General features: G+C 67.3%; 47 protein-coding genes, 2 tRNA genes, 3 rRNA genes and 2 pseudogenes (2 of these 54 cut by a window edge). 28 read left to right on the top strand and 26 right to left on the bottom strand.

Annotation, left to right across the window (positions count from 1 at the left end; genetic code table 11):
• The 8 genes from CYFUS_RS31050 to CYFUS_RS31015 form a co-directional block, all read left to right on the top strand.
• Nucleotides 1-259, top strand: a 16S ribosomal RNA gene (locus tag CYFUS_RS31050) (it extends 1,277 nt beyond the left edge of the window).
• 177 nt (nt 260-436) lie between these two features.
• Nucleotides 437-513, top strand: a tRNA-Ile gene (locus tag CYFUS_RS31045).
• Nucleotides 514-578: 65 nt separating this feature from the next.
• Nucleotides 579-651: transfer RNA gene (locus tag CYFUS_RS31040), tRNA-Ala, on the top strand.
• 249 nt (nt 652-900) lie between these two features.
• Nucleotides 901-3,867 (top strand): 23S ribosomal RNA (locus CYFUS_RS31035).
• Nucleotides 3,868-4,035: 168 nt separating this feature from the next.
• A 5S ribosomal RNA gene (rrf, locus tag CYFUS_RS31030) occupies nt 4,036-4,152 on the top strand.
• The 16S, 23S and 5S rRNA genes sit together here with 2 tRNA genes alongside, the layout of an rRNA operon.
• Nucleotides 4,153-4,472: 320 nt before the next feature.
• The gene (locus tag CYFUS_RS31025) at nt 4,473-7,235 is read left to right on the top strand and encodes a serine/threonine protein kinase (protein WP_095988508.1); all 2,763 of its coding nucleotides are present in this window, start codon (nt 4,473-4,475) and stop codon (nt 7,233-7,235) included.
• 97 nt (nt 7,236-7,332) lie between these two features.
• Nucleotides 7,333-8,706, top strand: coding sequence for a KamA family radical SAM protein (locus CYFUS_RS31020; protein ID WP_095988507.1), 1,374 nt, complete (start codon nt 7,333-7,335; stop codon nt 8,704-8,706).
• Entirely contained in the window at nt 8,706-9,917 is a 1,212-nt protein-coding gene (locus tag CYFUS_RS31015; RefSeq protein ID WP_198316194.1) for a KamA family radical SAM protein, read from the top strand. The genes CYFUS_RS31020 and CYFUS_RS31015 overlap by 1 nt, the downstream gene beginning before the upstream one ends.
• Before the next feature lie 10 nt (nt 9,918-9,927).
• Here CYFUS_RS31015 and CYFUS_RS31010 read toward each other — a convergent pair whose 3' ends face one another.
• From CYFUS_RS31010 to CYFUS_RS31000, 3 genes are read right to left on the bottom strand one after another with little or no spacing between them, the layout of a single operon-like run.
• On the bottom strand, nt 9,928-10,488 hold the full coding sequence (locus CYFUS_RS31010) for a hypothetical protein (protein WP_198316192.1): 561 nt from the start codon (nt 10,486-10,488) through the stop codon (nt 9,928-9,930).
• A 23-nt stretch (nt 10,489-10,511) separates the two neighbouring features.
• Nucleotides 10,512-10,994, bottom strand: coding sequence for a PEGA domain-containing protein (locus CYFUS_RS31005; RefSeq protein WP_095988506.1), 483 nt, complete (start codon nt 10,992-10,994; stop codon nt 10,512-10,514).
• A gap of 25 nt (nt 10,995-11,019) precedes the next feature.
• Nucleotides 11,020-12,540 (bottom strand): GspE/PulE family protein, encoded by a 1,521-nt coding sequence (locus tag CYFUS_RS31000; protein WP_095988505.1) that lies wholly within the window; start codon nt 12,538-12,540, stop codon nt 11,020-11,022.
• A gap of 152 nt (nt 12,541-12,692) precedes the next feature.
• On the opposite strand from CYFUS_RS31000, the gene CYFUS_RS30995 reads away from it, so the two are divergent.
• A complete protein-coding gene (locus CYFUS_RS30995) occupies nt 12,693-13,841 on the top strand; it encodes an MFS transporter (RefSeq protein ID WP_232537847.1) in 1,149 nt (382 codons plus the stop codon).
• A gap of 39 nt (nt 13,842-13,880) precedes the next feature.
• Here the strand turns inward: CYFUS_RS30995 and CYFUS_RS30990 are convergent, their stop codons facing one another.
• Together CYFUS_RS30990 and CYFUS_RS30985 are read right to left on the bottom strand one after the other, a co-directional pair.
• Nucleotides 13,881-14,165, bottom strand: a complete 285-nt coding sequence (locus CYFUS_RS30990) for a hypothetical protein (protein WP_095988503.1) — start codon at nt 14,163-14,165, stop codon at nt 13,881-13,883.
• A gap of 132 nt (nt 14,166-14,297) precedes the next feature.
• Entirely contained in the window at nt 14,298-14,861 is a 564-nt protein-coding gene (locus CYFUS_RS30985) for a hypothetical protein (RefSeq protein WP_232536920.1), read from the bottom strand.
• Nucleotides 14,862-14,911: 50 nt separating this feature from the next.
• Between CYFUS_RS30985 and CYFUS_RS30980 the strand changes: the two genes are divergently transcribed.
• The 7 genes from CYFUS_RS30980 (at nt 14,912) to recJ (ending at nt 23,872) form a co-directional block, all read left to right on the top strand.
• Entirely contained in the window at nt 14,912-16,018 is a 1,107-nt protein-coding gene (locus tag CYFUS_RS30980) for a SpoIID/LytB domain-containing protein (RefSeq protein WP_095988502.1), read from the top strand.
• A gap of 61 nt (nt 16,019-16,079) precedes the next feature.
• On the top strand, nt 16,080-17,165 hold the full coding sequence (gene queA, locus CYFUS_RS30975; RefSeq protein WP_095988501.1) for a tRNA preQ1(34) S-adenosylmethionine ribosyltransferase-isomerase QueA: 1,086 nt from the start codon (nt 16,080-16,082) through the stop codon (nt 17,163-17,165).
• A 16-nt stretch (nt 17,166-17,181) separates the two neighbouring features.
• The gene (gene tgt / locus CYFUS_RS30970) at nt 17,182-18,366 is read left to right on the top strand and encodes a tRNA guanosine(34) transglycosylase Tgt (RefSeq protein ID WP_095988500.1); all 1,185 of its coding nucleotides are present in this window, start codon (nt 17,182-17,184) and stop codon (nt 18,364-18,366) included.
• A 213-nt stretch (nt 18,367-18,579) separates the two neighbouring features.
• Complete coding sequence (gene yajC, locus CYFUS_RS30965) at nt 18,580-18,930, top strand: preprotein translocase subunit YajC (protein WP_198316190.1); 351 nt, start codon at nt 18,580-18,582, stop codon at nt 18,928-18,930.
• Nucleotides 18,930-20,699 carry a protein translocase subunit SecD gene (gene secD / locus CYFUS_RS30960; protein WP_095988499.1) on the top strand — a complete coding sequence of 590 codons (1,770 nt, stop codon included), beginning with the start codon at nt 18,930-18,932 and terminating at the stop codon, nt 20,697-20,699. Before yajC ends, secD begins: the two co-directional genes overlap by 1 nt.
• 24 nt (nt 20,700-20,723) lie before the next feature.
• A complete protein-coding gene (gene secF, locus CYFUS_RS30955; protein ID WP_095988498.1) occupies nt 20,724-21,896 on the top strand; it encodes a protein translocase subunit SecF in 1,173 nt (390 codons plus the stop codon).
• 269 nt (nt 21,897-22,165) lie between these two features.
• Nucleotides 22,166-23,872: a single-stranded-DNA-specific exonuclease RecJ gene (gene recJ, locus CYFUS_RS30950; RefSeq protein ID WP_420042715.1), complete on the top strand. Its 1,707-nt coding sequence runs from the start codon at nt 22,166-22,168 to the stop codon at nt 23,870-23,872.
• On the opposite strand, the gene CYFUS_RS54670 is transcribed toward recJ, so the two are convergent.
• From CYFUS_RS54670 to CYFUS_RS30925, 6 genes are all read right to left on the bottom strand, one after another.
• Complete coding sequence (locus CYFUS_RS54670; RefSeq protein WP_420042658.1) at nt 23,873-24,280, bottom strand: SitI3 family protein; 408 nt, start codon at nt 24,278-24,280, stop codon at nt 23,873-23,875. It lies immediately after the preceding gene.
• 35 nt (nt 24,281-24,315) lie between these two features.
• A complete protein-coding gene (locus tag CYFUS_RS30945) occupies nt 24,316-24,930 on the bottom strand; it encodes a hypothetical protein (RefSeq protein ID WP_095988496.1) in 615 nt (204 codons plus the stop codon).
• Between the two features lie 7 nt (nt 24,931-24,937).
• Nucleotides 24,938-26,428 (bottom strand): hypothetical protein, encoded by a 1,491-nt coding sequence (locus CYFUS_RS30940; protein ID WP_232536919.1) that lies wholly within the window; start codon nt 26,426-26,428, stop codon nt 24,938-24,940.
• 232 nt (nt 26,429-26,660) lie between these two features.
• The gene (locus tag CYFUS_RS30935; protein ID WP_002631398.1) at nt 26,661-26,882 is read right to left on the bottom strand and encodes a YHS domain-containing protein; all 222 of its coding nucleotides are present in this window, start codon (nt 26,880-26,882) and stop codon (nt 26,661-26,663) included.
• Nucleotides 26,883-27,100: 218 nt separating this feature from the next.
• Entirely contained in the window at nt 27,101-27,949 is an 849-nt protein-coding gene (locus tag CYFUS_RS30930) for a hypothetical protein (RefSeq protein ID WP_095988495.1), read from the bottom strand.
• Nucleotides 27,946-29,214, bottom strand: a complete 1,269-nt coding sequence (locus CYFUS_RS30925; protein ID WP_095988494.1) for a hypothetical protein — start codon at nt 29,212-29,214, stop codon at nt 27,946-27,948. Before CYFUS_RS30925 ends, CYFUS_RS30930 begins: the two co-directional genes overlap by 4 nt.
• A 138-nt stretch (nt 29,215-29,352) precedes the next feature.
• Between CYFUS_RS30925 and aspS the strand changes: the two genes are divergently transcribed.
• From aspS to CYFUS_RS30900, 5 genes are all read left to right on the top strand, one after another.
• Nucleotides 29,353-31,173, top strand: a complete 1,821-nt coding sequence (gene aspS, locus CYFUS_RS30920) for an aspartate--tRNA ligase (protein WP_095992337.1) — start codon at nt 29,353-29,355, stop codon at nt 31,171-31,173.
• A gap of 15 nt (nt 31,174-31,188) precedes the next feature.
• Nucleotides 31,189-32,106, top strand: coding sequence for a diacylglycerol/lipid kinase family protein (locus CYFUS_RS30915; protein ID WP_095988493.1), 918 nt, complete (start codon nt 31,189-31,191; stop codon nt 32,104-32,106).
• A 239-nt stretch (nt 32,107-32,345) separates the two neighbouring features.
• Entirely contained in the window at nt 32,346-32,864 is a 519-nt protein-coding gene (locus CYFUS_RS30910; RefSeq protein WP_095988492.1) for a hypothetical protein, read from the top strand.
• Nucleotides 32,865-33,445: 581 nt separating this feature from the next.
• Nucleotides 33,446-33,634: a hypothetical protein gene (locus CYFUS_RS30905; RefSeq protein WP_232536918.1), complete on the top strand. Its 189-nt coding sequence runs from the start codon at nt 33,446-33,448 to the stop codon at nt 33,632-33,634.
• Nucleotides 33,631-33,993, top strand: coding sequence for a hypothetical protein (locus CYFUS_RS30900; protein WP_095988491.1), 363 nt, complete (start codon nt 33,631-33,633; stop codon nt 33,991-33,993). Before CYFUS_RS30905 ends, CYFUS_RS30900 begins: the two co-directional genes overlap by 4 nt.
• Before the next feature lie 30 nt (nt 33,994-34,023).
• On the opposite strand, the gene CYFUS_RS30895 is transcribed toward CYFUS_RS30900, so the two are convergent.
• A complete protein-coding gene (locus CYFUS_RS30895; protein ID WP_157758766.1) occupies nt 34,024-35,610 on the bottom strand; it encodes a tetratricopeptide repeat protein in 1,587 nt (528 codons plus the stop codon).
• 56 nt (nt 35,611-35,666) lie between these two features.
• The gene (locus CYFUS_RS30890) at nt 35,667-36,068 is read right to left on the bottom strand and encodes an endonuclease/exonuclease/phosphatase family protein (RefSeq protein WP_095988489.1); all 402 of its coding nucleotides are present in this window, start codon (nt 36,066-36,068) and stop codon (nt 35,667-35,669) included.
• A gap of 250 nt (nt 36,069-36,318) precedes the next feature.
• On the opposite strand from CYFUS_RS30890, the gene CYFUS_RS30885 reads away from it, so the two are divergent.
• The 3 genes from CYFUS_RS30885 (at nt 36,319) to CYFUS_RS30875 (ending at nt 38,855) form a co-directional block, all read left to right on the top strand.
• Nucleotides 36,319-37,407: an SDR family oxidoreductase gene (locus tag CYFUS_RS30885; RefSeq protein WP_095988488.1), complete on the top strand. Its 1,089-nt coding sequence runs from the start codon at nt 36,319-36,321 to the stop codon at nt 37,405-37,407.
• 124 nt (nt 37,408-37,531) lie between these two features.
• Entirely contained in the window at nt 37,532-38,506 is a 975-nt protein-coding gene (locus CYFUS_RS30880; RefSeq protein ID WP_157758765.1) for a hypothetical protein, read from the top strand.
• 67 nt (nt 38,507-38,573) lie between these two features.
• Nucleotides 38,574-38,855, top strand: a complete 282-nt coding sequence (locus tag CYFUS_RS30875) for a hypothetical protein (protein WP_095992335.1) — start codon at nt 38,574-38,576, stop codon at nt 38,853-38,855.
• Between the two features lie 27 nt (nt 38,856-38,882).
• Here the strand turns inward: CYFUS_RS30875 and CYFUS_RS30870 are convergent, their stop codons facing one another.
• The 3 genes from CYFUS_RS30870 to CYFUS_RS30860 form a co-directional block, all read right to left on the bottom strand.
• A complete protein-coding gene (locus CYFUS_RS30870) occupies nt 38,883-39,452 on the bottom strand; it encodes a tRNA-uridine aminocarboxypropyltransferase (RefSeq protein ID WP_095988486.1) in 570 nt (189 codons plus the stop codon).
• A gap of 60 nt (nt 39,453-39,512) precedes the next feature.
• Complete coding sequence (locus CYFUS_RS30865; protein ID WP_198316188.1) at nt 39,513-42,050, bottom strand: ATP-binding protein; 2,538 nt, start codon at nt 42,048-42,050, stop codon at nt 39,513-39,515.
• Nucleotides 42,051-42,302: 252 nt separating this feature from the next.
• Nucleotides 42,303-42,617: a hypothetical protein gene (locus CYFUS_RS30860; RefSeq protein ID WP_095988484.1), complete on the bottom strand. Its 315-nt coding sequence runs from the start codon at nt 42,615-42,617 to the stop codon at nt 42,303-42,305.
• A 233-nt stretch (nt 42,618-42,850) separates the two neighbouring features.
• Here CYFUS_RS30860 and CYFUS_RS30855 point away from each other — a divergent pair, with 233 nt between their 5' ends.
• The 4 genes from CYFUS_RS30855 (at nt 42,851) to CYFUS_RS30840 (ending at nt 47,069) form a co-directional block, all read left to right on the top strand.
• Nucleotides 42,851-43,513: a response regulator transcription factor gene (locus tag CYFUS_RS30855; RefSeq protein ID WP_095988483.1), complete on the top strand. Its 663-nt coding sequence runs from the start codon at nt 42,851-42,853 to the stop codon at nt 43,511-43,513.
• Nucleotides 43,514-43,543: 30 nt separating this feature from the next.
• Nucleotides 43,544-43,912: a response regulator transcription factor gene (locus CYFUS_RS30850; RefSeq protein WP_095988482.1), complete on the top strand. Its 369-nt coding sequence runs from the start codon at nt 43,544-43,546 to the stop codon at nt 43,910-43,912.
• 44 nt (nt 43,913-43,956) lie between these two features.
• Nucleotides 43,957-46,074, top strand: coding sequence for a PAS domain-containing sensor histidine kinase (locus CYFUS_RS30845; RefSeq protein ID WP_095988481.1), 2,118 nt, complete (start codon nt 43,957-43,959; stop codon nt 46,072-46,074).
• A gap of 134 nt (nt 46,075-46,208) precedes the next feature.
• On the top strand, nt 46,209-47,069 hold the full coding sequence (locus CYFUS_RS30840) for an alpha/beta fold hydrolase (RefSeq protein ID WP_095988480.1): 861 nt from the start codon (nt 46,209-46,211) through the stop codon (nt 47,067-47,069).
• Nucleotides 47,070-47,186: 117 nt separating this feature from the next.
• On the opposite strand, the pseudogene CYFUS_RS54665 reads toward CYFUS_RS30840, so the two are convergent.
• The 10 genes and pseudogenes from CYFUS_RS54665 to CYFUS_RS30795 all read right to left on the bottom strand — a co-directional run.
• Nucleotides 47,187-47,294, bottom strand: a pseudogene (locus CYFUS_RS54665) (site-specific integrase); the annotation flags it as partial.
• Nucleotides 47,295-47,322: 28 nt separating this feature from the next.
• Nucleotides 47,323-48,027: a hypothetical protein gene (locus tag CYFUS_RS30835; protein ID WP_095988479.1), complete on the bottom strand. Its 705-nt coding sequence runs from the start codon at nt 48,025-48,027 to the stop codon at nt 47,323-47,325.
• Between the two features lie 155 nt (nt 48,028-48,182).
• A complete protein-coding gene (locus CYFUS_RS30830; RefSeq protein ID WP_232536917.1) occupies nt 48,183-49,010 on the bottom strand; it encodes a DUF4163 domain-containing protein in 828 nt (275 codons plus the stop codon).
• 44 nt (nt 49,011-49,054) lie between these two features.
• Nucleotides 49,055-49,297, bottom strand: coding sequence for a hypothetical protein (locus tag CYFUS_RS30825; RefSeq protein WP_232536916.1), 243 nt, complete (start codon nt 49,295-49,297; stop codon nt 49,055-49,057).
• Nucleotides 49,298-49,356: 59 nt separating this feature from the next.
• Entirely contained in the window at nt 49,357-50,112 is a 756-nt protein-coding gene (locus CYFUS_RS30820; protein WP_095988477.1) for a DUF5953 family protein, read from the bottom strand.
• Nucleotides 50,109-51,065 (bottom strand): annotated as a pseudogene (locus tag CYFUS_RS54660) (DUF6310 domain-containing protein). Before CYFUS_RS54660 ends, CYFUS_RS30820 begins: the two are co-directional and overlap by 4 nt.
• A 144-nt stretch (nt 51,066-51,209) precedes the next feature.
• Nucleotides 51,210-53,354 (bottom strand): sulfatase, encoded by a 2,145-nt coding sequence (locus CYFUS_RS30810; RefSeq protein ID WP_232536915.1) that lies wholly within the window; start codon nt 53,352-53,354, stop codon nt 51,210-51,212.
• Nucleotides 53,355-53,469: 115 nt separating this feature from the next.
• A complete protein-coding gene (cysC, locus tag CYFUS_RS30805) occupies nt 53,470-54,042 on the bottom strand; it encodes an adenylyl-sulfate kinase (RefSeq protein ID WP_095988475.1) in 573 nt (190 codons plus the stop codon).
• Between the two features lie 158 nt (nt 54,043-54,200).
• Nucleotides 54,201-55,370 (bottom strand): acetate/propionate family kinase, encoded by a 1,170-nt coding sequence (locus CYFUS_RS30800; RefSeq protein WP_095988474.1) that lies wholly within the window; start codon nt 55,368-55,370, stop codon nt 54,201-54,203.
• Nucleotides 55,367-57,369 carry the 3' portion of a phosphoketolase gene (locus tag CYFUS_RS30795; protein WP_095988473.1) on the bottom strand. Its footprint extends 361 nt past the window's final position, so the window shows 2,003 of its 2,364 coding nt (coding positions 362-2,364); the start codon falls outside the window, past its right edge — the gene reads right to left on this strand; its stop codon occupies nt 55,367-55,369. Before CYFUS_RS30795 ends, CYFUS_RS30800 begins: the two co-directional genes overlap by 4 nt.

Genomic DNA, 57,369 nt, shown 5'->3' with positions numbered 1-57,369 from the left:
GGAGCTAATCGCATAAAACCGGTCTCAGTTCAGATTGGAGTCTGCAACTCGACTCCATGAAGGCGGAATCGCTAGTAATCGCGGATCAGCACGCCGCGGTGAATACGTTCCCGGGCCTTGTACACACCGCCCGTCACACCATGGGAGTCGATTGCTCCAGAAGTCATCTCACCAAGAGGTGCCCAAGGAGTGGTCGGTAACTGGGGTGAAGTCGTAACAAGGTAGCCGTAGGGGAACCTGCGGCTGGATCACCTCCTTTCTAAGGAGACCGGGTGCACGGTCAGCGCTTCGGCGCGACAGGGTGCACCAGCGACGCAAGTCGCGTAAGGTCAACCAGGTCAACGTTTCTGCAACTGTCGAGGGTTTGCTGTCTGGTTTTGAGAGGCCGAGCGAAGAGGCTCGGTTCTTTGAAAGAGACGGTAGCTGGAAATCCACTGGGCCTATAGCTCAGCTGGCTAGAGCGCGCGCCTGATAAGCGCGAGGTCGGTGGTTCAAGTCCACCTAGGCCCACCAATTTCCCACCGGGGAGATTGGGGACGCGACGACAGCCGGCAGGTGGAGGGACAGTGACACATTCAGGGGCTGTAGCTCAGTTGGGAGAGCGCCAGCTTTGCAAGCTGGATGTCGTCGGTTCGATCCCGTCCAGCTCCACAGTTTACTGACGAAGTTGGAGTCAGGACGTTCTTTGACAAGTTCATACGAAGGGTAGAAATCAATTTCTGCTGAGAAGTTCTCAGCGTCGATTGAGGTGACAGCTCGGCTGCGATAGCGGCCTGGCGGTGAACCTCACGACGCAATCAAGTGAATTCTTTCGGGTCCGCGGCGAAGAGCCGGGGCCTGGACCTTGGTCTCGAGTTTCAAGGCCACTCGCCGGGAGGCGGGCTGGTGAGGGATTAAGGTAAGTAAGCTACTAAGGGCGTGCGGTGGATGCCTAGGTGCCAAGAGGCGAAGAAGGACGTGGGTGGCTGCGAAAAGCTCCGGGGAGTTGCCAACCGAACGTTGAGCCGGAGATGTCCGAATGGGGAAACCCAGCGCGGTGAAAGCCGCGTTACCTCAGCCTGAATCCATAGGGCTGAAGGAGCGAACCAGGGGAAGTGAAACATCTCAGTACCCTGAGGAGAAGAAAACAACGAGTGATTCCCAGAGTAGCGGCGAGCGAAATGGGAGGAGCCTAAACCGGTGTCATGAAAATGGCATCGGGGTTGCGGGTCCGCGGTAGGACTCTGGTTTGTTAGCGGAATCACCTGGAAAGGTGGACCAAAGGGCGTGACAGTCGCGTACGCGAAAACGAACTGGAGCCGAGCGGGGTACCCAAGTAGGGCGGGACACGTGCAATCCTGCCTGAATCTGCCGGGACCATCCGGTAAGGCTAAATACTCCTTGGCGACCGATAGTGAACTAGTACCGCGAGGGAAAGGTGAAAAGAACCCCAGTGAGGGGAGTCCAAAGAACCTGAAACCGCATGTCTACAAGCAGTCCGAGCACTACGGGGCAACCCAGTGCGAGGGCGTACCTTTTGCATCATGATTCGGCGACTTAATGTACGTAGCGAGGCTAAGCCGATAGGTGGAGCCGGAGCGAAAGCGAGTCCGAAACGGGCGAATGAGTTGCGTGCATTATAACCCGAAGCGGGGTGATCTACACATGGCCAGGTTGAAGTGAGGGTAACACCTCATGGAGGACCGAACTCATGAAAGTTGAAAATTTCTGGGATGAGCTGTGTGTAGGGGTGAAAGGCCAATCAAACTCCGTGATAGCTGGTTCTCCCCGAAAGATATTTAGGTATCGTCTCGAGTAATTCAATGCTGGAGGTAGAGCACTGGAACGGCTAGGGGTCTCACCAGATTACCAAACCGTACCAAACTCCGAATGCCAGCAATTGTTAGCTCGGGAAGCAGTCAGTGGGTGATAACGTCCATTGGCAAGAGGGGAATAACCCAGACCGACAGCTAAGGCCCCCAAGTCTAGTCTAAGTGAACACTAGAAAGGATGTGGCAAGTCATTGACAACCAGGAGGTTGGCTTAGAAGCAGCCATCCTTTAAAGAAAGCGTAATAGCTCACTGGTCGAGACAGGCCGCGCCGAAAATGTAACGGGGCTCAAGACTAGCGCCGAAGCTTCGGATTGCATGCGTCAGGCGCATGCAGTGGTAGGGGAGCGTTGCAACAGCAGTGAAGCCAGACCGCAAGGGCTGGTGGAGCGGTTGCGAGTGCTGATGCCGAAATGAGTAGCGATAAAGGGGGTGGGAAACCCCCTCGCCGTAAACCCAAGGTTTCCTGGGTCAAGTTAATCTTCCCAGGGTTAGCCGGGACCTAAGCCGAGGCCGAAAGGCGTAGGTGATGGCAAGCAGGTTAATATTCCTGCGCCATCTTGTAGACGTTGAACCGAGGAAGGACGGAGAAAGCTAGGCGAGCTGACCGGTGGTTGTGTCAGTCCAAAGGCGTAGGGGTGTCGCGTACGACTAAAGGCGCGGCAGCCATCCCCGAGACCCCATGGCACCCCTCACGGGGTAAGTCGCTGATGCTCGGCTTCCAAGAAAAGTTCCGCGGGGAGTCTACAGGGTGTCCGTACCGCAAACCGACACAGGTGGGTGAGGAGAAAATCCTAAGGCGCTTGAGAGAACTCTCCTCCAAGGAACTAGGCAAATTTCCACCGTAACTTCGGAAGAAGGTGGGCCTCTGCCAGGTGTAGGCGTACAGCCGAAGCCGAGAGAGGTTGCAGAGAAATGGCGGTAGCGACTGTTTACCAAAAACACAGGACTCTGCGAAGGCAAGAAGCCGACGTATAGGGTCTGACTCCTGCCCGGTGCTGGAAGGTTAAGGGGATTCGTCAGCCGCAAGGTGAAGCGATGATCCGAAGCCCCAGTAAACGGCGGCCGTAACTATAACGGTCCTAAGGTAGCGAAATTCCTTGTCGGGTAAGTTCCGACCTGCACGAATGGAGTAACGACTTCCGCGCTGTCTCGGAGAGGGACTCAGCGAAATTGAAATAGCTGTGCCGATGCAGTTTACCCGCAGCAAGACGGAAAGACCCCGTGAACCTTTACTACAACTTGACAGTGACACTAGGGTTCGACTGTGTAGGATAGGTGGGAGCCTTTGAAGCCGGGCCGCTAGGTTCGGTGGAGGCAACGGTGAAATACCACCCTGTCGGATTCTGGTGTCTAACCATGCTCCCTCACCGGGAGTTGGAACACTGTCTGGTGGGTAGTTTGACTGGGGCGGTCGCCTCCCAAAACGTAACGGAGGCGCGCGATGGTTCCCTCAGCCCGATTGGAAACCGGGCGGCGAGTGCAATGGCATAAGGGAGCTTGACTGCGAGACGGACACGTCGAGCAGGTGCGAAAGCAGGTCATAGTGATCCGGTGGTCCTGAATGGAAGGGCCATCGCTCAACGGATAAAAGGTACTCCGGGGATAACAGGCTTATCTCCCCCAAGAGTTCACATCGACGGGGAGGTTTGGCACCTCGATGTCGGCTCATCGCATCCTGGGGCTGGAGCAGGTCCCAAGGGTTTGGCTGTTCGCCAATTAAAGCGGTACGCGAGCTGGGTTCAAAACGTCGTGAGACAGTTTGGTCCCTATCTGCTGTGGGCGTAGGATACTTGAGAGGCTCTGACCTTAGTACGAGAGGACCGGGTTGGAGACACCGCTGGTGTACCAGTTGTCTCGCCAGAGGCATCGCTGGGTAGCCATGTGTCGATTGGATAACCGCTGAAAGCATCTAAGCGGGAAACCGACCTCAAGAACAGGTATCCCGGGCGCAAGCCCCCGAAGACCCGTCGAAGACGACGACGTTGATAGGCCGGGTGTGTAAGCGCGGTAACGCGTTGAGCTAACCGGTACTAATAGGTCGAGAGGCTTACTTTACCTCAATCTCTCAACAGCCCCACCGGGAGCGGTGGGTGGTACGAGAGTCGAGGCCAGGGTCGAGGCCCCGAGCGAGCGCGACAGCGCGACGCCGGGCCCGGAAGAAGGCACGAGCACTTCGCAGTGGAAGTTGGTTTCACATACCCTTCGTATGAACTGTCCTGTTTTTCCGGTGGCAATGTCGGAGGGGTCCCACCCGTTCCCATCCCGAACACGGAAGTTAAGCCCTCCAGAGCCGATGGTACTCCGCGGGAAACCGCGCGGGAGAGTAGGTCGCTGCCGGATTTTTTTCTGAAGGCCCCGAGTCCGCACCCCAAGGTGTCGACTCGGGGCCTTCGCCTTTGCGGGCTTCGGCTGGCTTGGCTTCTTCAGCTTCATCTTTTGGGTCCCATTCTCCAGGCTTCTTGCTGGACGGCCTGGCGGGCCCATTCGCCGTCCGAGGCGAGCCGTTTGAGCCAAGTGGCTGGAACTCTTAGAGAATCGTCGTCGGGTGAAGTTTGACTACCCCTTCGCGCTCCGTCTAAAGTCCCCGTCTCGTCCGTTTTTCACCCACCGTTTCCCCCTTCAACGGAGCAGTGGCCTCGCAGGGCGGGCGAAACCACGCAATGAAGAAGCCGACCCTATTTGGGAAGTACCTCCTCCTCGAGCGCATCAACGTTGGCGGCATGGCGGAGGTTTTCACGGCCAAGGCCTTCGGCGTCGAAGGGTTCGAGCGCATCCTCGCCATCAAGAAGATCCTCCCGACGATGGCGGAGGACGATGAGTTCATCACGATGTTCATCGACGAGGCGCGGATCAGCGTGCAGCTGAACCACGCCAACATCGTGCACATCCACGAGCTGGGCAAGCACGAGGACACCTACTTCATCGCCATGGAGTACGTGCCTGGGCGCGACCTGCGCACCATTCTCGAGCGCTACCGTCGGCGCAAGGAGATCATGCCCACGGCCCAGGCCGTCTTCCTGGCCTCGAAAATCTGCGAGGGCCTCGATTACGCGCACCGCAAGAAGGACGCCCGCGGCCAGGACCTGAACATCATCCACCGCGACATCTCTCCGCAGAACATCCTCATCTCGTACGAGGGAGAGGTGAAGCTCATCGACTTCGGTATCGCCAAGGCGGCGAACCGGTCGCAGAAGACGCAAGCCGGCATCCTCAAGGGGAAGTTCGGGTACATGAGCCCGGAGCAGGTCCGTGGCCTCCCCATCGACCGGCGCAGTGACATCTTCGCGGTGGGCGTCATCCTCTACGAGATGCTGACGGGAGAGCGGTTGTTCGTCGGTGAGTCCGACTTCTCCACCCTGGAGAAGGTGCGCAATGCCGAGGTGCCCGCTCCGCGGCAGTTCAACCCGAACATCCCCGCCGGACTCGAGAAGGTGTTGATGAAGGCCCTCTCCGGAGAGGCCGATACCCGGTACCAGTGGGGCTCGGACCTGCAGGAGGACCTGATGCGCTTCCTCCTCGCGGGCGATGCCATCTACTCGTCCAAGCACCTCTCGGCCTACATGAAGGAGGTCTTCGCCGAGGACATCCTGCGCGAAGCCGAGAAGATGGAGCGCTATGCCTCCATCGAGCGCCCAGAGCAGATCGAGGCCACCGGCGTCACTGGTGACATGTTGCGCGCTGCCCGCAAGCCGCAGGCGGGCCCCTCCCTGCCGGCGTCCACTCGTCCCTCGCCCTCCTCGGCTTCATCCTCCGCGCGCGCAGAGTATGAGTCTCCTTCCGAGGAGGATGAGGAGCCACAAGACGAAGAGGTGGGGGCGGGAGACAAAACGCAGATCGTCGATTCCTCCTCCTTTGTTTTTCGAGGACAGGAGGAAAGAGAGAGCAAGCGGCCCTCCACCGTCCCCTCCGGACCCTCGGACAGCGTGCTGGTGGACGACAGCCTGACGGGTGAAACGGCGTACATCGCCGATTCGGAATCCACGCACGCTCCCTCGGCCCGCAACAGCGGCAAACCCCAGGTGGTCATCGGGGAAGGAGAGGGCTATGCCGGAGCGACGGTCATCGGCCCCGCGCCCACCTCCCGGCCGGAGCCGGAGGAGATGGATGCCCCCAACGCCACCCGGGTGGGGTCTCCGGGCGCTCGCAGTTCCAGTACCATGTTGAGTCCGGCGCTCACGGGCGAGCGGCCGCGGCTGGACGACGAGGATCCCGACACCTACGACGACTCGTCCGAGGATGAACGCACGGACGCCGGGAGGGATCCCCGGGAAGAGGAGATGACGGGACCCATCCACGTCCCGGAAATGGAGCAGGAGGAGCCGCCCGAGAAGGTCGCGCCGCTCCCCAAGAAGGCGCCCAAGCCTGCCGCCCAGGTCAGCCGGAAGCCGCCATCCAAGGTGATCATCGCCAGTGCCGCAGCCGCCGCGCTGGTGCTGCTCGTCGTCCTCGGGGCCGTGTTGTTCTCCGGACCCAGCACGGGCAGCTTGATGATCTCCGTTCAACCCGCGGGCGCCGAGGTCCAGATCGACGGGCAGGCCTACCCCCAGAACAAGGTCATCGAACTGCCAGAAGGCGTCCATTCGCTGACCGCGTCCTCCCCCGGACACCTGTCGGCGGTTCAGGAGATTCGCGTCACCCCGGGGCAGCAGCCGCAGCTCATCTCGCTCGTGCTGAAGGCGGAGCCCTCGGCGCCTGGCACTCCTCCCGCCGATGACCAGGCGGTGGCGGCCACGGGCACCGGGACCCCTTCCTCCAATCCTCCAATCGAACAGCAGCAGGCTCCCGCAGCCGCTCCGGGCGAGACCGTAGCGGGCACGGGGACCGGTACCGGCACGCCCCCTCCTGCCACGGAGGAGCCCCCCAAGCCGGCCCTGTTCTCGGCGGTGTTCGTGGGGGAACCGGGCGGCGCCGAGGTCGAGGTGGGTGGCAAGCGCGTGGGAAAGACGCCCGATGCCACGCTCGCCAATCTCACCGTGGGCAAGACCTACACCTTCGTGGCGACCCGTGCAGGCTATCAGTCCTACTCGGGTGAGTTCCGCTCCAATGGCGAGGAGCAGGTCAAGGTCTCCTTCGTCCTCAAGAAGGAGGAGCCTCCACCCACGACCGCCGAGCGTCCCTCGACGCCCAAGCCCGCTGTCGACCGCCCCGTGGCCAAGCCCACCGCGGCGAAGGTCGCCACCGCCAAGCCCCAGGCCGTCGCCAAGGGCAAGCTCGCCTGTAGCTCGCGTCCGCTCGGTGCCCAGATCTGGGTGGATGGCAAGTACTCGGGTCGGGATACCCCCGCCGCGCTCGGCAACCCCCTCGTGCTTCCCGTGGGCAGCCATACCATCGTCTTCAAGCTCGGCTCCCAACAGAGCAAGCCCCAGAAGGTGACCATCACCGAAGGGGACATGGCCAAGCTCGTCAACGTGCAGCTCGAGTAGCTTCGCATGGCAGGCGCTCCCTCCAGTGTTCTCCCCTGGAGGGAGGTCCTCCGCTCCCCCTGTTTCCCAGCCTTGGTTCCGCTAAGGTAAGACCATCATGACGACGACGCCCATTCGCGGAAAGGCCGCCTCGGCCGGCCCCGCTCAGCAGCCTTTCTCCTATCCGCTTCGCCGTGAGTTCGTGGAGCCCGATTGGAGGCGCCTGCCCGGGTACAAGGACGTGACCCAGGCCGAGTGGGAAAGCTCCGTCTGGCAGCGCAAGCACACCGTCAAGAACCTCAAGGAACTCCAGGCCGTCCTCGGCTCCCTCCTGCCGCAGGAACTCCTGGCCAGCCTGGAGCGCGATCAGCGTGAGCGCGCGACGATGTCCATCCTCGTGCCGCCCCAGATGATCAACACGATGGATGAGACGGACCTGTGGAACGATCCGGTCCGCCGCTACATGCTGCCCGCCTTCGACGACCGGCACCCCGAGTGGCCCAACCACCCCAAGGCCAGCCGCGACAGCCTCCACGAGGCGGAGATGTGGGCCGTCGAGGGCCTCACCCATCGCTACCCCACCAAGGTGCTGGCGGAGATGCTCCCCACCTGCCCCCAGTACTGCGGCCACTGCACCCGCATGGACCTGGTGGGCAATGACGTGCCCCAGGTCCAGAAGCACCGCTTCCACCTCGGTCAGAAGGAACGCTACGAGCAGATGCTCGACTACCTGCGCCGCACTCCCACCGTGCGCGACGTGGTCGTCAGCGGCGGCGACATCGCCAACCTGCCCATCCAGGCGCTCGAGCCCTTCGTCAGCGCCCTGCTCGACATCCCCAACATCCGGGACATCCGCCTGGCCAGCAAGGGGCTCATGGCCATCCCCCAACACTTCCTCCAGGACTCCGTCCTCCAGGGCCTGGAGCGCCTCGCCAAGAAGGCCAACGAGCGCGGCGTGGACCTCGCGCTCCACACCCACGTCAACAACGCGCGCCAGCTCACCCCCCTCGTCGGCAAGGCCGTGCGCAAGCTGCTCGACATGGGCTTCCGCGACGTGCGCAACCAGGGCGTCCTCCTGCGCGGCGTCAACGGTACCCCCAAGGAGCTGCTCGAGCTGTGCTTCACCCTGCTCGATCACGCGAAGATCCTGCCGTACTACTTCTACATGTGCGACATGATCCCCAACTCGGAGCACTGGCGGCTGAGCGTGGCCGAGGCCCAGCAGCTCCAGCACGACATCATGGGCTACATGCCCGGCTTCGCCACCCCGCGCATCGTGTGTGACGTGCCCTTCGTGGGCAAGCGCTGGGTCCATCAGGTCGCCGAGTACGATCGCGAGCGCGGCATCTCGTACTGGACCAAGAACTACCGCACCGGCATCGAAGGGGATGACGCCGCGGCGCTCACCCGCAAGTACGAGTACTTCGATCCCATCTACACGCTGCCCGAGTCCGGACGGCAGTGGTGGCGTGAGCAGGCCCAGGCGGCGTGATGTCCTCCCCCCTCCCGCCCTCCAAGGGCGCTCCCGCGCGTCCCGCCTCCCAGGCTGGCCGCGCGGTCTTGTTTCCCGAGGCCACCGACGCGCAGTGGGCCGACTGGCGCTGGCACCAGCGCAACGCCGTGCGCAACCTCGCGCAGCTCGAGAAGGTCATCCCCCTCACGCCCGATGAGCGCGCGGGCGTGCAGGAAACCTCCTCGCTCTTCCGCGTGGGCATCAGCCCGTACTACCTGTCCCTCATCGACCGGGACCATCCCCTCTGTCCCATCCGCATGCAGTCCATCCCCGTGCGCGCCGAGGCCCGCGTGCGCCCCGGGGAGCTCGAGGATCCCCTCGGCGAGGACAAGACCCGGCCCGAGGAGGCCATCGTCCACAAGTACCCGGACCGCGTCCTCTTCCTCGCGCTCGACACCTGCTCCGTCTACTGCCGCCACTGCACCCGCCGCCGCATCACCAAGGGCGGCGAGGCCGAGCTCTCCAAGGAGCAGATGCGGCGCGGCATCGAGTACATCCGCCGCCACCCCGAGGTGCGCGACGTGCTCATCTCGGGAGGAGATCCCTTCCTCCTCACCGAGGAGCGGCTCGAGGAGCTGCTCGCGCCCCTGTACGACATCCCCCACGTGGAGATGGTGCGCATCGGCACGCGCGTGCCCGTGTGTCTGCCCATGCGCGTCACCGACTCGCTCGCCCGGCTGCTGCGCCGCTACGCCCCCGTCTACGTCGTCACCCACTTCAATCACCCGAAGGAAGTGACTCCCGAGGCGCGCGAGGCCTGCGAGCGGCTCGTGGACCATGGTGTCCCCGTGGAGAACCAGGCCGTGCTCATGCGGCGGCTCAACTCGGACGCGCGCATCATCCAGGAGCTGTCCCACGCGCTGCTGCGCATCCGCGTGCGCCCCTACTACCTCCACCAGATGGATGTGGCCCAGGGCTGCGAGCACCTGCGCACCCCCCTGGCCAAGGGCGTGGAGATCCTCCAGCAGTTGCGCGGCCATACCTCCGGACTCGCCGTGCCCCACCTCGCCGTGGACCTGCCCGGCGGGGGCGGCAAGGTGACGCTCCAGCCGGACTACGTGGTGGAGCGCGGCGCGCACGAGACCGTGTTCCGCAACTACAAGGGCGAGCGCTACGTCTACCCCGAGCCGGAAGAGCTCGACTGCTCCTGCCCCTACGACGCCGTGTGGCGCGAGCGGCGCTGGGGGTAGGGCAGGGCGCTCACGGCTCCCCGGCGGGCACCGGTTCGCCCTCGGGCGCTCCGGCCTCGTCCGGCGCGGGCGTGCCCTCTCCCTCGACCGGCATCTGCTCCTCCGCGGGCAGCCCATGCTCCACGACGGGCAGGGTGCCCTCCGTGCCCGCTGCTCCCTCCTGCTCCACCTGCTGGTCGGTACCCCAGCCCCGCTCGATCGCAATCTCCCCGGGCGACGACGCCTCCGCGCCCTGCTTGCGCGCTTCCAGCGCCTTCTCCGCGGCATCCACCTCGGCGTTCTGCTTCGGCCCCATCCGGGCCGTCTGCCGCGCGTAGTCCTTGCTCGACACGCCGTGCTTGTCCAGCACCCCCTGCATGGCCTGCTGCTGCTCCTGGATCATCTGCCGGCGCTCGGCGGTGCTCATCTCGGAGGACTTCTTGCCTCCATGCGCCGCGTTCACCTTCTCCAGCGCTTCCTTCTCATCACGCCGGATGCTCGCGAGCTTCTCGGGCGGGAGCTCCTCCGCGAGCGCGAGCGCGGGCACGCTCAGCCAGGTGGAAAGCAGCAGGACACTCAGACGGCGGGACATGGACACTCCTGATCGAACGGGGCTCACCGCTTGCCAGCGGTCCCCCGGATGCTCTGTTTCAGCCGGGCCTTCACCTTGACCATCTCATCCCGGGGGCAGGGCGTACGGTGGGTCGTGCTCTCGAAGCCACGCCGGGAGAACGTGATGACGACCGGTTCGCCCGGCGCGCATTCGAGTCCCACCATGACCGGGGTCTCACCCTGATCCCTGCCATTGACCTTGACGGTGGCTTCCGAGGGCTGGGACTCGAGCGAGAGAATGGCCCCCTCGAAGGCGGAGCGCGTCTCCCGGATGGGCTTGCCGGCGGACTCCACCTCCACGTCCTCCTCGGCCTGCGTCTCCTCGTCCTCGGTGGTGATGGGCGTCAGGGTGATGTCGCGTGGCCCGGTGCGCACCTCTCCTCGCACGAGGGGCAGGATCAGCACTCCGGCGGCGGCCATCGCACACAGGGCGGAGCCGAGCTTCAGCACCGCGGCGACCTTCTGGCTGGCGTGCTCCTGGCTCACCGGTCGTCCCTCTCCAGTCCCGGCTTCATCCGACCACCCGGAAGACTTCCTTCAGCGTCGTGGTGCCGGCGTGGACACGCTCCAGACCCGCCGCGAGCAGGGGCACCATGCCTTCCTTCACCGCCATGTCATGGGTCTGGGAGGTGGGAACCTTGGTGTTGATGCACTCGCGAATGGTCGGGGTCACGCTGAGGACCTCGTAGAGCGCGGTTCGCCCCAGGAAGCCCGAGCCCCCACAGCGCTCGCAGCCCGAGGCCCCGTAGAACGGACCCGAGGTGGGCAGGCCCGCCGCGTGCAGCCGCACCACCTCCTCGTTCTCCGGCTGGAAGGGCACGCGGCAGTGGGGGCACAGCGAGCGCACGAGCCGTTGCGAGATGCTGGCCACCGAGGCGGACGCGAGCAGGAAGGGCTCGACGCCCATCTCGATGAGCCGGTTGAAGACGCCCGCCGCCGAGTTCGCATGCACCGTCGTCAAGAGCAGGTGCCCGCTCAGCCCGGCCTGGATCGCCGTGCGCGCCGTCTCCGCGTCCCGGATCTCTCCCACCATGATGACGTTGGGATCCTGGCGCAGCACCGAGCGCAGCCCTTGCGCGAAGGTGAAGCCCTGCTCGGTGTTCACCTGCGTCTGGGAGAAGAGCGGGACGTCGTATTCGATCGGATCCTCGATGGTGGCGATGCGCGTCATGTCGCCGCGCGTCTCCTTGATGTAGCCGAGCGAGGCGTACAGCGTCGTCGTCTTGCCACTGCCGGTGGCGCCGGCGACGAAGATGACGCCCTGGGGCAGATCGAGCACGCGCTGGAACGGCGCGAGCAACTGCTGGGGAAAGCCCAGGTTGGACAGCCGGGGCAGCCGCACGCTGCTGCGCGCGATGCGCAGGGCCACCGACTCCCCGTGGTTGGTGGGCAACAACGACACCCGGATGTCCGCGGGGCCCTCGGGCGTTTGAATGGAGAAGTGGCCGTCCTGGGGCCGATCCGTCCGGAAGAGCACCACCTTGGACAGCACCTTCAGGCGGTTGATGAGGCGGGGGTGGTTCTCCCGGGAGAGCATCATCACCTCCTCGAGCACGCCGTGGACGCGGAAGGCGATGCGCGTGCCCATCTCCAGCGGGTGCACGTGCACATCGCTGGCTCCCACCCGGATGGCCCCATCGAGCAGGGCATCCACGAAGGCGATCATGTCGGGCTCGGCGCGCAGCACGTAGCGGCGCAGCGTGGTGTTCAGCTCGGCGAGCAGCTCGCGCACGGCGACCGCCACCTCCGCGTTCACCACCTCCAGCGGCGACAGGACCGGGCGTTGCTCGCGGGCCCGGGTCGAGCGGGGGCCGCGGCGCTCCAGCCACACACCGCCCACGCCCAGCACCAGCGACAGGCCCAGCAACCCCAGCGGAGTGACGGCGCGCTCGCGCAGGTGTCCACCCAGCGCCTGGAGAGTCGTCATGTCCCGCGCGGGGTTCTTCACCAGCCACAGGCTCAGCCCGCCAGCGAGAATCAGCAGCGAGATCACCCAGATGCCTCGAGTGAGGGTGCGCAGGAAGTCGGTCATTCGTGTGCCCAGCCTAGCAAGGCGGAGCAGGAGCGTCGCGCTGGTGTCTACCTCACGGAGCACTTTCCTCCCGCTTGTGCGGCAACGGAGTGGCTTGTAGAGGCCCGCGTGTGGACTCTTCCTCTCGCCTGCGCCCAGGCCTCGTCTGGTTGATGGCCCTCGCCTCGGGCCTCGCGGTCGCCAACCTCTACTACCACCAGCCCCTGCTCGGAGACATCGGCCGGACGTTCCAGGCCTCGGATCGGGCGGTGGGCCTCGTCGCCACGGTGTCCCAGGTGGGCTACGCCCTGGGGCTGTTGCTCATCGTCCCCCTGGGTGACAGCCTCGAGCGGCGCCGCGTCATCGTCCTCATGACGCTGCTGGTGAGTCTCGCGCTGACGGGCGTGGCCCTGGCCCCCCACCTGCCCACGTTGGTGCTCGCCAGTGGCCTGGTGGGCGTGACCACGGTGGTGCCCCAGTTGCTCGTGCCCTTCGCCGCGCACCTGGCCGCCCCGGAGCAGCGCGGGCGCGTGGTGGGGCAGGTGATGAGCGGATTGCTCATCGGCATCCTCCTGTCGCGCACGGCGGCGGGCTTCGTCGGCGTGCAGTTCGGCTGGCGCTCCATGTTCTGGTTCGCCGCGGGCTTGATGCTGGTGCTCGCGGGGGTGCTGCGGCTCACGCTGCCCCATCAGCCCGCGAGCGCCTCCTGGTCCTACCCGGCCTTGCTGCGCTCGCTGGTGGAGCTGGTGCGCGAGGAGCCCGTGCTCCGGCTCCACTCCCTGCTGGGCGCGCTCACCTTCGGGGCCTTCAGCGCCTTCTGGAGCACGCTGGCGCTCCACCTGCACGCCCTGCCTCAGCACTACGGCGCGCGCGTCGCGGGGCTGTTTGGCGTGGTGGGCGTGGCTGGAGCCATCGCCGCGCCCCTGGTGGGCCGCTACAGCGACACCCGTGGGGATCGGCGCATCAACGCCTTCTCCCTGGGCATCCTGCTCGTCTCCTTCGTCGTGCTCGGCGTGGCGGGTCAGTGGCTGTGGGGCATCGCCCTGGGCGTCATCCTGTTGGACCTGGGCGCCCAGGCCAATCACATCTCCAACCAGGCGCGCGTCTACGCCCTCCGCCCCGAGGCCCGCAGCCGCCTCAACACCGTCTATATGGTGACGTACTTCGTGGGCGGGGCACTCGGCTCGGGGCTGGGCAGTCTGGCCTGGAGCCATCTGGGGTGGCCAGGCGTGTGCGCCGTGGGGGGGCTGCTGCCGCTCGTGGGCTTGCTGGTCCTGGGGGCCGCCGCTTCACCGCGACAGGTGGAGCAGCCCCGGGCATAGGGCCGGCCAGGGACACGCCGTCCCTCGCCAGCCCTGGGCTCAGCGTGGCGTGTCGTCCTGGTTCTGCCCGGTGTTCGTCGCTCCGCCGCTGCCCTGGGTTCCCGTGCCCGGCGTTGGCGTGCCGCTTCCCTGGACGTCGCCGGTGTCCGTGCTTCCCACGCCCGTGCCTCCGCCGCCCGTTCCTTGCTGCTGGGTGGCGTCACCGGAGCCGCCCGTTCCCTGTGCCTTTCGGGAAGAGCTCTCGTAGTGATCGGCTCTGCACCCCGCGGTCAGCAGCAGGGCCGCCGTCATGGCGCCAACGAGCGCCACCTTGATGTGACTCATGGTCGTTTCTCCCTCCCCGTATGGGGATTTCCCTCCCATGGGAAAGCTGGGCTTTCACGGGAGGGACGACATCGCCCCGGGAAACACGCGTCCTCCCGGTGGGTCGCTCACGAGGGAAGGGAGTCGTGACGCTCAACGCTGGAGTGAAGGCGGAGGAACAGGCCGTTTCGGCGGCTCCTCCACCGGGCGGTTGCAGTACAGCCAGGCCGTGAGTCCCAGCAACGCCAGCACCGCCAGGCGCCGCAGCACGTCCTCCCGCCGCCCCCTGGGGGAGTCCTCCTCCTCGCGCTCGGCGGCCTGGAGCGCCCGTGTCACCTCCTCGCCCTGTGCGCGCATCCGCCGGCACAGCGCCAGCGTCGCCGCCAGGGCAGGAGGCACCCCTCCGGTGTCCTGCTCGAGCGCCCCGGCCAGGGCCCGTGCCCAGACATCCTCTTCCGCGTCGTTCTCCGGTGGCCGGCAGGGCAGGGACGCCGCCCGGGACAACCCCAGCGCCGCGCGCAGGAAGTGGACGGAGAAGGCCTCCGGGGAGATGCCGTAGAAGGCCGCGCTCTCCTCCAGGGAGCGGCCCTGGGTCAGCCGCGTGAGCAGGAAGGCGGCCTCGCGGTAGGGCAGGGCTCGGAGCGCCGCGAGCAGTTGCGCGGTCGAGAATTGGGAGGCGTCGGGGGCAGGGGACACGGGCGCGGCATTCTCCGACATCCGGCGGCTGATTTCTTGAGCCGTGATCAGCCCCCCCTACACTGGCGGCCATGTGGCGACCTGTTGCACTGATGCTGCTCGTGCTCGTGCCCCTGCGCGCGCCCGCCGTGGAGACCATGCGCATCGCCATGGGTGACGCCCAGGGCGAGGTGCGCGTGAGTGGCAAGGGCCTCTCCTTTGGCTCCGATACCGAGGACGCCTCCTTCACCCCCCTGCAGCAGGACGGGGTCGTCGTGCGGCGGCGGGGCTCGCGCCTGGAGCTCAACGGCGCGCCCGTCATCGGCTCCGCGGTGCGCTTCCGCGCCGGAGTGGAGTCGTCGGACGCGGGCACGCCGGGCGACTCGGCCATTCGCGCCGGGGACATGGAGGTGCGCGGCGACGTCGTGGTGCGCCTGTACAAGGACGGGCTCCAGCTCGTCAACGTCATCGCCCTGGAGGACTACCTCGCCGCCGTGCTCGGCAGCGAGATGCCCGTCTCCTTTCCCCCCGAGGCCCTCAAGGCCCAGGCCGTGGCGGCCCGCACCTACGCCCTGCAGAAGAAGCTGGAGACCTACGGCGCCCCCTTCCACATGGGCAGCAGCGTGCTCCACCAGGTGTACGGCGGCCTCAACCGGGAGGACCCCCGCACCCGCGCCGCCGTGGAGGCCACCCGCGGCGAGGTGCTCACGTACGAGCTCGCCCCCATCGAGGCCTACTTCCATGCCTCCTGTGGGGGCCGCACCGAGTCCGGCTGGGATTCGCTCCAGCGGGATCTGCCCTACCTCAAGGCCGTGGACTGCCCGTGTGGCCGCCTGCCCGCCAGCCGCTGGAGCGCCACCGTCTCCGATGCCGAGCTGCGCGCCGCCCTGGGTCAGTCCACCGAGGGCTTCCGGGTGACGAGCCGCACGTCCACGCACCGGGTGAACCGGGTCAGCGCGGCCGGCGGGGCCTCGGTCGATGGGGCCCAGTTCCGGCGCAAGCTCGGCTACACGAAGCTCAAGAGCCTGGACTTCGACGTGGAGCACACCCAGGGCAAGTGGCACTTCACCGGCCGTGGCTATGGCCATGGGGCGGGCCTCTGCCAGTGGGGCGCCAAGGCGCTGGCCGACAGCGGGAAGTCCTACCGCGACATCCTCCTGCACTACTACCCGGACACCGAGCTGCAGCAGCTCTACTGAAGCTCCACCGCTACATCCCGTTTCGTCCGAGGCGTCCGGGCTGTTACAAGCGGCTCCCGCCGTGTCCTCCCAGCTCTCCGATTACGACTTCGCGCTCCCCGAGGCGCAGATCGCCCAGGCCCCCCTGGCCACCCGGGATGCCTCGCGCCTCATGGTGGTGAGCCGCGCCACGGGCGCCTGGAGCCACCGCCACTTCGCCGAGCTGCCCGAGCTGCTGCGCGAGGGCGATCTGCTCGTGGTCAACGACGCCCGGGTCATCCCCGCCCGGCTGCTGGGCTCCAAGGTGGGCACGGGCGGCCGGGTCGAGCTGCTCGTGGTGCGCCCCGCCGCCGCCACGCTCACCTCCCAGGCGCTCGGCGGAGCCCCCGAGGCGCTCGAGTGGATCTGCCTCGGCCAGGCCTCCAAGGGCCTCAAGCCCGGGGCGCGCGTGTCCTTCGCCGGTGGCCTGGAGGCCGAGGTGCTGGAGGCGCTCGGGGGAGGGGAGTACCGGGTGCGCTTCCACGCGGCGCCGGGCACGTCGCTCGCGCGGCTGCTGGACACGGCGGGCCGCCTGCCCCTGCCGCCCTACATCACCCGGCCTCCCGAGGACGCGGACGCCGAGCGCTACCAGACGGTGTACGCGCGGGCCTCGGGCGCGGTGGCCGCGCCCACCGCGGGGCTGCACTTCACACAGGCCACCTTCGAGGCGCTCGCCGCCCGGGGCATCCAACGCGTGGAGGTGACGCTGGACGTGGGGCCCGGCACCTTCCTGCCCGTGCGCGAGGAGAACCTGGAGAAGCACCACATGCACCCGGAGCGCTACACCGTCCCCGAGGCCACCGCCCGGGCGGTGAACGCCGCCAAGGCCGAGGGCCGCCGGGTGGTGGCGGTGGGAACCACGGTGGTGCGCACGCTGGAGTCGGCGTGGGAGCCCGAGTCCGGGGGGCTGCGCGCGGGCCCGGGCGAGACGTCCATCTTCATCCGCCCCGGCTTCACCTTCCGCGCGGTGGACGTGCTCGTCACCAACTTCCACCTGCCGCGCTCCACGTTGGTGGTGCTGGTGAGCGCGCTGCTCGGGCGCGAGCGCACCCTGGCGGCCTACCGGGAGGCGGTCGCCGCCGGCTACCGGTTCTTCTCGTACGGCGACGCGATGTTGGTGACGGAGTAGGGAGACGACAGACGCCATGGCAGAGCCGCGCAAGGAGAAGGGGGACACCCGGGTCGCACCGAGCCTGGTGCGCTACGAGCTGTTGCACGAGGACGCCTCGGGCACGCGCGCGCGCCGGGGACGGCTGCACACACCGCACGGCCCCGTGGAGACGCCCATCTTCATGCCCGTGGGCACCGTGGGCAGCGTCAAGGGCGTGGGGCCGGATGATCTGCTCACGCTCGACGCGCAGATCATCCTCGGCAACACCTATCACCTGATGCTCCGGCCGGGAGACGACCTGGTGGGGCACATGGGCGGCCTGCACCGCTTCATCTCCTGGGACAGGCCCATGCTCACCGACAGCGGGGGCTTCCAGGTGTTCAGCCTCTCGGAGAAGCGGAAGATCACCGAGGAGGGCGCGGCCTTCCAGTCCCACCTGGACGGGCGCCACCTGATGCTCTCGCCCGAGCGCTCCATCGAGATCCAGGAGACGCTCGGCGCGGACATCATCATGGCGTTCGACGAGTGCCCGCCGTCCACCGAGAGCCGGGCCTACCTGGAGAAGTCCCTGGCGCGCACCACGCGCTGGCTGCACCGGTGCGTGAAGGCCTGGAGCCGCGAGCGCTCCTCGCTCTTCGGCATCGTCCAGGGCGGGTTGGATCAGGAGTTGCGCAAGCGGCACACCGAGGAGGTGTGCGCGGTGGACCTGCCCGGCTACGCGCTCGGTGGCTACGCGGTGGGCGAGACACCGGAGGCCATGTACGAGGGGGTGGCGTATTCCGCGCCCCTGTTGCCCCGGGACAAGCCGCGCTACCTCATGGGGGTGGGCACGCCCGTGGACCTGGTCACCTGCGTGGAGCACGGGGTGGACATGTTCGACTGCGTGCTGCCCACGCGCTGCGCGCGCAACGGCCTGCTCTTCACCTCCGAGGGCAAGCTCGTCATCCGCAACGCCACCTGGGCGAGGGACGAGCGGCCGGCGGACCCGGCGTGCTCCTGCTACACCTGCCGCAACTTCAGCCGGGCCTACCTGCGCCACCTCTTCGTGGCGGGGGAGATCCTGGCCATGCGGCTCAACAGCCTGCACAACCTGCACTACTTCCTCACCCTCATGAAGCAGGTGCGCGAGGCCATCGCCCAGGACCGCTATGCCCAGTTCGCCCGCGACTTCCGGGAGCGGGCCCGGGCCCAGGAGACCGAGCGGACGCGGACGAAATAGCGCCCGGGAAGGGGCCCGGGAGGCCGCCAGGAAGGGCGTCCCTGGCCGCCTGCCCGACGGGAATGACGCGGGGCGGAAGTGTCCGGTTTCCTCGGTTTGCTTGCCGGGGGTGTGGGGCTGCTGCTAAGAGGCCCCCCTTTCGGACACATTCGCCGGCCGTGAAATCCAGGGGCGGCGACCCGGTACAAATTTCATCCAGCGACGAGGCGGTTCGTGGCAGACAGCATTCCAATCCTGGCGCAGGCGGCGGGCGGTCCCAGCGGGATGATGAACATCGTCTTCATCATCGGGCTGTTCGCCATCATGTACTTCGTGATGATCCGCCCGCAGCAGAAGCAGCTCAAGAAGCACCAGGAGCTCATCTCCAGCCTGAAGAAGGGCGATGAGGTCGTCACCCAGGGTGGCCTCATCGGGCGCATCCAGAACGTGATGGATCGCGAGGTGACGCTCGAGGTGGCCAGCGGAACGCGCATCCGCGTGCTCAAGACGTCGGTGGCCGGACGCTATGCGGCGGGTGAGGCGGCCGGGGCGACCAAGGCCGAGGACAAGAAGGAGGAGAAGTGATGGATCGCGGCTGGTATTGGAGGCTGGGCCTGGTCATCGGCGTGACGCTGGTGACCGTGTGGCTCCTGATGCCCTCCTATTATTCCTTGTTCAAGGTGGACCGCAGCGAGCGCAACAACCTGGCGGCCATCGAGAAGGCGATGCCCTCGTGGGCGCCTCCTGCCAAGTACCGCATCAACCTGGGGCTCGACCTGCAGGGCGGCATCCACATGGTGATGCGTGTGGACACCAAGACGGCCCTGGAGAAGCGCACCGAGCGCCGGGGTGATCAGATCGCCCGCTACATCAACGAGAAGCAGCTGGGCCAGGTGACGGTGGACACGGACGTGGAGCGGCTCCAGCTCACGTTGACCGCGCAGGACCCCTCCACCATGGACGCCATCGAGAAGGAGGTGCTCGCCACCTTCACCGACTTCACGCGCGTGTCGCGTGACGGCGCCAGGCTGGTGCTCACGCCGGACGAGGGGCAGATCAACCGCTTCCGCGACGAGTCGGTGGACCAGGCGATGCTCGTCATCCGCCGCCGCATCGACAAGTGGGGCGTGGCCGAGGTGGACGTGCGCAAGCTGGGCACGGACGCCATCCAGATCTCCCTGCCGGGCCGCAATGATCCCGAGCAGGCCAAGGAGCTGGTGGGCACCACGGCGCAGCTCGAGTTCCACATGGTGGACGACACCACGGACTTCTTCCGTCAGCACTACCAGAACTCGCCTCCGCCCGAGGGCAGCAACATCACCCTCACCACCGCCGACGGCTTTCCCCAGCTCCAGGGGCCCAACCGAGAGGCGCTCCTGGCGTACGTGAAGGACGCGACGCCCCAGGGCCGCGTGGTGATGCTCGAGTGCATCGCGAGCGCGACGCGCAAGGGCGTGTGCGACAGCTACCGCACCTACCTGCTGGAGAAGGAAGCGCCGCTGACGGGCGAGAGCCTCACCGGCGCGGACGCCTCGCTCAGCCAGCTCAACGAGCCCGAGGTGAACATCAGCTTCGACGCCGCCGGGGCGCGCCAGTTCGAGGAGCTCACCGACAAGGGCGTGGGCCGGCGCATGGCGATCGTCCTGGACGACTACGTGCAGTCGGCGCCGCGCATCAACGAGCGCATCGGCGGTGGCCGGGCGCGCATCACCATGGGCCGCGCGGGAGGCCGTCCGCTGGAGCAGTGGCTGGCGGACGCCCAGACGCTGGCGCTGGCGCTCAAGGCGGGCGCGCTGCCCGCGCCGGTGACCACGGGTGAAATCCGCCAGGTGGGCGCCTCGCTGGGTGACGAGCTCATCCGCAAGGGCAGCCTCGCCGCGGCGGTGGGCGTGCTGTGCGTCATCGTCTTCATGGGGCTGTACTACCGCTCCGCGGGCCTCATCGCGGACGTGGCCCTGCTGCTCAACGGCCTGCTCATCCTCGGGGGCATGGCGCTCTTCAACGCCACGCTCACGTTGCCGGGCCTCGCGGCCTTCGTGCTCACGCTGGGTATCGCGGTGGACGCCAACGTGCTCATCAACGAGCGCATCCGCGAGGAGCTCAGCCACGGCAAGACGCCGCGCGCCGCGGTGGACCAGGGTTACGACCGTGCCTTCTGGACCATCTTCGACGCCCACGTCACCGCGATCATCGCCGGCCTCATCCTCTTCTTCACCGGTACGGGCCCGGTGCGCGGCTTCGCCACCACGCTCATCATCGGCCTGCTGGCGTCGCTCTTCACCTCCATCCTGGTGACGCGCGTCATCATGACCTACTTCGTCCACGGCCGGAACGCCCAGACGGTGTCCGTCTAGGCAGCACCTCGGGGTACAGCCGACATGCAGATCCTCAAGAACAAGACGAACTACGACTTCATCGGCAAGCGCAAGCCGGCCCTCTTCATCTCCACGGCGATCAACCTCATCATCCTCGTGGGCATCGCCGTGGTGGGCTTCAACTTCGGCGTGGACTTCGCTGGCGGTACGGTGGTGGAGGTGCAGTTCAACCACTCCGTCTCCGCGAGCGACGTGCGCCAGCGCGTCGAGTCCACCGGGCAGCTCCACGACGTGTCCGTGCAGAGCATCGGCGCGGCGTCGGAGAACTCGTTCCTCGTGCGCCTGGGCGGCGTGACGCAGCTCACCGAGGAGGGTGGGGCCAAGGCGAGCCAGGCCCTCCAGGCGCTCGGCCAGATCGATCCCAAGGCCATCCGCGTGGACCTGGCCAACGGCATCATCAACGTGCGCTCCAAGCAGCCGCTGGACGTGGCGCAGATCGAGAAGACCGTGGAGGGCACCGGCACCGGCGTGGAAGAGGTGCGCGACATCGGCCAGGCGCAGTCCGGCGACTACGACTACCAGGTGGTGGCCAGCGGCATGGCGGACCGCATCCGCGGCGCGCTGGTGCAGGGCCAGGCCGCCGACAAGCCGGACTTCGAGATGCGCCGCGTCGAGTACGTGGGTCCGCAGGTGGGCAAGCAGCTGCGCAACCGCGGCATCCAGGCGCTGCTCTTCTCCATGGTGGCCATCCTCATCTACGTGGCCTTCCGCTTCGACTTCAAGTTCGGCCCCGGCGCGCTGCTCGCCATGCTGCACGACGTCATCATGGTGGCCGGCTTCTACCTGTTCAGCCGCGCCGAGTTCGGCCTCACCGCCATCGCCGCGCTGCTCACCATCGTGGGCTACTCGGTCAACGACACCATCGTCATCTACGACCGCATCCGCGAGGACATGGGCAAGTTCAAGGGCAAGCCCCTGCCGGAGGTCATCAACATCGCCGTCAACGACACCCTGGTGCGCACCATCCTCACCTCGGGCACCACGGCGCTCTCGCTCGTCGGTCTGCTCATCTTCGGCGTGGGGGAGATCCGCGACTTCGCCTGGGCGATGCTGGTGGGCATCATCGTGGGCACCTACTCGTCCGTGTACATCGCCAGCCCCGTCACCATCTGGCTGGATGAGCGCGAGCAGGCGCGTGGGAAGAAGGCGGGCGTCAACCAGCCCACGACGGCCTGAGTTCCCCGGAACCATCCAGGTAGCGCTCGCCGAGGCCCTCGGGCTCCGTGACTCCACGGACCCGCGGGCCTCGGGTGTTTCCAGGGCATGGAGGCCCCTCGTCCAAGCCCCGTGGCGGCGTATCCCACCCCACCTCGAGGGCAGGCGAGCAGGGGAGCGAATCCCAGGTCAGATCAGTCTGGACAGACCCCCCAGGTAGAGTGATGAAGATTTCTGGCCCGGACGCTCCCACGGTAGGAGGCTCCGGAGCGGAGGTGACTGTGCGTTGGATGATGCCGGAAGTGCCCCAGGAGCAGGCGGCTTCACTGTCCGTGGAGCTGGGTCTCCATCCCCTGCCGGCGCGAGTCCTCATCCACCGCGGGCTGCGCACCCCCGAGGCCGCCTCCGCCTTCCTGTCCGACCGGCTGGCGGACCTGCCCGACCCCTACCGGATGAAGGGCATGGCCGCGGGCGTGGAGCGGCTCACCCGGGCGCTCCGGGAGAAGGAGCGCATCACCCTCTACGGTGACTATGACGTGGACGGCGTGTGCTCCACGTCGCTCATGGCCCTGTTCCTCCGGGAGCTGGGTGCCCGGCCCGCCACCTACATCCCCCACCGCATGGACGAGGGCTATGGCCTCAACCTCCAGGCGGTGGAGAAGATCGCCGCGGACGGCACGCGGGTGCTGGTGACGCTCGATTGCGGCATCACCTCCGTGGCGGAGATCGCCCGGGCGAAGGAGCTGGGGCTGGACGTGGTGGTGGTGGACCACCATACGGTGCCCCCCACGCTGCCCCCCGCGGTGGCCGTGCTCAACCCCCACCAGCCCGGCTGCGAGTACCCCACCAAGCACCTGTGCGCCGCGGGCGTGGCCTTCAACCTGTGCATGGGCCTGCGCAAGCGGCTGCGCGATGATGGCTGGTTCGCCACCCGCAAGGAGCCCAACCTCAAGGCGCTGATGGATCTGGTGGCCATGGCCACCGTGGCGGACGTGGTGCCACTCACCGGCGCCAACCGCATCCTCGTCCACCATGGCCTGCAGGCGCTGAGCGCGGGCCTGCGTCCCGGCGTCAGGGCCCTCAAGGAGGTGGCGGGGTTGGACGCGGACAGTCCGGTGTCCGCCGGGCAGGTGGGCTACCGCCTGGGCCCGCGCATCAACGCCGCGGGACGGCTGCATGACGCCTCGCTGGGCTTGCAGCTCCTGTGCTCGGAGACCCTCGAGGCGGCCCGTCCGCTCGCGCAGGTGTTGGACCGGGCCAACGCCGAGCGCCAGGGCCTGGAGAGCAGCATCCTCACCGAGGCGCTCGCCCAGGCCGGGGAGCGCGCCGAGCAGAACGCCCGCGGCTTCGTGCTCTACGCGGACGGGTGGCACCCGGGCGTCATCGGCATCGTGGCCTCGCGCGTGGTGGAGCGCTTCCACCGGCCCACGGTCATGGTCGGGGTGAAGGACGGGGTGGGCAAGGGCTCGGCGCGCAGCATCGAGGGCTTCCACCTGTACGACGCGCTGAGCGGCTGCGCGGACCTGTTCGCCCGCTTCGGTGGCCACAAGCACGCCGCCGGGCTCACCATCGAGGGCAAACACCTGCCCGCCTTCCGCGAGGCCTTCGAGCGCATCGCCCACCAGCGCCTGACGCCCGAGGATCTCATCCCCCGCTGCAAGGTGGACGCGGTGGTGGGCGTGTCGGAGCTGGATGAGAAGGCGGTGGAGGCGCTGCAGAGGCTCGGGCCCTTCGGACAGGGCAACCCCGAGCCCGTGCTGGTGCTGCGCCGCCAGGTGGCTCGCCCGCGCGTGCTGCCGCACAAGACGGGCGGCTCGGGCCACCTCAAGCTGGCCCTGGTGGATGCGCCCAACATGGACGCCATCGGCTTCGGCATGGCGGACCGGCTGGCGTTGACCGAGGGTCCCGTGGACCTGGCCTTCCAGGCTGGCTTCGACACCTTCCGCGGCCAGCGCCGGCTGTCCCTCAAGCTCAAGGACTTGCGGATCGCCGCCTAGTTAGAGCAGTGGCGACGGTAAGGGACGCCATTCAAATGGAAGGCCGAGCCTGCTCTTCAGCCAGTCCTTGTCTCGCCAATATCCAGACTCGGCATTGAAGACGAGCTGCCCGCCGAATCGCTGGAACTCGATTCGTTCCCCATTGAAGAGCAGGAGCGTGTCTTGCGATTCATTCAATAGCAAGAGGGACGCATCCAGCAGAGTTCGTCTGAACCCGTCCCAGTCCGCATCATGCGCGCGGCGGAAACTGACTGTCAGTGTAGGGGTGAAATGGAATGCGGACTCGATGGCCGATTCCGTCCCACTTTCTGTGGCGCAGATCGAAACTGTTGCGTTGATGAGGTTTTCAGGTCGGCGATTGGAGCCTTCGCGAGCCGTTGCATGAGAGGGTGTTGGGATGGGCTCCAATCACTGACACCAGGGCGTAGCGGTCAAGTACTCCTCTACATGACAATCCATGGCACCCTCTCCAGGACCGCGCGCAACTCCTCATGCGTCGTGTCGAACTGCGCCGCCTCCGAGGGAGCATGGTCTGTTAGAGCCACAATGCTTTTGTCCTGTCTTTTCAGGCCCTCGATCACTACCCGCCCGTACGTGCCGGGCCACTCCACGCGGGCCAGTTCCTCCGCACGGCGGACCGGATCCAGGATGGTGAAGCACGGCCAGCGCGGCAGTCGAATCGTGCTCATGTCGCAGTTGTAGAACCGGCAGGCGTCGAGCCGCGCCTCCGTGAAGTCGCAGTCCGCAATCCCGCCGAGCCGCCACTTATCGAGATCGTCCTCGCGAAAACCGAAGTCGTTGCCGGTAAACCGGCCTTTGAAGCGGCACCCCTTGAAATTCATCCGACTCCAGCGCTTGTTCTTCAACTCCCCCTTCGCCTGGATGGTGCAGTCAATGAATTGCCCTGACATCATGGTGAGCCAGCGCGAGGCCACGCTGATGACGACGGTGCAGTTGCGCAGCGTGAGGTTGGGCCCGAGCCAGTAGAGCGCGCCCTTCGACAGCTCCAGCCGCTCGCCTACGATCTCTCGATCCTTGTAGTGGATGTTGGGAGTCACGTGGCCCTCAGAAGAAGATCATGCGGAAGAAGGTGCTGGCCATCCGGCGCCCGTGCAGGGCGAAGTTGGACTCCGTACCAGACAGGATCTCGTAGTGATAGTTCTGACCTGCCGGACCCGTAATATCGACCCCTCGGTCATTCCAGGACAGATTCGGGAACCGCTCCTTCAACCGGGCCTCGACCCACCGGCCTCGAGCCTGCCGCTCCAGCAGATTCGCCCGGTGCTCCTTACCGAGGCTCCGCATCTCGTCGATGGCCTTGAACTCCGCCTGGGTGAGCTCATTCACTGACCACTTCGCCGCCTCTTCCTTCACGGCCGCCTGCAGCTCGTCGCCCAGCCGGTCCTTCGCCGGTATATCCTTGAAACTCTTGCCTCGAGGGAGGTGCCAACGTTCCCCGTTGCCGAGGACGACCTGCTTGTTGCCGCCGCGGTGCTGAATGGCTACCGCGCCCGAGTGCCCTCGAGCAGCTCCGCCGGCACCACTCTTCGCCAGGACATTGATGGCCATGGGCGCTTGCGGGGACGTGAGGACGACGAGAGTGCGGCTCTCCTCCACCACCACCTCCACCGCGGCCACCTCCTCCATGGCGACGGCCACCGAGCCCTCCATGCCCTGGGCTGCCCACTGCGCCTGGACCTGGTTGAACCTCGGCAACGAGCGCACATGCGCGGCCACCTCGCCGAGCGTCCGCCCGCCGAGGGTGGCCACCGCGAGAATCATGGCGCGGGCCGCATCCGTCCCAATCCTTCGCCCGAAGGTCTCGCCCGCCTCGCGCAACTCCTCGAACGTGGTGGCCTCGTGGGCCCGGTGAGCCATGGTGGCCCAGCCGTCCATGAGGCCCCACATGGCGTCCAGGCCCAACCAGGCCAGCAGCACCACGGATAGCGCGGCGGCGGCTGCCTTCGTGCTCGGCTCGGGAAGTAGCCAGAGCGCCAGGTACAGGCCCGTGGCCCATACCAGCGACGAGAGAACCGCCTTCGGGCTCAGCTCCCGCCCCAGGGCGGCTTGCGTTTCATCGAGCACCGAGCCGAAGGCCAGGGCGAGCGCCAGGGTGCGCCTGTCGTCCGTGCGCAGGTAGGGCCCATCCGTGAAGAGGCCCAGGCAATCACCGCCGCCGCGCCGCTCGCACCAGCGGAGGTACTTCTCCTTCAGTGCCGCCTCGGCCTCGGGCACCAGCGGGCCCTTGTCGTCGAGGGGTACCAGCGTGAGCACCCTGTCGCGGTACACCTCGGCGAGCAGCTCCTCCTCCGGCATGGCCTGGAGGAGCACCTGGGCCGTCTCCTGGGCCGAGCCCTTCACCTGGAAGCGGTGGCCGAGCACCTGCACCGCGCGCTGGTACTCGGCCGCCGTGAGGGCCACCACGCGGGTGTTGCCGCGCACCTGGGGACTGTCTGCGAAGACAACCACCACGGGCTCGAACTGGCGCGGAGCCTCGTGGGCTTCCTTCGCCGACGGAGGCCGCCAGCGGCTCTTCCCGCTGACCTGGCCTCTCATGGGTGCCTGCGTCGCGCATGCCGCGTGGAGAAACAGGACGATGAGCCCGAAGGCCCTCGTGGGTGCCCAATGCGGCGGGCCTCTCTTCACTTCTCTCCTGAGTCCGCTCCGCTTGTCGTGCATGTGCTCCCCCCTCTCCCTGGGTAGGGAGCAGGGCGGAGGCTTTCACAGGGCGAATCTGAAAGGAATGAGGGTCCGGGTTGACGACCCCCGCAGAACTCCTCCGCGTGGCCTAGGCGATGCCCCAGCGCACGCGGCCGGGTGTCAGCAGCGCTCCCGCGCGTGCCAGGTCGTTCATCCGGAAGCGCTCCGCCCGCTTCTCGAAGGCCGTGCGGCACCGCTCCGAGCAGAAGAAATACCGCCGCTTCTTGTACTCCGTGGACGGGCGGCCCTCGGGCGCTTCCAGGTGCTTGCCACACACCGGGTCCAACTGCTGTTTCTGCGTGCTCTTCATCTCCCGCCTCCCCAACCCCTTCGATCTGACGCGCCGTTACAAAAGCAGCAGACATGCCAGGAACGGAGTTCAGTGGATTCGCGGGTTTACACGTGAGTCAAACCGGGAGGGGACGGTAGATCCGTCCACCGGAGGGAAAAGTTTTCCCTGGATGCGGCGGTGGGATGGCCCGCCCGGTGGGAGCCACGAGGGGAGGGCGGACGAGCGCCCGTCCCCCGTCAGAAGCCGAGGCCGGCGCTCAGGCCCGCGGAGGTGTCGTCCTGGTAGCCGCGCCGGAAGCGCATCAGCTCCAGGCGCCAGGTGAGCCGCAGATTCGACGTCGCGGACAGCTTCGTGCGGCCCCGGAGACCCACGCCGTACTGGATGAGGGGCTTGATGCCCTCCACCGGCGTCAGCTTGCCGCCCACCTCCAGGCGCGACAGCTCGTAGACGATGCCACCGCCCACCTGCGCGTAGAGGCCGTAGTCCGAGCCCTCGCCGAAGGTCAGCTCGTACGCCGGGGCGAGTGAGACGTAGTGCCGCTGCACGTCCCCGACGACGAGCGCGGTGCCCTCGCGCTGGCCGACGAAGCCGTAGCGCGCGTCCAGCCAGAGCGCCTCGCGCAGGGGCTCGGAGTTGAGCAGCCGCCCGTACTCCCAGGTGAAGCGTCCGCCGAAGGCGGGCACGGGATCTCCGAGAAACTGCCCGCGCGGGCTGCTCAGCAGCATCACCCCGCCGAGCACCTCGAAGGCGATGCCCGTGTTCGGGTCATCCGTGCGCGCCAGCCGCTCGAAGTCCTTCTCCTCCTCTTCCCCGCGCTCGGCCCGGCGGAAGTCGTCCGGATCCTTGTACTCCGCGTCCCGGGCGGAACGGCGCTTGGGGCGCGAGGACGCGGGCGGGTCCTCGTCGTCGGGGTAGGCGTAGGGCGTGTCCTCGGGAGGCGCGCGGCCTCTCCGGGAGGGGGCCTCCTCCTCCTCGTCCGGGTAGCGGTAGGGCTCATCCTCGCCCTGGGCGAGCGCGGGCGAGGCGAGCGCGAGACAACCCAGGAGGGAAAACAGCGGCCAGGTGAAGGGGGCTCGGGTCGTCATGGGGTGGTGTAGATCGAGGGGCAGTCGCCGGGGACGGTGCTGGCGGGGCACGCATTGGTGCCGGTCAGGGCGGAGGCGGGGATCTGCAGGATGTTGACGAAGTTGTTGCACACCTGCGCCTGCAGGGTGCTGCCAGCCGGCAGGTGCTGCACGATGGCCTTGGCGGCCACGGCGAGCGTGAATTGGTCCTGCGAGTTCAGGAAGCTGCTGGCGAGCTGGTTGAAGCCGTACTTCGCCCCGTCCGGGTCCGAGTAGGTGGCCACCAGCGCGCGCACCAGCGCCTGGCGCTCGGCCTCGGTGCCCGCGGAGCGGTAGAGCGCGTGGGCGAGGAGGGTCCCCACCCGGTACTCCAGGCCGGCCGCCTCGGCGAGGTTGGCGTTGGTGAGCTGGTTGTACAGCAGTGCGTCCATGCACCGGGGCGTGGCGAGGTCGCGCGAGGCCACCAGGGCGTCATCGTAGGTGGTGGACAGCACGCGGGTGTTGCAGCCGAAGCGCGTGGCGCACGAGGCCACGTAGGCGTGGTAGTCGGCGATCCCCTCGTCCATGGCCTTGATGACGTTGAGGCCGGGGGTGAAGCCGTCCTGGGACCACACGGTGAGGGGAGGGGGCAGGGCGCGGCCGTCGAAGACGCGGCGGTTGAAGACGAGGTGGGCGTACTCGTGGGTGAGGATGGAGGCGTTGATGGCCAGGGGCGCCTTCTGCAGGGTGTCGAAGGGCAGCACCATGAAGGCGCCCATCGGAGCGAAGAAGAGGGCGTTGTCGCGCTGTGGCTTGTCGCTCAGCTCCCCGAGGATGAACTCGGGGAAGTAGTAGACGGGCGTCTGGGGCAGCTCCGCCTGGGGCACGTTGGCCACGGTGTTGAAGTACTCCCAGGCCCGCTCCAGGTTGTAATACGTGGTGGTGACGTTCCAGGAGTGGAAGTCCGCGGGCGTCAGCACCCCCAGGGCGTCGGGGATGAAGCTGGCGGTGATGGGGCGGCCCGCGTCCTTCGTCATCGCACGCCGCAGTGCGTCTTCCGTCGTGGCCGCCTGGACCTCGGGATCGTTGCCGGACAGCTGGATGCTCGCGCTCCCCACGAAGCGCGCCACCTTGCCCTCCAGGGAGGCGACATCGGTGACCGTCTTGAGCTCCACCTCCGTGGGCGTGTACTCCCCGTTGCTGGAGAGTACGAGGGCGCGCACCTTCATGGGCTGGCTCGTCTCGGGCGCGCAGGAGACGACGAGCGTCGCGAGCGCCGTGGCGGCGGCTGTCAGCTTTCGGACCATGCCGGGCTTCTTACTACGGGTCCGGCGGGCACCAGAAGCGGGCCGGGAAGCGCGGTACCTTCCTTCCGGAGTCCTTGACGCGTCGTTTCCGCGCTCTCTATGGTGCCGCCCCTTCTCTTCCTCCTGGCAGGCGGTGTCATGGCGGTCCCGTTCATTACCGAGGTCAAGCGAACCCATACGTGCGGGCAGCTCACCAAAGCCCAGATTGGCGAGGAGGTCGTCCTCTTCGGCTGGGTGCAGAACCGGCGTGATCACGGTGGCGCGGTCTTCATCGACCTGCGCGACCGCGAGGGTCTGACTCAAGTGGTCTTCGAGCCGGACATCGCCAAGGAGGCGCACGACCTCGCGGGCCAGCTGCGGCTGGAGTACTGCATCGGCATCAAGGGCAAGGTCGTCTCGCGCGGCTCCCAGGTCAACCCCAAGCTCAAGACGGGCGAGATCGAGATCAAGGCGTCCGAGCTGACCATCTTCAACCGCTCCGAGCCCACGCCCTTCCTCGTCGAGGACAACATCGACACCGCCGAGGAGAAGCGCCTGGCGTACCGCTACCTCGACCTGCGTCGCCGGCCGCTGCAGCAGTCGCTGATCACGCGCTCGAAGATGAACGCGCTCACGCGCAGCTACCTCAACGAGCACCGCTTCCTGGAGCTCGAGACGCCCTTCATGGGCAAGTACACCCCGGGCGGCGCGCGCAACTTCCTCGTGCCCAGCCGGCTCAACCCGGGCAAGTTCTACGCGCTCGCCGAGAGCCCCCAGCTCTACAAGCAGCTCTTCATGGTGGCGGGCTTCGACCGCTACTTCCAGATCGTCAAGTGCTTCCGCGACGAGGACCTGCGCCTGGACCGGCAGCCCGAGTTCACGCAGATCGATATCGAGATGAGCTTCGTCACCCAGGACGACGTCTTCACCATCGTCGAGGGGCTCATCAAGAAGCTGTGGGGCGAGGTGCTGGGCATCGACGTGCCCACGCCCTTCATGCGCATGGACTTCGACGAGTCCATGGCGAAGTACGGCAACGACAAGCCGGACCTGCGCTTCGGGCTGGAGCACGTGGTGCTCACGGACCTCATCCGCCAGCACGGCGCCGCGGGCGGCGTGCCGATGATCTGGGAGGCGGTGGAGCAGGGCGGCATCGTCAAGGCGATGGTCATCCCCGGTGACAAGCCGCTGAGCCGCGCGGAGAGCGACAAGCTGGAGGAGTTCGCCAGGCAGAACGGCGCCAAGGGGCTGGCGCGCGCCAAGGTGGGCGAGGGCGGGGAGTGGACCCAGTCCCCGCTGTCCAAGACGATCACCCCCGCGCTGCGCCAGGCCATCACCCAGGCGTGCGGCGCGAAGACGGGCGATCTGATTGTCTTCCAGTTCGGCCGCGAGGCGCTCGTGCACACGGTGATGGCCAACCTGCGCGTGCACGTGGCCAAGAAGCTCGGCCTCATCCCCGAGTACGGCAGCGGCGGCGTGTGGAAGTTCCTCTGGGTGGTGAACCCGCCCCTGTTCGAGTACGACGAGGAGACCAAGACGTGGGCGGCGGCGCACCACGCCTTCACCCGGCCCCACGACGAGCACGTCCAGTACCTGAACAGCGATCCGGGCCGCGTGAAGTGCCACCGCTACGACGTGGTGCTCAACGGCTTCGAGATCGGCGGCGGCTCCATCCGTCTGCATGATCCCAAGGTGCAGGCCGAGGTGTTCAAGGCGCTGGGCATCGGCGACGAGGAGGCGCGCACGAAGTTCGGCTTCCTGCTGGACGCGCTGAAGTTTGGCGCGCCGCCGCACGGTGGAATCGCGCTGGGCATGGACCGGCTGGCGTTCCTGCTCACGGGCGTCGAGTCGCTGCGCGACGTGATTCCCTTCCCCAAGACGAAGACGGGCACGGACCTGATGACGGGCGCGCCGGGCGACGTGGACGAGCGCCAGCTGCGCGAGGTTCACGTGCGTGCCGCGCCCCTGCCGCAGAAGTAGAGGATTTCCAAGCCGATGAAGACGTTCCTCGTGGTGAACCCGCGCAGCGCTGGCGGAGAGACGGGCAGGCGATGGGCCGAGATCTCGGGCCAGGTGACCCGGGTGATTGGTGACTTCGGCTTCGGGTTCACCGAGAGCGTCATGGACGCGGTGCGGCTGACGCGGCATGCGCTCGCGGATGGCTACGAGTGCATCACCGCGGTGGGAGGTGATGGCACCGTGAACGAGGTCGTCAACGGCTTCTTCGCGGACGGCAAGGCCATCAACCCCCGGGCGGCCCTGGGGCTCATTCCCCGGGGTACGGGGGGCGACTTCCGGCGGGCCTTCGGGTGGGATCTGGAGCTGGACTCCGCCCTGGCGAGGCTGCGCGGCGACCAGACGGAGCCCTTCGACGTGGGGCTCGCCGAGTACGTCAACCACCAGGGGCAGCGGGAGTCGCGCTACTTCGCCAACATCGCCTCCTTCGGGGTGAGCGCCGCCATCGCCCACGAGGTGAACGTGGGCAGCAAGGCGCTCGGTGGCAACCTGAGCTTCCTGTGGGGCACGGTGAAGACCCTGGCGAAGCACAAGGACGTGCAGGTGCGCCTCCAGGTGGACGAGGGCGAGCCCGAGACGATGGGCATCACCGCCATCGCCGCGGCCAACGGCCGCTACTTCGGCAGCGGCATGTGCGTGGCCCCCAAGGCCGTCACCCACGATGGCCGCTTCGATCTGACGCTCTGGCGCGACTACACCCTGGCCGACTTCGTCATCAAGTCCAAGGGTGTCTACAACGGCGACCACATCACCTGGACGAAGACGCGCTACATCCAATGCCAGACGCTGCGCGCCGAGAGCGAGGAGCAGGTGTTCCTGGAGATGGATGGGGAAGTGCCCGGACGGCTTCCCTGCCGCATCACCATCCTGCCGGGCGCCATCCGCCTCAAGGTGTAGCGCGCGCCCCGCCGGGCCGGGATGGCCTCCTGGCCCCATGTCCCTGATAGCTGGTGAGCCTGTCCCTCCTTGGCCGCCTGTATGGCGAGGTGAAGCCGCTCACCCTGGCGTGTGCCTACCAGGAGGCCACGGGTTTCCACCTCAAGCAGCCCAATGTTTAGTGCCGTGGCCTGGAGGCCAGCTGAATTCGTCGATATGGAGCTGTTGTTGAACTCGCGAGTCGCTGGGGAGTATTGGCTATGACTGAATTTAATCAGGAACTTGTCAAGATCGTGATTGATAAGGTGTTGTTATGTGGCAGCGGGGTTCTCGTGTCGCTCATTACCGCCAAGTGGATAGAGCGACACCGGCGCGAACAAGCAATCATCGTCGAGCTGGGCAAGCTCCGTGCGGCAGCTCTCGTACGTCTCATATCGTTTCTTAGCGAGGCAGATTTGTTGCTCAATACCATCCTTTCGCTTGGGCCTTCTGAGGCGCATGCCGGCGCCAGGCAGATAGCAGAACAGCGCTTTGCTGAGCTGAAGGAGAAAGTCAGCGAAACGATAGGAGGGAGTGGGTCAATCCTTGATGAGGAAATTCCGCAGGAGATCGCAAGGTATAATTTTCTGGTTTTTGCGGAAGGCGTTGGCGCTTTGAATGGGGCAGATCCAATTACTCCAAAGGAATTGGAGATCAAGAGGGAACAGACACGCGAAATGCGCTCCAAGCTGTTGGCGTATCTGCCACCGCTTCAGCCCATTGATCGAAAGCGTAGATGACTACTCCATTGAGGAGCGACTGCTCGCCATATCTTGAAACGCATAGAAAAAGGAAGAACCATCCCATTCCGACTGGAAGCCGATGATGTTGCTTGCCATGCTTGCCCGGCATGGTACCAGAGCGCATCCTTCGACTTCATAGGACGCCCTTGCTGCTACCCTTTCGACTCAGGTCAGGTACCTGCGTGCTCCTGTCCCTCCTCTTCCTGGCATGCAGTGGCTCTCGCCCTGTTCCCTCCGAACATTCCCAACCCCCACAGGACGTCCTCCTGGTCATCCGTGACACCACGGATGGGGGCCTGACAGTAACTTGGCAAGAAGCATCAGAGTCTGATCGGGCTCTACTCGATCAGGCGCTCGTGCAAGCTAGAGAGTCAGGTCCGGTGGTCCTCGCCGCGCGTCGTGCTAGGGACTGCGATAAGGAGCAGATCGAATGTTTCCGGCGCTGCTGGAAGCGAAAGCCCCCATACCCATCGGAACGGGGTGACCCAGGCCATTATCAGCACTGCCAGGAAACATGCCTTGAGGCCTACCAGGATTGTCTCGCGAGGAACAAACTTCATGCCCTGGAGTTCACGGCGATGGACGAAGCCATCGACTGGCTGAAGCGCCATCGCCAGGAACTACTGGTAGGGACCATCGTCACAGCGGCCGGAGTGACGTTCATCGTCATCTCCGCTGGTGCGGGAGTGGTGGTCCTCGCTCCTCTGGTGCTCATGACTCAGTCGGGAAGTACACTGGATGCCGTGACATGTGGGGAGATGAAATGAGTTCCAAGCTGGAAGATCTCCTGAACTCCCTCGAAGCTTTGGCCGGGCAGCACCCCAACGAGCCGGAAGCCGTAGCGACGATCAAGACCGCTGCCAAAGCGCTCCACTTCATCCGGAGCCTTGGCAAGCTGGAGGACTTCTGGAATTACGAGAGGGTTTTTGGCACGAAAGAGCATTGGCCGAAGCCTCTCAACTCCTTTCCCAGCGAGGATGCGGCCAGGTCCTGGCTGCGGACCCAGCCGGATCTTCCCTACGCTGCTGTGGTGGAGGTTGCGGGTTCGCTCCATTCCGTCGCCCGCACACGTGATGGTGAATGGGTGCTCGTCCGCCTGCCTTCTATCGAGGAGCTGGAGGGCTGAAGGGTCCCGTGGCCCGGGCTCCAGGCCGCGTCACCTGGCCTCGGTGGCGAGCTGCCGGCGTAGCTCCTCGGCCAGGGCGAGCAGGCCTGGGCTCGGGGGACGGTTCCGGGCTTCCCGCTCCAGCAGCGCGAGCGCGCGTCGCGCGTCCCCATGCCGGGCATGGAATCGCGCCAGGTTCAACAGGGCCTCCTCGGAGTGCTCGAGGGCGAAGGCCCGTTCGAGCATGGCCTGGGCCGCCTCGGTGCGTCCCTGCTGATCCAGCGCCACGCCGAGCAGGCCGTAGGGGCGGCCAAACCCGGAGTCGAGGGCGATGGCGTCCCGGGCACATTGCTCGGCCTCGGCCCAGCGGCCGAGCCCCATCCAGGCCTCGGCCGCGAGCATCTGGAGCACGGTGCTGCGGGGTTGCACCTCGATGCCCTGGAGGGCGAGCGAGACGCCATCACGCCAGTCCGCGTGCCTCGACTGCACGGCCAGGGCGTTGCCCGCGCCAAGCGCGACGAGCAGCCCCCAGGCCAGGGCGGGCCGGGGCAGACGGGCGGCGAGGCGCGACACGGCATGGGTGAGCGCCACCGTGGCGCCCATGAGGGGCGCGTAGAGCAACCGTTCGCCATACACGGACGGGCCCACCACGAGCAGGTTGGAGATGGGCAGGAACAGCAGCAGGAACCAGGCGATGCCCGCGCTCACCAGGGGGGCCCGGCGCCAGGTGCCTGGCACCAGGGCGACGAGCAGCCCGAGCGCGCCCAGGCCGAGCCAGGCCCCGGCGCTGTCCACCCCCGCGGGCGCGCATGCGGGCGCCGAGCACATGTAGAGCCGGCGCAGGGGGTTGGCGATACCGGCGAGGTACTGGGACCAGAAGATGTCGGCCGCGCCGAGCACGCGCCCGCTCCAGGAGGCGGTGACGAGCGGGTTGGTCATGTCGCCGATGGTCGCGCCGAGGAACGTCCCCAGGGCGTGCTTGCGCGCCCCCAGGACGAGTGCCGTCACGGCGGCATAGACACCCAGTCGGCCCCAGGGCAGGGCGCGCCAGCGGCCCGTGCGCAGCGCCTCCAGCAGACACCACACGAGCGGATAGAGCAGGGCGCTTTCCTTGGAGAGGAGCGCCAGGGTGTAGCAGCCGGCGGCGAGCGTGGCGGCCCGGAGGCCCGGGGTGCGGTGGGCGGCCCAGCCGAGCAGTCCGAGGAGCGCGGCGAGCACATCCGCGCGGCCGACGATGGAGTGCACGGCCTCGGCGGGAGCGGCGAGCGCGGCGAAGAGGGCGGCGGCGGCCCAGGCGGTGGTGTCGCCCGCCCACGAGCGCCATACGCCGAACAGGGCCAGCACGGCGAGCACGTGTAGCAGCACGTTGGTGAGGTGGAACACCCACGGCGCGCCGCCACCCACCCGCGCGTCGAGCACGAAGGTCAGCACCGCGAGCGGCCGGTAGGTGCCAATGGTCTCCGGTGGAACGCGGCCCCAGTAGTCGCGGGTGAAGGCCTCGACGGGAGACACCTCGCCCTGGACGACGGGGTTGCTCTCCACGGCGTAGAGATCATCCAGGACGAATCCCGAGGGCACGGCGCCCGCGTACACCAGTGCCGTCCACGCGCCGAGCAGCACCCACCCTCGTGTCTTCACGGATCGCCTCCTCGCGTGCCCTTATACAAGGCTCCAGGGCTCGCCGCGGCGTGGCCTCACGGGCTGACCCACTCGAGCTCCTCCACCGCCGCCATCACGTAGCCCTTGTCCACGGCCCGGTCCGCCTCGAAGGAGTTCCACTCGGGCTCGAGCAGGGGCCGCAGGGAGAGCAGCGCGGTGCCCCGGGCACAGACTCCGGGCAGGTGCAGGTGGGGCCCATGCAGCAGATGAGGGTAGCCCGCGCGGGTGGCCAGTCGTTCCAGGGGATCCACCGCGCCGCTGAAGAGCCCGGCCCGGTCCACCTCCTGGAGTGCCACCACCTCTGCCCGCTCGCGCGCGAGCAGGTCGGCCATCCGATCCAGGTGTCCCAGCAGCCGCCGGCGCGGGAGCAGGAAGGGCAGGGGGATGGGGATGGACGGAACGCCGTGCGCGATGTTCAGCGTGAGCACCTTGAGCATGCGTCGTGTCCTCCCGTCCGGGTCACGGCGTGAGCTGGAAGGCGACCAGCCAGTCGCTCCCCAGCAAGGCGGGCGTGGTGACCAACTCCGTGGCACCCACCACGTGATGAGGAGTGCCCCCGCGCGGGAGTCCGCCGAGCCCTGGCATGGGGGGGAGCCAACAAGTCACCAGACCTGTTGACGGTGCCATCTTGCCTGGCCCGGGGCAGGAGCCTACCTCCTCGTCAGCACGACAAGAAGGAGCGGCATCATGCAACGGGTGGCACTCGTCGTCGGGGCCAGCGGCATCGTTGGCAACAACCTCGCACGGCGGCTCGCCTCGGGGGGGTGGACGGTGTACGGGCTGGCGCGGCACCCGCCGATGGACCTGCCGGGCGTGCATCCCATCGCCGCCGATCTGCTGCGCCCGGACACGCTGCGCTCGGCCCTCTCCGGAGTGAAGCCAACACACGTCTTCTTCTGCACCTGGCTGAGGCAGCCCACGGAGGCCGAGAACTGCGCGGTGAATGGGGCCATGGTGCGCAACCTCCTCGGCGTCCTGCGCGAGGAAGAGTCCCTGCGGCATGTCGCCCTGGTGACCGGCTTGAAACACTATCTCGGGCCGTTCGAGGCGTATGGGAAGGGAGTGCTTCCGGACACCCCCTTTCGCGAGGAGCAACCGCGCCTGCCGATCGAGAACTTCTACTATGTCCAGGAGGACGAGGTCTTCGCCGCGGCCAGGCGGCAGGGCTTCTCCTGGAGCGTGCACCGCCCGCACACCATCATCGGTTTCGCCGTCGGCAACGCCATGAACATGGGGGTGACGCTCGCCGTCTACGCCACGATCTGCCGCGAGACCGGGCGTCCGTTCCTCTTCCCCGGCTCGCCCATGCAGTGGAACGGCCTGACGGATGTCACCGACGCGCGACTGCTCGCACGGCATCTGGAGTGGGCCGCGACCGCGGAGGGTGGACGCAACGAAGCGTTCAATGTCGTCAATGGGGATGTCTTTCGTTGGCGGTGGCTGTGGCCGAAGCTGGCCGAGTACTTCGGGGTCCAGGCCGCGGATTACCCGGGTCAGGCCACACCGCTCGAGCGGCAACTGGCCGACGCCGGACCGATCTGGAAGGACATCGCCCGTAAGTACGAACTGGCCGAGAGTGAGCTGGGCCGGCTCATCTCCGCGTGGCACACGGATGCCGATCTCGGACGTCCGATCGAATGCCTGGCGGACATGTCGAAGAGCCGCCTGCGTGGGTTCTCGGATTACCAATACACACCGGACTCGTTCTTCGATCTCTTCTGGAAGCTGCGCGAGGTGCGCTTGATCCCCCCCGCTCGGCCAGCGGGCATCGCCTGACTGTTTCGACGCAGCAGGTCAAACACCGGGAACCTCGCTTTCTCTGGTATCACCCTCCGTGTGATGTGACCTACACTTCGCCACCGGCGACGGGACGCAAGCACATACACGAGGCGGAACCATCATGAGAACGCGAAGTGCAGTGGCGAGTGGAGGGTTGTGGGGGCTGCTGATGGTGCTCGGAGCGACGGGGGCACTCGCCCAGGGCTCGCAGGTGCCGGCGGCCACGGTGCCACGGCGGGAGGATGCGCCTTCGCGGGTGATTCCGCCCCTGCACACCTTCTACAGGGTGGGCATCGCCGCGCGCGCGAACCCCACGGGCCTCTTCACCAACCTCACCTTCCAGGTGCGCTACCGCCTGTACGAGAGCGAATCTCCCCTGCTGAAGGACAACTACATTGGCCTGGGGCCGGTGGCCTTCGTGAGCCCCGCCCTGGTGCGCGGAGGACTCGGTGTGGAGTTCCAGCCGCTCCCCATCTTGCAGCTCTCCGCCTCCTACGAGGGCGTTGGCTGGTTCGGCAACTTCAACTACCTGCAGTCCTTCCCCAGCCCCAACTCGGACGCGAGCGATCGGCGCCTGGCGGAGCTCGGCGGGGTGGGGGGGTCGAACTATGTCTCCAACGGCACCCTGTTCACCGTGGCCGCGCTGCTGCAATTCAAGGCGGGCCCCCTCGCGGTGCGCAGCAATCCGCGCCTCTTCAACTTCAACATGAAGCTGCGCGACGGAGACCACGTCTTCTACGAGCCGGTGCTGGACGTGGTGGCCCCCAACAACGGCTGGGTGGCGACCAACGACGCGGACCTGCTCTACCTGATGGGCGGCTTGACGGTGGGTCTGCGCTACACGGTCACGGGCAGCTTCTACCAGCCCGAGCACTACCCGGCCGGAGAGACGGACCTCGGGCTCAACCCCACCATCCATCGGGCGGGCCCCTTCATCTCCTACACCTTCTATGACGAGCCCGACCGGCTCTTCAACGCCCCCTCCGTGGTGCTCATCTCGCAGTGGTTCCTCAGCCACCGCTACCGCACGGGCGCGGAGGTGAGCCAGGCCATGCCGTGGTTCGCGCTCGCCTTCCAGTTCAAGGGCATCCCCTGATTCGAGAGGGGTTTTCGTGCTATTCTTGGAGCGCCTCGACAACACGTTGCACATCCAGGAGTGGCCGATGCGAGTGAAGATCCTTGGTGGTTTGCTGGCGATGGGACTGCTGTCCGTGGGCTGTGGTGGAGTGGTCGAGAACGCCGATGCCGCGGCGCGGAGCACGGAGCTGACCAGTCAGGAGCAGGGTCTGGCTCCGAGCTGTGCGCCCGGTTACACCGCCTATGACATCTGGGATTGCGAGCGGATGTGCACCGGCTACGGCAACGCCCTGAATCGCTATTGCTCCAACGGCACGGATGAGTACTTCGCGGGGAACATCCTCAAGTCCTGTGGAGATTGTTACTGAGTCACGCCGTAGGGGCCGACTGGGGACTCAATTCAATGTCCCGCAGTCGGCGATCCGCCGCACCCGGAGCGCCGCCAGCCGCTCCAGCGGTGCCGCGGTGTCCGGTCCCTCCAAGCGCGCCACCGCGCGAGCGACCGCGTCCAAGGTGGACATCCCAGAGGGGTGCGTGGGCTCGCGCAGTCGGAGCGTCCCAGGATCGGGCGGCGGCAGCACCAGCCGGGGGAGCGTGCGCAGCACGGCGATCCGCTGGGTCATTCGCCGGGTCTGTGACCAGCTTCCGTCCAACACCACCAGTTGCCTGGGCGCGGGGGCGTCCGGCGGCGCGGTGGGGCCATCGGGGAAGAGCAGCCAGGTGCCGGGCTCGCCGAGCAGGGCGGTGTCGAGCGCCTCGTCCGGCGCGCCATAGGTGAGCAGCCTGGAATTCGTGAGGGCCAGCGTGGCCAGCCGCCCGGTGTTGCTCTTCTTGCGGGGTTCCACCACATGCTGCACGAGGAGGATCCGGGTGCGCGTCTCCACCCGGGGGAGTTCGGCACACAGGCACAGCTGGAGCGGGAGGTTGCAGCGGTCACAGCGGGGACGGGCGACGGGGAGAGACATCCTGCGTCATCCTGTTCCGGTGGCGACGGGAAGAGAAGCGCTCGTTGGTGGGCCACCCGCTCAGGGCCCCACCAGGGGCAGGGACACGGTGAAGAGCGCGCCGCGCTCCGGTTCGCTCTCCACGCTCACGCCGCCACCCAGCGCGCGGACGATCTCCCGCGTGATGTAGAGCCCCAGCCCCAGCCCGCCGTAGTGCCGGTCGCTCACCGCGCGCTCGAACTTCTCGAAGATGCGCGCCTGGGCCTCGGCCGCGATGCCGATGCCTTCGTCCCGCACCCCCAGCAACGCGCGCCCGTCCACCGTGGCGAGCGTCACCTCCACCGGGCGGCCCGCGCCGTACTTCAGCGCATTGGTCAGCAGGTTGGTCACCACCTGCTCGAGCCGCAGCCGATCCCACCGCCCCACCACCGGCGCCTCGGCCAGCCGCAGCCGCAGCGCGCAGTCCGCCTTGGCCGCCTCGGCCTCGAAGGCGTGGGCCACCTCGCGCACCAGCGAGGCCAGGTCCACCGGCTCCAGGTGCAGCTCGAGCCGCCCCGTGCTGATGCGCGACACGTCCAGCAGGCCACTCACCAGCACGCTGAGCTTGCGCGTCTGCGTGCTCACCGCGTCCAGCACCGCGCCCACCTGGCGCGCGGGCAGCACGCCGTCCGGCTCCGCGCTCACGCGCCGTTGCAGGGCCTGCACCTTGAGCTGGATGGGGGTGAGTGGCGTCTTGAGCTCGTGGCTCGCCACCCCGAGGAAGTCGTCGCGCAGCTGCACCGCCGTCTGCGACGCCGCGTACAGCCGCGCGTTGTCCACCGCGAGCCCCGCGCGCCGGCCCAGGTCCTCGGCGAGCCGCACGTCCGCCTCGTCGTAGCGCCGCCCTGACTCCGAGTGGGCGAGGATGAGCACGCCCAGCAGCTTGCCGCGCGCCAGCAGCGGCACCGCGAGGAAGGAGCGCAACCCCAACTGACGCGCCATCCCCAGCCGCTCCGGGTCGCCGCCCGTCGCGGCGACGAGCATGGCCTCCGTGACGTCCGGCACCCACGAGGTCTCGCCGGTGCGCAGCACGTGGGGCACCCCATGCGCGGCCTTCAGGTTGAGGGCGTAGCGGCGGGCGATCTCCCAGGCGAGCCGCACCTTCGCCGGATCGGTGTGGCTCACCGCGAGCCGGCGCAGCGAGCCATCCTCCTCCAGCATGTCCACGCAGCACCAGTCCGCGAGCGTGGGCACCGCGAGCCGTGCCACCTGTTGCAGCGTGGCCTCGGCATCCAGCGTGCTGCCCAGCATGGCGCTCGCCTCGGCGAGGAAGCGGTGGGCGTCGCGGGTGCGGCGCGCGTCGTCGATGTCCGTGGCCGTGCCGAACCACTTGAGGGGGCGGCCGTCCGGCTCGCGCATACAGGTGGCGCGGGTGAGGAACCAACGGTAGGCGCCGTCCGCGCGGCGCATGCGGTACTCCACCTCGAAGGGCTCCCCCGTGCGCACGCTGTGCGTCCAGCGCCGCAGTGTCTCGTCGAGATCCTCGGGGTGGATGAGCTGCGTCCACGAGTTGCCCAGCGCCGCCGCTTCCTCCCGGCCCATGTAGCGGGTGAGCACCTGGTTCACGTAGTCGAGCTGCCCGTCGGCGCGAGCGGTCCACACCACCTGGGGCATGGACTCGGCGAGCGTGCGGAACTCCTGCTCGCGCTTTTGAAGGGCGCGCTCCGCCTGCTTGAGCGCGGAGATGTCCTGGAAGGTGACCACCCCCACGGCGGGGCTGCCCTCCATGGCGGGCACCTGCGAGGACTCCACCAGGATGGCGGTGGTGCCGCGCGGGGTGTCCAGCAGCATCTGCAGCCCGCTCACGCTCTCGCCGCGCGCCGTGCGGGCCGAGGCCATCTGCTCGGGGGGGATGGGGGCGCCATCCAGGTGGCGCACGGTGACGAGGCGGTCGTACTCGGCGCGCGTCTCGGGCCGCGGATAGGTACCCCCCCACATGCGGTCCGCCGCCGCGTTGGCGAAGGTGAAGCGCCCACTGCCGCGCTCCACCAACACCAGCGGGACGGGAATCCGGTGCAGGACGGCCTCGAGCCACTGCTGCTGCGCGGTGAGGCGCTCGTTGAGGGACTCCGCGTGCTGCTGCGCCGCCGCCTGCACGCGCGCCGCGCTCTCGCGCTCCAGCAGCTCGCGCTCGCGCCGGCGCATCTCGGCCTCCTCGCGCTGCAACTGCCGGCCACGGCGGTAGAGGTCCACGAAGACGCCCACCTTCGCGCGCAGGATGTCCGCATCGTAGGGCTTGACGATGTAGTCCACCGCCCCGTGCGCGTAGCCCTCGAGGATCGCCCCCTCGTCGCGGCTCACGGCGCTGAGGAAGAGGATGGGCGTGGCGGCCGAGCGCTTGCGCTGTTTGATGATCGTCGCCGTCTCCAGCCCGCTCAGCCCCGGCATCTGCACGTCCAGCAGCACCGCGGCGAAGTCCTCGGAGAGCATCGCCTTGAGCGCCTCCTCTCCAGACGTCACCTTCACCAGGGGCTGGCCCAACGGCGCGAGCACCGCCTCCAGCGCGATCAGGTTGGGGGGGTAGTCGTCCACCAGCAGCAGTGGGGCGGGTGGCAAGGGGGTGGAAGGGGAGGAGGACACGGAGGGCACGCACGGGCGGGGGGCAGAGGGAGAACCTCGCACAGAAGCGCCCCAGGCGCGCGGGTTCGCGTGGAGGGGTGGTTTGGAGCCAGACGGTCCTCTAACGCCGGATCGCGCGTGCGGTTCCCACGGGGCGCCTCCTGCTCGCTCGGAGTACGACCCGTTTCCACGTCATGACGCCGCAGGCGAGCGTCCAAGGGCCCCCTGGATCAGACGCCCACGCTTCAGCAGGACTCCTCGGCGCGCGCCTTCTCAACCGCGACCGCCATCCGCTCGTGCACGCCATTGCTCGAGGAGTTCCAGGGCCTTTTCCCGCGTGGAGACGAATTGAATCTTCGTTCGTGGCGGCTCATCCAGTGACCGGGTCAGCGCGGCGGCGAGGATCACTCCCTTGACGAGGGCCCTGTGCAGCAGCCGTGTGTTGAAGAGGATGATGCCCAGGAACCACCCGGACCGGAGGTTCTCGCTCATGTAGCGTTTGGCCTCCGCGTCCATCCCCATCGAGGCCTGCATGTCGCTCAGGACGAAGTAGGGCTGAGCCTCGGCCAGCTCCCGGTAGAGATTCACGATTTGAACGGCTTCCTCCCGCGAGCATTCCCCTTGGATTTTCACCCAGAGCAGATCAGGGGGCTCGAAGCGGAAGGTGTTCGCCCCTATCGTCCAATCACGTGGGCCAAGCGTCATGAGCGCGGCCGATGGTAGCAAGGATCGACCCGCGACGACGAACAGGTTGTCCGTGGGGAATCGGACCATACTCAGGTATGATTGTGGGCGCGTCCCCTGCATGCCAAGGTCTGGGTATGAGTGAGGACGCCGTCATCCACATCGTCGACGACGACCCGTCGCTGCGCACGGCCTTGCAGTCCCTGTTCCGCTCCGTCGGGATGATGGCCCGGGCCCATGCCTCGGTGCGCGCCTTCCTCGATGCCGAGCGGGTGGACGCCCCCGGCTGTCTCCTGCTCGACGTGCGCCTGCCCGGCACCAGTGGCCTCGACTTCCAGGGGCAGCTCGAGTCGCTCGGCATCGACCTGCCGGTGATCATGATGACCGGCCATGGCGACATTCCCATGTCGGTGCGGGCGATGAAGGCCGGCGCGGTCGATTTCCTGCCCAAACCCTTCCGTGAGCAGGATCTGCTCGACGCCGTGACGCTGGCGGTGGAGCGCCATCGCGGGCGGCGCTCCGAACGCGAGGACCTGGCCGGCCTGCGCCAGCGCTTCGGCACCCTGTCGAAGCGCGAGCAGCAGGTGATGACCCTGGTGACCATCGGGCGGCTCAACAAGGAGGTGGCCGGAGACCTCCACTTGAGTGAGATCACGGTCAAGATCCATCGCGGCTCGGCGATGCGCAAGATGGGGGCGAAGAGCCTGGCGGATCTGGTGCGTATGGCCGAGGCCCTGCGGATCCCGAAGACCCTGGCCGAGGCCCTGCCCGCATCCCAGACACGAAAGCCCTCGTCCTGAAACGCACAGCTGGGAAAGGCCAGCAATGCCATGCCATCCGCCCCCCTCATCTCCGTCATCGACGATGACGCGTCGGTCCGTCTTGCCGTGCTCAGCCTGCTGCGGTCGTTCGGGCTGAAGGGACTGGCGTTCGACAGCGCCGAGGCGTTCCTGGCGTCAGGCGAACTCGAGACCACGAACCTGGTCATCACCGACATCCACATGCCGGGCATGAGCGGCATCGACCTCAAGCGGACGCTCGACGCGCGGGGCTCCACGGTGCCCGTCATCATGATCACCGCCAAGACGGAGGCGGCGGTGATGCAGCGGGCACGGGCGTGCAATCCGTCCAGCCTCCTGAAGAAGCCTTTCGACAGCGAGGAGTTCATCGCCTGTGTGGAACGCGCCCTTGCGCCGTGAGATCCCCCCGCGCATGCTCCCGCGTCGTTTCAAGGAGCGGGCTGATGCCGGAAGGAAACGGGCCGGAGGATGTCGGGAGCTTGCCGGGCCTGCTCGGCGCGGTCATTGATGGCTCGATCGAGAGCGTCATCGTCCGCGACCCGAGCGGCCGCATCCTGATGTGGAACAAGGCGTCCGAGGCGCTCTATGGCTTCGCTCGCGAGGCCATGCTGGGCCGCCACCTCCATGACCGCCTCAGTGCCCATCACCCGATGACCATCGCCGGTCTCGAGCAGCACCTGTTCGCGCAGGGGCACTGGGAAGGCGAGCTGAAGCGCACCACCGCGTCCGGCGAGGAGCGGCGTGTCGAGGTCAGGTGGACGGTGTTGCGCGGCCCCGAGGGCCAGCCCACCGCGATCATCGAGTACGGCCGCGACATCACTCGCTTGAGCGTGATCGAGCTTGAATCCCGACTTCAGGCGCACCGCTACCGCAACCTGTTCCAGGCCATGGCGGCGGCGTTCTGGGAAATCGACTTCTCGGAGGTGAGCAAGATGCTGGCCCAGCTCATCCATGGCGGCGTCGAGGACGTCCGCGGCTACTTCGAGGCCCATCCCGAGTTCATCGACGCCACGCTCGCCGTGGCGCGCGTGGTCGATGTCAATGACAAGAGCGTGGCGCTGTTCGGTGCCGGGAGGCGTGAAGACATCATCGGCGGCTCGCTCGTGCCCTATTGGCCGCCGGAGAGCCGCCACGTCTATGCCGAGAGCCTGCTGGCGGCGCTCGACCGGCTGCCCCATCTGTCCCGGGAGACGCGGCTCACCACGCTCGGCGGACGGAAGATCGATGCCCTGTTCACGGTCTGCTGGCCCTCGGGCCACCATGGGCGAGGCACGGTGCTGGTCGGCATCATCGACATCTCCGACCGGGTGGCGGCGGAGCAGGAGGTGCGCGCCAGCGAGCTGCGCTTCCGCCAGCTCTTCCAGGCCATGTCGACGGCACTGTTCCAGATCGACACCGCGCGCCAGCGCGCGCTCTTCGCCGAGCTGGAGGCGCGCGGCATCGAGGACCTCGCCGCCTATTTCGACAGCCACCCCGGCTTCCTGCTCACCTGCATGGACGCCATGTCCATTGACGACGTCAATGACGCGGCGGTGCGCATCATGGGTGCCAGGGAGCGGTCGGAGCTGGTCGGCCAGCCGTTGACGCGCTTCTGGCCGCCCTCGTCCTACCCGGTCATCCGGCGTTCGCTGCTCTCCAGCTACCGGGCACAGGCCAGCTTCGAGGAGGAGACGGTCCATTACCGGCTGGATGGCCGGGAGATCAACACGCTGTTCACCGTCAACGACTCCCCCGAGCTGCGGGCGCGCGGCATGGTGCTGGTGGGGCTGACCGACATCACCGAGCGCGAGGCCGCGCAGAAGGCGTTGCGGCAATTGCAGAGCGAGTTCGCCCATGCCTCGCGCCTGTCGATGCTCGGAGAGCTGACGGCGTCGATTGCCCACGAGGTGAACCAGCCCCTGGCCGCCATCGCCGCCCATGGCGCGGCGGGGGCGCGGTGGCTCTCGCGGCCCGAGCCTGACCTCGACGAGCTGCGCGCCATCAACGCCAACATGGTCAGCGACGCGAAGCGCGCCGCCGACATCATCGCCCGCCTCCGCGCCATGGCCTCGAACAAGACCTCGGAACGACAGCGCCTGTCGCCCAATCCGGTCATCGAGGAGGCGGTGCGGTTCCTCCACCACGAGCTGATGGCGCACGAGGTCGAGCTGCGCCTCGAACTCTCCGACGGCCTGCCGGACATCGAGGCCGATCGCGTGCAGCTCCAGCAGATCGTCGTCAACCTGGCGCTCAACGCCATGCAGGAGATGAAGCGCGCCCGCTGCCCACGGCCCCGGCTCAAGCTGATGACCCTGGCGGGTGACGGCGAACTGCGCTTCGCGCTCGAGGACTCGGGGCCGGGCATCCCGCCGCAACATCACGACCGGCTCTTCCAGAGCTTCTTCACCACCAAGGTGGCTGGTCTCGGCCTGGGGCTGTCGATCTGCCGCAACATCATCGAGGCGCACGGTGGCCGCATCTGGGCGGAAAACATCCCCGCCGGCGGGGCACGGTTCGTCTTCACCCTGCCCATCGCGGGATGGCAGGGTCCGGAGGGGGGATGGCCCCATACCAAGGTATAGGCCGGCTCACCCACCCGTACAAAAGACAGCGCGACGGCCAATCGTCATAGTCGCTCCATCGCTTGCACGGGAATGAGAGACAAGACTCATTCCCGACGAAATCACCCCCCCCGCTCGTGTAGGAGAACCCAGACATGACTACGTCCGCCCCCGTCCATACGGCCGTCAATACTCCCACCCGTTTCGCCGAGGTGAAGGGCCGCCGCATCGCCTACCGGGACATCGGCCAGGGGGTGCCCATCATCCTCTGCCTGAGATTCCGCGGCATTCTCGACTCATGGGATCCCGCCTTCCTCGATGCGCTGGCGGTCCACCACCGCGTCATCACCTTCGACTACTCCGGCCTTGGCCAGTCGACGGGCGAGCCCAGCTATGTGCGCAAGAAGATGGCCCAGGACGCCATCGATCTGGCCGACGCGCTGGACCTCGAGCGCTTCGTCATTGGCGGCTGGTCGCTGGGTGGCATCGCGGCGCAGGTGGCGGCGCGCCTCTACCCCGAGCGCATCCTCAAGACGATCCTGATCGGTACCACGCCCCCGGGCAAGGTGCGCCTCGGCTCGAAGCCCATCTTCTTCGAGCGCGCCTTGAAGCCGGTGAACGATCTGGACGACGAAATCGTGCTGTTCTTCCATCCGGAGTCGCAGAAGTCCCGCGCCGCCGCGCAGGCGTCGCACAACCGCATCGCGGCGCGCACCACGGACCTCAGCCCGGCGATTCCGATGCCCACCGTCTTGAAGATGCTCGCCGAGACCCGGGCCGAGGATATCTTCGTCGATGATGACGGCTACCGTGACTTCCTCGAGAGGACCCACCTCCCCGTGCTGGTCATCTCCGGAGATCAGGAAATCGTCTTCCCGGTGGAGAACTGGTTCGATCTGACGCCGCAGACGAAGTCGGTGCACCTGATGGTGTTTCCGCAGATGGGCCACGGTCCGCAGCACGAGGCGCCGCAGGTGTGCGCCGACCTGATCTCCAGCTTCATCCGCAACGGCTGAGTGTAACCAAGGACAAGGCGGCATTATCGAACTGTTGGCCAAGTTCAACAGTTCATTGCCGAACGGTAGAATCCCTGGTCATGGCGGCTTACGTGACCCCGGTCGTCCAGTCTATCGCAGGGAAACCAACCCTTTTGGAGGATACCCCCGCTCGGCGAGGTGGCTTCCGTAGCTGTGCCGCAGGTCGTGCCAGCTGATGCGCCCTTGCTCGCGGCTGATTCGTGCTCACGTGTTCGCGGAGGGCCGACCCCCGTCAGTGAGCGCCGGTCGCGGTGCCCGGCCCGTCCACCTTCTGGTGTCCGGTCACCGTCACCTCCGTACGAAAGCGCAGCTTGTAGAGGAGGAGTCCGCCCGAGGCGGCGATTTTCATTTGCGTGGGCTGCCACTCGCACGGGGTCTCCGTGTAGGCCAGGAAGTCCATCTGCAACTCATCCAACATGGGGGGCATGTCGGACGGGGAGATGCGCAGGGTCATCACCTTCCCGGCCCGTGTGTCCACCACCGCCTGTCCCTTCATCCGTTTCTTGTCTGACTTCGAGGGGGCGAACTTCACGGTCACCAACCCCTCGCTCGGACCCGGTGTGGAGTCGAAGCGGTAATCCGCCCTGGCCCGCGGATGGAACGGGGACAACCTCGCCTTGTCGTCCTCGTTCTTCGGCGGGTCCTTCGGCTCCGCCTTGAGCTGGCTGCTCAGGTCCCCCTCTTCCTTCTGGGAGAGGCGTTTGCGTGTCAGCACCGTGGTTCCGGAGCGGGTGACTTCGTAACTGCGGGTCAGCCGTCCCTTCACCTTGCCCTCCTTGTCCAGCTCCTCCGTGACCGAGTGCTCCACGGTGCGGCAGGCGGGGACGGCCAGTTTTCGCTCCTCCGCCTCGCCCAGGCGTTGGAGGAGGTCATCGAGTGGCGCTTCGGCACGAGCGGAGACACCGAGGAGCAGGGGAAGAAGGGCAAGTGCGCGCATGGCGTGGAGCTTAATCACCGCCCGCCTTCGAGGCGCAATCGAACCTTGAGGGGAACCCCGGCCCAAGGGGCTCTCCAGCGATTCGGGGGCAACGACGAACAACGCCTTCCTTCACAGCTGGCGTTATCTAGCGGGCAGCGCGAGACCGCGGGGATTCAGCGCTTCTTCTCCTGGGGTGGCTCCCAGTTGAACTGCACCGAGGGCGCGTGGACGGCCTTCGCGTCCTTCATGAGGAAGCCCTCCTCGCGTTTCGCCGCGCGCTCCAGCGCGGGCTTCAGGCTGGCGGGGATGGGAAGCAGCAGGCCCACCACGAAACTGTTTCCGCGGCACGCCTCACTCGCGTAGCCGAAGGCGATGCGCACGGCGACCTTGTTGCCCTCGAGGTGGTGGAACGCCACCGAGCGCCGCACCGCGTCGATGCCGTACTCGAAGCCTACACAGTCCTCGCCGGGCTCCAGGCTCTGGAGCATGTCCTCCACGGTTCCCGCCTTCTTGAAGGCCTCTTCGTCGGAGATGTGTTTCTTCACGAAGCGGTCCGCCTTGAGGGCCTTGAGCACCTCCTTCTCCGGGAACACGGCGAGCAGCGAGAAGGCATCTGGTTTCTTCGTCACGTCGGTGGTGACGTAGGTCGTGTGCGCGTACGGGTGCGCGCCGCCCGTGTAACCCGCGCTGGACGTCTCGTAGCTCACCCACGGACCCACGACCGACAGCACGTCGTAGGACTTGGAGGCCTCCCAATCGGACATGTCCGGAGGCTCTTCTCCTTCCACTTGAGAGGGTTTGAAGTTGGAGAGGAATTCCTCCTCACGCGAGCGCAGACCGAACACCTCCTTGCCGCCACGCAGGGCGCGCAGATCCTTCGCCGACATCTCGAACGTCACATCCGAGCCGGTCACCTTCCACGTCAGCGGCGAGGCCGCGGCCGGAGCCGGTTGGGCCGGGGTCGCGAGCAGCACCATCATCACCACGGAGTTCATGAGCATGTGTTCCATCCTGTGTCCAAAGATAAAGAGACCTCTCGACGAGCTCAGGGGATGGGAACGCCGGAGGCAACTCGGCCTTGGTTGATCCATCCGCCGTGGCCATCGCCACCGGCCCAGGAGTACTCGATGATGGCGTTGGTGGACAAGTCGGCCATGAGGTAGTCGGCGTTGCCATCGCCGGTGAAGTCCGCGAACGTGACCTGGGCGGCCTGGGGGGTCAGGCCGCCGGCGACCTTGCCGCTGTGGGAGGAAGGCGGGCCGCGCACCGTCACCCTGGGGAACGTCACCTTCCCGGCGAGCCAGAAGGCGGCGCCCTGAGTACGGCTACCGTGAGCCGTGCCGAACCTCAAGGAGTGGAGCGCCCGCCAATGTCCGGGAAGCGCTCGTAGGCCCGTTTGAGCGCGTTCAGGTGGGCGGGGTTGTCCAGGTCGAGCGGTGCATCGGTGAGCTGCACGACCCACCCCCCCGACGCCGTGCGCCGTGAGCGCGAGAGCAACTCGGCGTCGCGGGCAGGGTCCGGGAAACCGATGGCCTGCGCGGCAGCGGCAGACCAATAGTTCAGCCACCCCAGGTAATAGGGAATCTCAGGCGAGCGGATGTGCTTGAAGAGCTTCAGGGCGGGCAGCCCCCTGCGTGGAGACGGTGGCCCTTCCCGCGTGGGTGCTGTCTGATACGCGATGTCCACCGCAGCGTCGTCTGGTGTCGCACGTCCCCACATTGCACATGCCCCCTCCGCCGTGCCCTCAAGCACAGCCGCCGCTGACGCGATCACGGGCTCGTCCAGTGGCAGTTCTGCATGCACTTCAAACAGGGCCTGACCGCCAGGGCTGAAGAGTCCCGATCTTCCCCTTCCCATAACCGTCACGGGGTAACTCTCGTCCCCGTTGCACACGAGAGGGAATCCCCCATCCTCAATCCTTTCTACAAGCCACGTGTCGCGCTGCGGCAATGCGATGGGGCGCCCGCCTTTGGAGAGCCGCCACTCCAGGCGCAAGCCGGGGAGCGCCTTTTCCATTCCATGGACGCTATCGAGCGCGCGGCTGTCGTTGCCTACAAGCGCAGGCGCGTAGACGATGATGTCGAGTGTTTTTCGGGTAGTCATCGTTTGCACCCCGTGACGACGATAATGAGGGTCTGATCCCGTTGCAGCAGCGCTTCTTTGTGCGCTTGGGTGCTCACCCCAATGATGAAGTCATATCCACATGCCTCCGCGGCGTTTCGCTCCTTGTCCAATTGCTTCATTTCCTTTTCAATCTCCTGCTTCCGGATAAAGTCAGGGTATGTGTCAAATTGATGGGTCTTGATTTCCCACAGCACACGCACGCCGACTTGCAGCGCATCGAAGCTCACGCCGCCTACGAGCACATCCATTCCGGGATAACGGTTGGGCGGAAACTGATCGGCGCACTTGTTATGCGCGTCATCCTTGCCCTCGTGCGGCACCGGGACGGGCTCGCACCAGTGTCGATCTCGCTCCGTGACTTCGGGTGGCTCCAGAGGAGGGAAATTCGGTCCTTTGGGCTCCGGCTTGGGCCTTTTTGTCGGCGAGGGTTTCTGCGGAGCGGGCTTTGTTTCGGGCACGGGGCGCGCTTCAGGCACGGGCTTCACTTCTGGCACGGGGCGTGCTTCAGGCACGGGCCTTACCTGGGGACGACCCTTCTTCTCCGCCTAAGTATCCAAGGCTTCTTTGATGGCGAAGCCCACCACCACCACGCCCGCCACAATTACAGCCCCCACGACGATCTCTGCCGCGAGGACGCAGACCCCGAGCCCCACGGCTGCGGCGCCAGCAGATGCCACCGCGCATCGTCCCGTGATGTCGTGAAACTCGATCCGGTCATGGTCGAGGGCATGAAAGCACCGTTCCGCTAGCACGGGCCAGGGCTCGGCATCCTCCTGTACGGCGCAACGCCCCCCATCCGTCCAGGGCAGCGTCGCCGCCCGCTGGAGGTTGGCGAGCCTCGGGTCCCGGGCCGCTGGCTCTCGTGGGCTGGGCGCTGACGTAGCGCAGGCGGAGACATAGAGCAGAAGTGCGATGCACGCTCGGAAACGCATGGCTGCGTACTCCAATCGAGTCAGGACCTGGCAGGTCCTGGCGGGGCCGTCGGAGTATGCCAGTGCGCCCCTCCAGCGGGGTTGGGGGTGGAATCGCCTCGTCTACGGCTTCGATTTCCGCCGCGTCCACCCCGTGGCGGAGCGTCAATACGACTCGGTGGTCTCACCCCAGGTGCGCTCCCGGTGGAGCCGGGCGCGCAATTCGGACACCACGTCGGGATGCGCGGCGGACACCTCGTGCCGCTCCTCGGGGTCCGCTCGGACGTCATAGAGTTCCACGCGCACGCCCTCGCGCGTGGGCAGCTCCAGCAGCTTCCAGCGGCCCAGGTAGAGACCCCGGTGTCTGGCGCGCTCCACCGGCTCTTCCCACTCGGGCTCGAGCGAGAGGTCCCCCGTGCCGGGCTCCGCCCTCATGGTCTCGTAGAGCCAGGGGTAGGGCAGGCGGAATCGTTGGTAGCGCTGGCCATCCCGATCCGAGAACCAGAGGTCCGTCTCGATGAGCGCGGGCAGTTCCTCCAGTGCGGGAGGCTCCCGCCCCGGTATGAGCTGGGAGGCCAACGAGCGCCCCTGGAAGCTCGCCGGGGACTCCACGCCCAGCAGCTCCAGCAGGGTGGGCGCCACGTCGATGGCCCGGGCACGCGCCGCCACCGCCCGGTCCGCCGCCACCTTCCCGGGCCAGCGCAGGATGAAGGGCACGCGCAGGGCCTCGCCGCCCCACAGGTGCTCCCCATGGCCCATTCCCCGGTCGCTCTCCTCCAGGTGCTCGCCGTGGTCCGACAGCACCACCACCAGCGTGTCCTCCGCGAGTCCCCGCCGCTCCAGCTCCTCCATCGTCCGCCCCACGAACGCGTCGAAGGCGAGCACGCTCGCGTCATAGTTGGCCACCAGCGCCGCCTTGTCCGCGTCACTCGCGGGCGCGCGTGGCGCCTCCATCTGGGGTGTGGCCCCGAAGCGCCAGGGCCCCCGCTCCCCGGGCGCGAGGAACTGGCCCTCGTACGGATGCGGCGCGGCGTAGGGGAAGTGCGTCACCGAGGCGAACACGAGCAGCGCGAAGGGCTCGTCGGAGCCGAAGCCCTCGAGCGCGCGGCGGGTGCTCGCCGCGAGCGGGGAGGGGTCGGTGAGCTCGGGAAGCTGCTGCCGCTCGGGGAAGAACGAGGGCACGAGCGCGGTCCACGGCAGCAGCGTCACCTGGGTGATGAGCATGCGCTGGCGGATGAGCTCGGGGAAGTTGAAGGCGGGGGCGCTCACGTGCTCGAAGCCCAGCGGCAGGCGCGAGAAGACGTCGCCCGCGTAGTCGGACAGCACCTCCGTCCGCCAGCCCGCCTCGCGCAGCGCGGTGGCGAGCGTGGGAAAGGATTGAGTGCGCGCCTCGGGGCCCACCATGGTGTGACGGATGGGGTGCTGGCCCGCCCACTGCGAGCTCAGCAGCGTCGTCCACGAGGGCCCCGTGCGCGGAATCTGCACGAGTGTCTCCTCGAAATGACTGCCCTCGCGCATGAGCCGATCGATGTGAGGCGACGTCGGGCGGGGATGACCGTTGCCCGAGAGGTGATCCGGCCGCAGCCCATCCGAGGCGAGGATGAGCAGGTTGGGGCGCCGGGGCCTCTCGGAGGAGGGCGCGGGGCCAGGGTTCCACGCGAGCAGCAGGCCCACGAGGAGCGCGCCCAGGACGGCCACCCCCAAGGGCTTCAGCGCGGCTGGCGCGCGCCGCGGCGTCCGGACCTCGCCTCGACGCTCCCTCCCGAGGCGCCAGAGCGCCAACACGGGGGCGAGCGTGATGAGCAGCGCGGCCAGGGCCCGCCAGGGGGCGGGAGACGTCTGACTGACAGCCAGCAGCAGGGTCCGTGTCCATTCCGCGCGTGTGTAGAGCGTGGCGGCATAGAGGTGGGGGTGATGGGCCATGTCCCCCAGGAGCGCGAGCAGCGCGAGGAGCAGGCTTCCACCGAGTCCCCACAGGAAGGCCGCGCTCCAACGCCTCACACCCACGCCCCACGCGCCCAGCCCCAGGCAGAGCCCCGCGAGAAGCCCCAGCACCGTATGGGCCGTGAGCAGTCGGGCCACCTGCCCCAACACCACGTGCCGCCACTCCCGCCACACCAGTGCGGTGAGTTCGGTGTTCTCGTTGCCCTGATAGCCCAACTGCATGTTGAGCACGGCACACAGGGTGTAGAGCCCGATGAAGGCGCAGAGCCCGCCCCGACAGGCCCAGGTGAGCACACGCACGAAAGGGAGCGGGGTCGCGGGCCTCATCTCTCCGGACAGGGTGTTCATCGGGGAGACGACTGACACCCCCTCGCCTGGATTTCAGGCGACTCGCCGGGTGGTGTCCGACACCTCGGAGAGAGGCGAGCGGGCATCCTGGGCTCGTCTGGTTGCTCGGGCAGGGCGTCCCAGCGGACAGGCTTCATCGAGCCGGTGAGGTCAGCCCCTGCTCCTCGAGAACCGCGAGGACGCGGGCCACGCTCATGTCCACGCTCTCCGAATCACTGCGGATCAAGATCTCGGGAGACTCGGGCGGCTCGTATGGATCCGAGATGCCCGTGAAGTGGGGAATCTCACCCGCCAGGGCCTTCTTGTAGAGCCCCTTCACGTCTCGACGGATGAGGACCTCCAGACTGGCTTGCATGTACACCTCGAGGAAGGGGATGCCCTCCTCGGCCGCCAGCCGCCGCACCTCGTCGCGCGAGTCGCGATACGGAGAGATGGCGGCGGAGAGCACCGCGATGCCATGCCTGGCGAGCCGCCGCGCCACGAAGCCGATCCGCCGGATGTTCTCCTCGCGATCCGGCCGGGTGAAACCCAGCCCGCGCGAGAGGAAGTTGCGGATCTCATCCCCATCGAGGATGTCCACGGAATGTCTGGGCACCAGTCTGCGGCCGACTTCCACCGAGAGCGTGCTCTTGCCCGCGCCGGACAGGCCCGTGAACCAAAGGATGAAGCCTTTCGACCGGACGGCATCGTCCCCTGATGGTTTCACCGCGACCTCACGCCCATGACCTCCATCTCGAAAGCCGAGCGTCCAAGGTAACACGGCCTCACGTCTCCTGGCTGCTTCCTTTCAGAGTGGGCGATCAGGTGGGGCGGGCCTTCCGAGGTGCGGTGCCGGCTTGTTCTCGTGCGTCATTTCCGGCGCCCTCATGCCCGCATCAGCCGGCGCGTATGGCGGGCGATCTGCTCCTCCTCCTCGCTCGGGAGGAGCTGGATCGTCCCACGCGAGCCGGGCGCCGAGATGACTCCCTGGCCATCCCGGTTGCGGGCGTCGTCGAGCACCAGTCCCAGGTGGCCGAGCATCGCGCAGACGCGCTGGCGCACGATGGGACTGTTCTCGCCGATGCCTCCCGTGAAGACGAGCAGGTCGATTCCGCCGAGCACCGCCGCATAGGCCCCGATCGTCTTGGCGATGCTCCGCACGAAGACCGAGAGCGCCAGCGCCGCCGACGCATCCCCGAACCCCGCGGCCCGCGTGAGCTCGGACATGTCGCTCGTCCCTCCAGAGAGCGCCTTGAGCCCCGAGTCGTGGTTCACCAGGGACTCGAGCCCCTCGGCATCCACGTGGCCCTGGCGCAGCAGCCAGAGCAGCACGCCGGGGTCGATATCGCCCGTGCGCGTGCCCATGGGAATGCCGCCCGTGGGGGTGAACCCCATGGTGGTGTCCACGGAGATGCCGTGCCGGAGCGCGACCAGGCTGGCTCCGCTGCCCAGGTGCGCTACGACGGTGCGCTCGGGCACGCGGGGTTTGAGCCGCTCCACGATGGACTCGTAGGAGAGCCCGTGGAAGCCGTAGCGCTCCACGCCCTGGTCCCGGTACTGGCGCGGCACCGGGAAGACCGCCGCCTCCTCGGGCAGCGTGCGATGGAAGACCGTGTCGAAGCACGCGAACTGGGGCACGGACGGGTAGCGCTCGCGCGCGTGGTGGATCAACTCGAGCGCTGGCGGCACGTGAAGGGGTGCGAAGTGCGTCGTCGTCTCCAGGGTGTGAAGCACTTCCCCGGTGAGCGCCCGATGCTCCCGCAGGTGCGGCCCTCCATGGACGACGCGGTGGCCGATCGCCACGGGGGAGGTGTGGCCGAGGGACTCCAGCCGATCCATGGCCCGATCGAACGCCTCGCGCTGGGTGGGGTAGGGCGCGGACTTCTCGAACACCTTCTGTCCGTGGGCGTCCTGGAGGGACAGGGTGCCCCGCTCGCCCCCGATGTGCCGCACCGTGCCCTTGAACAGCACGGCCTCATGGCCCTCGCGGTGCGCATACACGCCGAACTTCAGCGAGGACGAGCCACTGTTGATGACCAGCAGGGGGCCGTTCATCGCGCGGTCCAGTTCCAGTCGCGCACCTCCGGTAGATCCTCGCCATGTTCGGAGACGTGGAGCTTGTGCCGCTGGAGGACCTCCGACAGTCGCTGCTCGGCGTCCTTCACCCGGTGGACGGTGGGGCGGGAGTGGCGGATCGCGTCGAACGCCAGCGTGTAGCGATCCATCTTGTTGAGCACGGTCATGTCGAAGGGGGTCGTGGTGGTGCCTTCCTCCTTGTAGCCGTGGACGTGGATGTTGCCGTGGTTGGCCCGGTTGTAGGTGAGCTTGTGCACGATGGTGGGGTAGCCGTGGAAGGCGAAGACGACGGGTTTGTCCCGGGTGAAGAGCCGGTCGAAGTCCTCGTCGTTCAGCCCGTGGGGGTGGTTGCCGACGGGCTCCAGGGTGAAGAGGTCCACGACGTTGACGACGCGGACCTTCAGCTCCGGTGCCCACTCGCGCAGCACCGTCACCGCGGCGAGCGTCTCCAGGGTGGGCACGTCGCCCGCGCAGGCCATCACCACGTCCGGCTCGCCTCCCGCCTCGTTGCCCGCCCACTCCCAGATGCCGATGCCCGCGGCGCAGTGGCGCACCGCGCTCTCCATGTCGAGCCACACCGGGGCGGCCTGCTTGCCCGCGATGATGACGTTCACGTAGTCCTTCGTGCGCAGGCAGTGGTCCGCCACGGACAAGAGCGTGTTGGCGTCCGGGGGCAGGTAGATGCGGACCGTGTCGGCGCGCTTGTTGGCCACGTGGTCGATGAAGCCGGGATCCTGATGGGAGAACCCGTTGTGATCCTGGCGCCACACGTGGGAGCTGAGCAGGTAGTTCATCGAGGCGATGGGCTTGCGCCACGCCAGCTCCCTGGCGGACTTGAGCCACTTGGCGTGCTGGTTGAACATCGAGTCGACGATGTGGATGAACGCCTCGTAGCAGGAGAAGAAGCCGTGGCGTCCGGTGAGCAGATAGCCCTCGAGCCATCCCTGGCACAGGTGCTCGCTCAACACCTCCATCACCCGGCCCTCCACGGAGAGCGACTCGTCCACGTCCTCGTAGCGGGCATTCCACCGCTTGCCGCTCGCCTCGTAGACGGCCTGCAGGCGGTTGGAGGCGTTCTCGTCCGGCGCGAACATGCGGAAGTTGCGCTGGGGGAGATTGCGGCGCATGACGTCGCGCAGGTACTTGCCCAGCACGCTCGTCGCGCTCACCTGGTGGGAGCCCGGCGTGCCGCACTCCACGGCGTATTCGCGGAAGTGGGGCAGCACGAGCGGCACCAGGAGCTGTCCGCCGTTGGCGTGGGCATTGGCGCCCATGCGCAGCCGCCCCTTGGGCGCGAGCTCCGCCAGCTCCTCGCGCAAGGTGCCGTGCTCGTCGAACAGCTCGTGGGGCTTGTAGCTGCGCAGCCACTGCTCGAGCAGCTTCAGGTGCTCGGGGTTGGTGCGCACCTCGTCGAGCGGGACCTGGTGGGCGCGCCAGGTGCCTTCCACCGGCTTGCCGTCCACCACGGCGGGGCACGTCCAGCCCTTGGGCGTGCGGAGGATCAACATGGGCCAGCGGGGTCGGGTGGGGTCGTTGTTCTCGCGCGCCTCGCGCTGGATGTCGCGGATCTCCCGGTAGAGGGTGTCGAGCACCTCGGCCATGCGCTGGTGCATCGTGCGCGGATCCTCTCCCTCCAGGACGTAGGGGTGGTAGCCGTAGCCGCGGAAGAGGGCCTCGAGCTCGTCCGGGTCGATGCGCGCGAGCAGCGTGGGGTTGGCGATCTTGTAGCCGTTGAGGTGGAGGATGGGCAGCACCGCGCCATCGGAGATGGGGTTGAGGAACTTGTTGGAGTGCCAGCTCGCCGCCAGTGGGCCCGTCTCGGCCTCGCCGTCTCCCACCACGCAGGCGACGAGGAGGTCCGGGTTGTCGAAGGCGGCGCCGTAGGCGTGCAGCAGGCTGTAGCCCAGCTCGCCGCCCTCGCTGATGGAGCCGGGCACCTCCGGCGAGTCATGGCTGGGCACGCCGTAGGGCCAGGAGA

This window comes from Cystobacter fuscus (assembly GCF_002305875.1).
Classification (GTDB): Bacteria; Myxococcota; Myxococcia; order Myxococcales; family Myxococcaceae; genus Cystobacter; species Cystobacter fuscus_A.
Note: the sequence above shows the minus strand (reverse complement) of the source record. Positions and strands in the feature narration are given on the sequence as shown.

Coding starts and splice junctions, on each gene's coding strand:
- CYFUS_RS30820 (WP_095988477.1), bottom strand. CDS start 50,112: ATGACTACCCGAAAAACACTCGACATCATCGTCTACGCGCCTGCGCTT.
- CYFUS_RS30885 (WP_095988488.1), top strand. CDS start 36,319: ATGCAACGGGTGGCACTCGTCGTCGGGGCCAGCGGCATCGTTGGCAAC.
- secF (WP_095988498.1), top strand. CDS start 20,724: ATGCAGATCCTCAAGAACAAGACGAACTACGACTTCATCGGCAAGCGC.
- CYFUS_RS30890 (WP_095988489.1), bottom strand. CDS start 36,068: ATGCTCAAGGTGCTCACGCTGAACATCGCGCACGGCGTTCCGTCCATC.
- CYFUS_RS30995 (WP_232537847.1), top strand. CDS start 12,693: ATGGCCCTCGCCTCGGGCCTCGCGGTCGCCAACCTCTACTACCACCAG.
- CYFUS_RS30905 (WP_232536918.1), top strand. CDS start 33,446: ATGGACGAAGCCATCGACTGGCTGAAGCGCCATCGCCAGGAACTACTG.
- CYFUS_RS30870 (WP_095988486.1), bottom strand. CDS start 39,452: ATGTCTCTCCCCGTCGCCCGTCCCCGCTGTGACCGCTGCAACCTCCCG.
- CYFUS_RS30830 (WP_232536917.1), bottom strand. CDS start 49,010: ATGCTCATGAACTCCGTGGTGATGATGGTGCTGCTCGCGACCCCGGCC.
- CYFUS_RS30935 (WP_002631398.1), bottom strand. CDS start 26,882: ATGAAGAGCACGCAGAAACAGCAGTTGGACCCGGTGTGTGGCAAGCAC.
- CYFUS_RS30925 (WP_095988494.1), bottom strand. CDS start 29,214: ATGGTCCGAAAGCTGACAGCCGCCGCCACGGCGCTCGCGACGCTCGTC.
- CYFUS_RS31025 (WP_095988508.1), top strand. CDS start 4,473: ATGAAGAAGCCGACCCTATTTGGGAAGTACCTCCTCCTCGAGCGCATC.
- secD (WP_095988499.1), top strand. CDS start 18,930: ATGGATCGCGGCTGGTATTGGAGGCTGGGCCTGGTCATCGGCGTGACG.
- CYFUS_RS31010 (WP_198316192.1), bottom strand. CDS start 10,488: ATGTCCCGCCGTCTGAGTGTCCTGCTGCTTTCCACCTGGCTGAGCGTG.
- CYFUS_RS30875 (WP_095992335.1), top strand. CDS start 38,574: ATGCGAGTGAAGATCCTTGGTGGTTTGCTGGCGATGGGACTGCTGTCC.
- tgt (WP_095988500.1), top strand. CDS start 17,182: ATGGCAGAGCCGCGCAAGGAGAAGGGGGACACCCGGGTCGCACCGAGC.
- CYFUS_RS31000 (WP_095988505.1), bottom strand. CDS start 12,540: ATGACCGACTTCCTGCGCACCCTCACTCGAGGCATCTGGGTGATCTCG.
- CYFUS_RS30940 (WP_232536919.1), bottom strand. CDS start 26,428: ATGAGAGGCCAGGTCAGCGGGAAGAGCCGCTGGCGGCCTCCGTCGGCG.
- CYFUS_RS30840 (WP_095988480.1), top strand. CDS start 46,209: ATGACTACGTCCGCCCCCGTCCATACGGCCGTCAATACTCCCACCCGT.
- CYFUS_RS30880 (WP_157758765.1), top strand. CDS start 37,532: ATGAGAACGCGAAGTGCAGTGGCGAGTGGAGGGTTGTGGGGGCTGCTG.
- CYFUS_RS30985 (WP_232536920.1), bottom strand. CDS start 14,861: ATGTCGGAGAATGCCGCGCCCGTGTCCCCTGCCCCCGACGCCTCCCAA.
- CYFUS_RS30910 (WP_095988492.1), top strand. CDS start 32,346: ATGACTGAATTTAATCAGGAACTTGTCAAGATCGTGATTGATAAGGTG.
- CYFUS_RS30915 (WP_095988493.1), top strand. CDS start 31,189: ATGAAGACGTTCCTCGTGGTGAACCCGCGCAGCGCTGGCGGAGAGACG.
- recJ (WP_420042715.1), top strand. CDS start 22,166: ATGATGCCGGAAGTGCCCCAGGAGCAGGCGGCTTCACTGTCCGTGGAG.
- CYFUS_RS30930 (WP_095988495.1), bottom strand. CDS start 27,949: ATGACGACCCGAGCCCCCTTCACCTGGCCGCTGTTTTCCCTCCTGGGT.
- CYFUS_RS31015 (WP_198316194.1), top strand. CDS start 8,706: ATGTCCTCCCCCCTCCCGCCCTCCAAGGGCGCTCCCGCGCGTCCCGCC.
- CYFUS_RS30980 (WP_095988502.1), top strand. CDS start 14,912: ATGTGGCGACCTGTTGCACTGATGCTGCTCGTGCTCGTGCCCCTGCGC.
- CYFUS_RS30800 (WP_095988474.1), bottom strand. CDS start 55,370: ATGAACGGCCCCCTGCTGGTCATCAACAGTGGCTCGTCCTCGCTGAAG.
- CYFUS_RS30845 (WP_095988481.1), top strand. CDS start 43,957: ATGCCGGAAGGAAACGGGCCGGAGGATGTCGGGAGCTTGCCGGGCCTG.
- CYFUS_RS30835 (WP_095988479.1), bottom strand. CDS start 48,027: ATGCGCGCACTTGCCCTTCTTCCCCTGCTCCTCGGTGTCTCCGCTCGT.
- aspS (WP_095992337.1), top strand. CDS start 29,353: ATGGCGGTCCCGTTCATTACCGAGGTCAAGCGAACCCATACGTGCGGG.
- CYFUS_RS31020 (WP_095988507.1), top strand. CDS start 7,333: ATGACGACGACGCCCATTCGCGGAAAGGCCGCCTCGGCCGGCCCCGCT.
- CYFUS_RS30900 (WP_095988491.1), top strand. CDS start 33,631: ATGAGTTCCAAGCTGGAAGATCTCCTGAACTCCCTCGAAGCTTTGGCC.
- CYFUS_RS30990 (WP_095988503.1), bottom strand. CDS start 14,165: ATGAGTCACATCAAGGTGGCGCTCGTTGGCGCCATGACGGCGGCCCTG.
- CYFUS_RS30855 (WP_095988483.1), top strand. CDS start 42,851: ATGAGTGAGGACGCCGTCATCCACATCGTCGACGACGACCCGTCGCTG.
- CYFUS_RS30850 (WP_095988482.1), top strand. CDS start 43,544: ATGCCATCCGCCCCCCTCATCTCCGTCATCGACGATGACGCGTCGGTC.